Genomic DNA, 56,164 nt, shown 5'->3' with positions numbered 1-56,164 from the left:
GTGAGCGTCCGCGCGCCCGAGCAGGGGACCGGCCCGAACGTCTTCTACCTCGGAGCCGACCGCGCGGTGCTCGACCCGCTCGCGGCGCCCGTGTCCGACGGCTACATCTTCTCCACGCCCGATCCGCACCGGGCCGAGGTGGCCGCGGATCTGCCGACCGACCCGGTGACCCGGGCGAGGACCACGCTGAACACCGCGCACCCGCGCCCGTGGGGCTGGCGCGTGACCACGTACCTGTGGACGAAGGCGGTGGGCGCCGGCACGATGATGCTGGCCGCGCTGGCCCAGCTGCTCGGCGTCGATCTGGGCTGGATCGGCACCGTGCTCGCCCCGGCGGCCGGCGTGGCCGGGGTGGCGCTCACCGGGCTGCTGCTCGTAACCGACCTCAAGCGGCCGGAGCGGTTCCTCTACATCCTGCTCAAGCCGAACCCCAGGTCGTGGCTGTTCTGGGGGGCGGTGGTGCTTGCCGCCGGGGCCGCGGTGTTCTCGGCCTGGCTGCTGCTCGGTGTGCTCTCCATGGCAGGGATCGGCATCGGGGCGGCGCTGACCTGGCTGGCCGTGCCGGCGCTGCTGGCCGGGGCGATGGTCACCGGCTACACCGCGTTCCTCTTCGGCCAGGCCGAGGGCCGCGATCTGTGGCAGTCGCCGCTGCTGTTCTGGCACCTGGTCGTGCAGGCCGTGATGGTCGGCGGCGGGGTGCTGGTGATCGCCGCGGTCGCCGGGGACGTGACCGGCCCGGCGCGCACGCTGCTGGTCGCCGCGTTCACCACGGCCACCGCCGTGCACATCGGGATGACGCTGCTGGAGTACCTCGGCCGTCATCCCACCACGAACGCCGCCGCGGCGGCGGAGATGGCGGTGCGCGGCCGGTACGCGCGGACGTTCTGGGGTGGCGGCATCGCGCTGGCCGCGGTGGGCGCGGTGCTCGCCGGGATCGGCTGGGCGGGCCCGCTGGCCGCCGCCGCGGTCGCCGGCGTGGTCGTGCAGGTCGCGCTGCTGGCCTACGAGAGCGTCTTCGTCCGTGCCGCGCAGGACGTTCCCCTGTCTTAACCAGAATCATCTTCAGGAGGCAGTGCCCGTGACCCGCATCGTTCCTGAGCGTCCGTCGGCCGCTCACACGGAACCCGTCGAACTTCCGGGGGAGCGCACCCACGAGCGCCTGCGCAACTACCCGCCGCCCGAGCAGTGGGACGACGTCGTCGCCTACGACGCGAAGGCGCATCCGCGCAAGGTGCCGCGGCACTACATGCTCGTCCCCACGACGTGCTTCAACTGCGAGAGCGCGTGCGGGCTCCTGGCGTATGTGGACAAGGAAGACTTCTCCCTCAAGAAGGTCGAGGGCAACCCGGCGCATCCCGGCTCGCGCGGGCGCAACTGCGCCAAGGGACCGGCGACGATCAACCAGGTCAACGATCCGGAGCGGATCCTGCACCCGTTGCGCCGCACCGGTGCTCGTGGCGGCGGCGAGTGGGAACGGGTCAGCTGGGACGAGGCGCTGGACGACATCGCCGCCCGGATCCGCAAATCCATTGTGGACGGACGGCACGAGGAGGTCATGTACCACGTCGGCCGTCCCGGCGAGGACGGCTTCGCCGAGCGCTTCCTGCAGGCCTGGGGCGTCGACGGGCACAACAGCCACACCAACGTGTGCTCGTCGGGCGCGAGGCTCGGGCAGACGCTGTGGGGCGGCTACGACCGCCCTTCGCCGGATCACGCCAACGCCAAGGTGATCCTGCTGCTGTCCAGTCACCTCGAGACCGGGCACTACTTCAATCCGCACGCCCAGCGGATCATGGAAGGCAAGCAGGGCGGCGCGAAGCTGGTCGTGATCGACCCGCGCATGTCGAACACCGCGTCCCACGCCGACGTGTGGCTGGCCCCGTGGCCGGGCAGCGAGGCGGCGATCCTGCTGGCGGTGGCGTCCTACCTGCTGCGCACGCGGCAGATCGACGAGCCGTACCTGCGGCGGTGGTTCAACTGGCAGACCTACCTCGCCCGCCGCCACCCGGACCGCGAACCGACCTTCGAGTCCTTTCTGGACGCGCTGGAAGCGGACTATGCCGAATACACCTTCGAGTTCGCGGCGGACGAGGCGCAGGTGCCCGCGGCCCGGATCGAGGAGATCGCGAAGCTCGTCGCGTCCAGCGACCACCGCCTCGCGGCACACGTCTGGCGTTCCGCGGCGGCCGGCAACCTCGGTGGCTGGCAGGTCGCCCGCACGCTGTGGTTCGTGCTGGCGCTGACCGGCTCGATCGGCACGGTCGGCGGGACCAGCCCGAACGGCTGGGACAAGTTCATCCCGCACGGCCCGAACATGCCCCCGTCGCACGATCACTGGAACGAGCTGGCCTGGCCGGCCGAGTACCCGTTGTCGTGCAACGAGCTGTCCATCCTCCTGCCGCATTTCCTGCAGGAGGGCCGAGGCCGGCTGTCGGTGTACTTCTCGCGCGTGTTCAATCCGGTGTGGACCTATCCGGACGGGTTCAGCTGGATGAAGACCCTGCGCGACACCGATCAGGTCGGGCTGCACGTGGCGTTGACACCGACCTGGTCGGAGACCGCGGAGTTCGCCGACTACGTGTTGCCCACGGGCAACGCGGTCGAGCGGCACGACACCCACTCCTACGAGACCCACGCCGGAAGATGGCTCGGGTTCCGCCAGCCGGTGCGGCGGGTCGCGCTGGAGCGCGCGGGCCATCCGGTCGCCGACACGCGCGACGCGAATCCCGGCGAGGTGTGGGAAGAGAACGAGTTCTGGTTCGACCTGTCCTGGCGGATCGATCCGGACGGCTCGCTCGGCATCCGCAAGTACTTCGAATCGCCCTACCGGCCGGGGGAGAAGATCACGGTCGACGAGTACTACCGGTGGATCTTCGAAAACCAGGTGCCCGGGCTGCCGGACAAGGCCGCCGCCCAGGACATGACGCCGTTGCAGTACATGCGCCGCTACGGCGTCGTCGAAGTGCAAAGCGACATCTACCGCGCCGACGAACGGCCCCTGACCGCGGCGGAGCTCGAGGGTGCCGAACCCGACGCCGAAGGCGTGCTGCGCAAGCCGTCCGACCTCGACTCGACACCACCGCTGGTCGGCGAGGCCGGCGCGGTCGGCCTCCAGCACGAGGACGGCACGACGACGGCCGGCTGGCTCACCCCGTCACGCAAGCTCGAGGTCTACTCCACCTCGATGGCGGACTGGGGCTGGGAGGACCAGGCGACGCCGGGCTACATCCGCTCGCACGTCGCCCGGTCCGAGATCGACCTCGACAAGGGTGAACTGGTCCTGGTGCCGACGTTCCGGCTCCCGACGCTGATCCACACCCGGTCGGGGAATGCCAAGTACCTCAACGAGATCTCGAACTCCCACCCGCTCTGGCTCAACTCGCGGGACGCGGCCAGGCTCGGCGTGCGCACCGACGATCTGGTGCGCGTGTCCACCTCGATCGGCTACTTCGTCGCCCGCGTCTGGGTCACCGAAGGAATCCGGCCCGGGGTGTGCGCGCTGTCGCACCACATGGGACGGTGGCGGTTGCAGGACCAGGAAGGCAGCCGCTGGGTCTCCGGCCTCGTCGACATCACCCACCCCGACGGCGACGAATCCTGGCTGCTGCGCTACAAGGGCGGCGTGGCGCCCTTCAAGTCCGACGACCCGGACTCCTCGCGGATCTGGTGGACCGACCCCGGTGTGCACCAGAACCTGGCGTTCGGCGTCCAGCCGGACCCGTGGTCGGGGATGCACTGCTGGCTGCAGAAGGTCCGGATGGAGGCCGCACACCCCGGAGACCAGTACGGCGACGTGTTCGTCGACACGCGACGCTCGATCGAGGTCTACCGGGAATGGCTGGCCATGACCAAGGCGACCCGCGGCCCGGGCGGTCAGCGGCGGCCGGAGTTCCTCATGCGCCCGGTCAAACCGAAGCGGCGCGCGTTCCGAGTGGCCGAATGAGCATGCTGGCCGCCCGGTCCGTGGACGCCGGCGAGGCCAGGGCCGCGGCAGGTGCCGTGCTCGAACCCGAGGCCGGCGTGCCACTGGCCGACCTCGGCCTCGTCGATGACGTGTCGGTGCACCCGGGCGGCCGCGTCCGGGTGCGGGTGCACCTGCTCACCCGGGACCATCCCTCGGCCGACGCGCTCGCCGAGGCGGTGCGGGCCGCCGTGTCGAAAGTGAGCGGGGTGCGCCGGGCGTCGGTGGATCTCGCGCCCCTGCCGGAACGGGCGCGGGCCGAACTGGGGGACCGGCTCCGGGCGGGATCACCGCCCGCGGGCCGCACCCCCCGCATCTACGCGGTCGCGAGCGGCAAGGGCGGGGTCGGCAAGTCCACGATCACCGCCAACCTGGCCGCGGCGCTGGCCGCCGCGGGACAGCGGGTGGGGGTGCTCGACGCGGACGTCTGGGGCTACTCGGTGCCGCAGCTGTTCGGGGTGCGGCGCAGCCCCATCGCGATCGGCGGGGTCATGCTGCCGGTGCGCGCGCACGGGGTCCGGCTGATGTCGACCGGGTTCTTCGTCTCCGAGGATCAGCCGGTGGTGTGGCGGGGTCCCATGCTGCACAAGGCACTGGAGCAGTTCCTCGCCGACGTGTGCTGGGGTGAGCTGGACGTGCTGCTGCTCGACCTGCCACCCGGCACCGGCGACATCACGCTTTCGTTGCTGGAGCTCGTCCCCGACGCCGCGCTGCTCGCGGTGACCACCCCGCAGGCCGCGGCGAGGGCCGTGGCGGCCCGGGTCGTCCGGATGGCGCGCGACGCGCGGATGCCGGTCGCCGGTGTGGTGGAGAACATGTCGGCCGCAGTGTGCGCGCACTGCGGGGACAGCACACCGCTGTTCGGCGAAGGCGGCGGCGACGCGCTGGCCGAGCAGGCCGGCACGGAAGTCCTCGGGCGGGTACCGCTCGACCTGCCGCTCCGGGAGGCCGGGGACGAGGGTGTGCCGGTGGTGCTGCGGTCGCCCGGCGTGCCGTCCGCGGTCGAGCTCACCCGCATCGCGGCCACGCTGCCGGTTGCACGCCGCAGCCTGCTCGGCAGGTCGCTGCCGCTGATGGTGAGATAGGGCATTTCGCGCGTTCGCTTGGAATCCGGCTGCTCAGGGTAATCTGGGGGTAGCGTTGGTGAGAGCTGCGGGCGGATGGAGCTGGTGTGAGAAAGACGGACCGGGCGGAGCTGACCGAGCTGCATGCCCGAATCTGCAAGGCGCTGGCCGATCCGACAAGGCTGCTCATCATCAATGAGCTGCGGGACGGGCGGCGCTCGGTCGGCGAGATCGCCGACGAGCTGCGTATCTCGCAGCCCAATGCCAGCCGGCATCTCGCCGTCCTGCGCGACCGGGGAATCGTGGCGACGGAACGCGCCGGCAGCACGATCTTCTACGCCCTGACCAGTGACAAGGTCGTGGCGGCCGTCGACCTGCTGCGCGAGTTCATGGCCGAGGAGCTGGGCGCGCGCGGCAGGGCCAACCTGGCCGGATGACCTCACGGATTCCAGCTGGGTCCGCGAGGCCGCCGCTAAGCTGTAACGCGAGGGCCGGGAGGCGTTGTCGTGCACGTCGAAGCGCAGGAGATGTACGAGCTGTACGCGCGTGTGTGCAAGGCGATCGCCGAACCCATGCGGCTATCCATCATCGACGAGTTGCGAGACGGCCCCCGCACGGTCGGTGAGATCGTCGATGCACTGGGCACCTCCCAGCCGAACGCCAGCCAGCACCTGAGGATGCTGCGCGATCGCGGCATCCTGACCGCCCGCCGCGACGGCAACAACGTCTATTACGCGCTGACGAGCCAGAAGGTCGTGCAGGCCCTGGATCTGCTCTGCGAGTTCATGCGCGAGCAGCACGCCCCCGGCCGCCGCGCCAGCTGAGCCCAGCTGCGTGTTTTGCGTCTGGAGTGCGGCGACCGGCCCCAGTTGATCATGGGTGAAACCAGGGCGTGCTGTATGCGGGCCTGGCCCGTGGCCGTGTGGACATCGAGTGGTTGCGCGACGCCGCGCTAGCCGGGCCGCTACCGCCCGAGTCCTGCGCCGCTGGACCCCGCTGCACACACCGCACACGGTGGGCCGGCCACGCCGCCATGGCAGCGAGTTCGGCTTCGGCGACCCGGCCACCCGGGGCCAACCCGAGATCGCTCTCGACACCTGCCCGAAGCTGCGCCTACTTGAGCAGGCCGATCGGTGGGGTTGGCTGGTCCTGGCCGCCTACACCCGACTCCGGCTGGCTCGCCGGTTGGCCGCGGCGCGCCGCTGGTGCGTGTTTCGCAGGCGGGGCGACCACTGCCTGATTGCCTTTGAGTTGCTTGTGGATCTCCGCATCGAATGCCTCGTCGGCAGGCGCCGGGGGTCGTGGTTTTGATGCTACGGCGCGGGGGACCCCCGGTACGGGTCCCGCACCACCTCCCGGCCCTAGTCCGACCCCGGGAACCGGAAGGTCGCCGCGTCGAGTTTGGGGTCGACGGTGCGCAGGCTGTTGAGGAACTCGACCGCGTGCGGGGAGCACAGGCGCCAGGCTTGGGGATCTTCGATCGTGTGCACGTGCAGGCTCTGTTCCCGCGTCACCTCTTCGCCGCACACGGCGCACCGGCGCAACGGGCGCTCCGCGCCCAGCCACCCCGCCAGCCCGTCCCAACACGGAACGCAGAGTAGACCCGAGGTGTCCCGGAACTGCGCGCGCCCGGGGTGGTAGACGAAGCGCCGGCCATCGGCGGGGCTGGAAACGAAGCGGCCGCAACGGTCGCAGTGCAGGTCAGAGACGGTCATGGCCACGCTTTCTCGAGAACGTGCCGAAAAATTCCGGCGAAGTACTGGACAGAACTACAGGCGTATATCAGTATATAAGCAATAACACATGTGTGGTGTGGATCACCCATGTGTGCACGATCTCAGCGAGGAGACGATGCCGTGCCCGAGTCCCAGCCGGCGGCCGACCAGGTGCTCGACTGCACCGGGCTGCAGTGCCCGCTTCCCGTGATCAAGACGGCGCAGGCGATCAAGACGCTGTCCACCGGTCAAGTCCTGGAACTGCTTGCCACCGATCCCGGAGTCGATCCCGATATGCGTGCCTGGACCGGCCGCACCGGAAACGACCTGGTTGACATCCGCAAGGACGGCGACGTGTTCCACGTCCTCATCCGCCGGGTGAAGTGAGGGAGCGTCCAATGTGGTCTGGAGAGTTCGACAGCAAGATCCTGTACGTGCAGACCCACGGTGTCACCGATCCCGGGCGGTCGGCGACACCGTTCTTCCTCGCGGCGTCCGCGGCGGCGATGGACTGCGAGGTGATGATCTACTTCACCATGTACGGCCCGACGCTCCTGCAGCGTGACGTCGTCGACAAGATCGGCCCCAAGGGAGACCGGGGCCAGCCGCTCCGGCACTTCATCGAGCAGGCGACGAGTCTGGGGGTGCGACTGCTGGTCTGCCAGCCGTCGCTGGATCTCAACGACCTCAGCCTGGACAGCCTCATCGACGGGGTCGACATGATCGGGGGCGCCGCCTTCAACGATCTGGCGATCAACGCCGACGCGGTCATCAGCTTCTAGGAGATGAGCTCGTGACCGAAGCACTGAGCTACTACAAGGCTCCCACCGTCGCCGGCTATCCGGACGTTCCCTTCGAGGAGAAGGAGCGCCTGTTCGGCGAAGTGAAGAACGACATCCGGTTCTCCGACTACCTCTACGGCTGCTACGAATGCGGGATCTGCGTGGCCGCCTGCCCGTCGGCCCGGTTCTACGACTTCAGTCCCCGCCGGGTCGCGCAGGCCGCGGCCCGCGAGGACGTGGAGCTGATCTACCAGCAGATGCAGGAGGACATCTGGGAGTGCTCCCAGTGCTTCTCGTGCCTGCGCTGCCCGCGTGGCAACAACCCTGGCGGGATCATCACGATCATGCGTGAGGTCGCCATCAACAACGGGATGGCCTCGGCCAAGGAGGCTCTCGAGGGCTACTCGCGCATCATCTACAAGATCATGTCCACCGGCACCCAGGTGTCCCCGGACATGCTGCAGCCGGACGCGTTTCCCGACTGGGGACCGGAAACCGGCGATGTGTCGAACAACCTGGACCTGTGGCGCCGGGCGCTGCCGTCGGAGACGCTGCACACGACGAGCACGGGCTGGGATGTCTCGGAGAAGACGCTGGTCGAGCTCTACCTGATCTGGCTGCACACCGGGGCGCTGGACATGATCGCCGACGTCGACGCAAGCCTGCACTCGATCCTGCAGGACGTGATGGAGGAGCGCCTCGAAGAGGAAGGTATCGAGCTATGACCACGATTCCGATCGAAGCCCTCAGGCAGAAGAAAGAGCATTTCGAGCGCGGCGCGGACCGCCGGTCGCTCGAGGATCCCAGGGCCGAACTGCTGCACCTGGAAGAGCAGGGCGAGCTGGTCGTGCAGAAGATCCAGGGTGACGTGATCACCGTGCCGACGAAGTACGGCAGGGAGAAGCGGATCCAAAAAGGACATCTGTGGCACCACAAGTCCTGCGGGCAGTGCGGGCACATCCCCGGCTACTCGACCTCGATCTTCTGGGTGATGCGCAAGCTCGGGTACGACTACCACGATCCGCGTGACCAGACTTCCTGCACCGCCTGGAACTACTACGCGAGTGCGACCTCCAACGTCGCCGCTCAGGCGTCGGTCGCGGTGCGCAACTTCGCGGCCGCGGCGGAGACCGGCTACTTCCCGCTCGTCCATTGTGGAACCTCGTACGGGCACTACAAGGAAGTGCGCGAGGAGCTGCTGACGCATCCCGAGCTGCGGGCCGAGGTGCGGGAGATCATGGGCAAGCTCGGCAAGGAACTGGTGTTCCCAGAAGAGCTGGTCCACTATTCGGAGTGGTTCTACGCGATGCGCCACGAGATCGCGGCGCTGCAGACCCGTGACCTGTCCGGTGTCCGCGTCACCGTGCATCCCGCCTGCCACTACTACAAGCTCGTCGAGGGTGACGCGATCTACGATCCCGACGTCTACGGCGGTCAGCGCACCGCGGTGGTGACCGGGCTGGCCCAGCGCCTCGGCGCCGACGTCCGCGAGTACTCCACCTGGTTCGACTGCTGCGGCTTCGGTTTCCGGCACATCCTGGTGCAGCGGGACTTCACCCGCTCCTTCGCCACGATGCGCAAGATCGAGGTGATGAAGGAGGAGGCCGACCCCGACGTCGTGCTCACCCACGACACCGGCTGCGTGACCACACTGGACAAGAGCCAGTTCGCGGCCAAGGCGCACGAGCGCAACGTCGGCGTCGCCGTGATGAGCGAGGCCCAGTTCGCCGCGCTGGCGATGGGTGCGCACCCGTACAAGGTGTGCCAGCTGCACTGGCATTCCGCGGACTACCGGCCGTTGCTGGAGAAGATGGGCATCGACTGGGAACAGGCCTGGGCGGAGTTCCAGGAAGGGCTCAAGAAGCTCGAGAAGGGCGAGAAACGCTATCTCGACTGGGATGACGTCGACTGAACCGCGCACCTGGCGCGACGAAACTTGAGGAAGGGCAGATGGCATCGGACACGGTGGCCGTTATCGGTGGCGGCCCTGGCGGCCTGCGCGCCGCGCACGGTATTGCCGAGGTGGGCGCGAAGGTTGTGCTCATCGAGCAACACGATTTTCTCGGCGGCACGCCGATCGCGGAGAACTACGCGGGCCTGACCCCGCACGGCGAGGAAGCCGAACCGCAGATGCGGCGGATGGCCGAGCTGGTCACTTCACATCCACTCGCCGAGGTGCGGCTGTCCACCCGGGTGACCGGGTTCGACGGTGAGCCGGGCGCGTTCACGTTGACCGTGGACGGGCCCGGGGGAGTGGAGTCCGTCGAGTGCGGCGCCGTCGTGGTGGCGACCGGGTTTCAGCATTTCGATCCGGGACGCGAGACCCAGATGTACGGCTACTACGAGTTCCCGGACGTGATCGCCCTGCAGGACCTCGAGGCGATGCTCAAGGAACACCGGGTGGTGCGGCCCTCGAACGGCGAAACGCCGGAGCGGCTGTGCTTCATCCAGTGCGTCGGCAGCCGTGACCGGCATATCGGCAACGAGTACTGCTCGAAGGTGTGCTGCGGGATCGCGTCCAAGGAGGCGATCGAGGTCCGCCAGCTGCTGCCGGACTGCAAGGTCTACATCTTCTACATCGACATGCGCATGTACGGCTACTGGGAGAGCGAGATCTACTGGCCCGCCCAGGAGAAGCACCATGTCCAGTACGTCAAGGGCATGGTCACGGAGGTACTGCCCAAGGCGGACAAGCTGATCGTCCGCGGCGAGGACACCACGATGGGCCGTCCGATGGAGATCCCGATGGACATGGTCGTGCTCTCGGTGGGGATGGAACCCTCGGCAGGCACCCGGCAGATCTCCGAGCTGCTCGGGGTCGGCCAGAACAAGTACGGCTTCATCAATGCGGTCGGGGCTCCGCTGGATCCGGTGTCGACGGACCGGGAGGGCATCTACGCGTGCGGCGCGGCGCTCGGCCCGGCCGATCTCGAAGACACCGTGTCCTCGGCGTCCAACGCCGCGCTCAAGGCCGTGTCCTTCGTCCGTTCCCGCGCCGCCGCGGCCGCGAGCTGAGACCGGAGCCGCCGAACATGCCCGGACCCGTCGTCGACACCCCCAGCGCGCAGGAGTTCGTGCGCGAGATCTCCGAGAAGATGCCCACGGCCGAACTCGGGACCATCGCCGCGGACGTCGAGCGCAAGTCCCGGTTGCTGCGGGACCTGCTCGCCGAACCCCGCGCGCTGGACCGGGACGGCCTGCGCCTGGTGCTGCGTAACGTCTTCGCCACCCGGCGCAGGGCGGACCGCATCCTGGACGAGGTCTCGGCGGACCGGCTCGCGGCCGCCATCGACGACCTGCTCTATGCCAAGGGCGGGCTCGTGCAACGGTTCGACCGGTTCGACACGGTGCTGGCCGATTTCGCCGATCCGGGCTTCGACCTGCCGGGAGAGCTGCTGCACTTCGCCTTCCCGGACCGGTACTGGCTGTGGACCCGGTGGATCTGGGATCCGCGTGTCGAGACCGGGGCCCTGCGGCTGGTGGTCACCGACGACGTCGATCTCGCCGCCGGGACCTCGCGTGGCGAGACCTACCTGTCGGTGGGGGAGGCGATGGCCTTCGTCGACGAGACGGGGAAGGCCGCCGGTTTCACCGCCGCGGGTCCCGGCCTGTTCGGTACCGATGTGTTCCTGGCCGCCGTCTACGGCATCTATCTCTACACCGTGTTGCGGATGCGCATGACCCAGGAGTTCAACCGGGTGGTGCCCTCACTGCCCGATCTCGTCCGCCGCCTGCTCGGCGTCTACCGTCTGGAGGTCTGAACCATGCCCATCTCCGGGCGCAAGGTTCCGCCCCGTGCCATCGAGAAGGAACAAGCCACCGTCGCCTCGACGATCTCCGGCCGTGAGGTCGAGCTGCCGGCGATGTGGAATCGAATGTTCGAGCCGCGCGTGCTCACCGAACACAGCCCGGACGGCTTCGCGAAGCTCGCCGAGCTGCCCGGTGCCGAGTCTCTCGAATGGTGTTACGGCTGCGGCAAGTGCATTCCGGTCTGCCCCGTGGACCTGGTCGGTGAGTACGGCCCGCGGAAGCTCCACCGGAAGGTCCAAACCGGGGTGGATCTGCTGACCGATCCCGACCTGTGGATGTGCACGAGCTGCGGGAACTGCCTGCGGGTCTGCCCGAAGGAGGTCGACATGATCCAGATCATGCCGGCCGCCAGGGAAGCGGCGCTCGCCGACGGCAACGTGCCGGGCGAGCTGCAGGACGTGTTCGAGAAGACGTTCCGCTACGGCAACGCGCTCGGTGAGAACCCGCGCCGCCGCGCACAGTGGACACGGGACGCCGGGGTGCCGGTGCGGATCCTCTCGAAGGAGCCGGGTCCGGTGGACGTCCTGTTCTACGTGGAGGACTACTGGAGCTACCATCCGCGCGGCCAGGAGGCGGCGCGGGCGTTCGCCCGGGTCGCCCACGCGCTCGGAATCGACTGGGCGATCCTCGGGCCCGAGGAGAAGACCCTCGGCGACTCGCAGCGCCTGGCCGGCGAGAAGGGGCTGTTCGACGCGCTCGTCGAGGACGTCACGGCGACCTTGGCCAAGTATGATTTCGCCCGGATCGCCACCCCCGACCCGCACGGGTTCAACGCGCTGGTCAAGGAATACCCCAAGCGCGGCCACACCTTCGACGCGCTGCACTACACCCAGCTGCTCTCGCCGCTGGTGGACAAGATCACCTGGGCGAAGGAGCTGCCCTACAAGGTGACCTTCCACGATCCGTGCTACCTCGGCCGGCACAACGGCGAGTACGACGCGCCGCGCAAGCTCATCAACGCGATTCCCGGCATCGAACTGCGGGAGATGGGGCGCTGCCGGGAGAACGGGTACTGCTGCGGCGGCGGTGGCGGCGGGATGTGGCTGGACGGGTTCACCCGGGACCACACGAGCGAGCGCCTGTCCGAGCGGCGTGTCCGCGAGGCCGCCGAGACCGGTGCCGACACGCTCGTGGTGTGCTGCCCGTACGAGGTCTCCCGGTTCGAGGACGCGGCGAAGTCGACGGGCAACGGGCACCTGAAGGTGCGCGACATCATCGAGCTCATCGACGAAGCGATGGACCATGCCGGGTAGCCAGCTCCGGGTGATCGACTTCGGCCGCGTCTCCGCGCTGCGGTCGCAGACGCTGTGGCACGCCGTCGCCTACGGCGTGTCCGGCGGCGCTCCGCCCACCCTGTCGTTCGCGCGGCCCGCCGAGCCCTACGTCTGCCTGGGCTACCACCGGCGGCTGGACGAGGTGGATGAGAAGTACTGCGCGGCACAGGGGTTGCCGGTCTACCGCCGGATGGTCGGCGGCGGTCCGGTGTACCTCGACGCCGATCAGCTGTTTTTTCAGATCTGCCTGCCGGTGGGCGGGGTTTCGCCCGCGCGGGCCACCGCCGTCCGTGACCTGCTGGCGCCGGCGGTCACGGCGTTCCGGGCGGTCGGGGTGCCGGCGGAACTGGACGGCAACCTCGAGATCAGCGTCGGTGACCGCAAGATCTGCGGGCACGGCGCGGGGCAGATCGAGGACGCGGTCGTGTTGTGCGGCAACCTGATCGAGCGGTTCGATCACGAGCGCGCCACGGCGGTGTTGCGGGTTCCGGACGAGGAAACCCGCGCGGAGGTGCTCCGCCAGATGCGGCGGTACGTGGCGGCGACGCCGGCGGATCCCGTCGCGTTCCGCGACGCCGCCGTCGAGGCGTATGCGGCGGCGCTCGGCCTGACGCCGCAGGCGGGCGAGCTTACCGGCGACGAGGAGGCGGCGCTGACCGAACTCGACGCGCGGTTCACCAGTGAGGCCTGGATGGCCGGACCCGGCGAGCGGGCGGCGAGACCACCCGGCGGGATCAAGATCAGGGCCGGTGTCTGGGTCGGCGCGACGAAGGGGACGCTTTCATGACGAACACGCACATCGGCGGCGCGAGCGCGCTGGTCGAGGTCCGCGGCTACCAGGTAGCACTGGACCGGATGTACGACCCGGACACCCATGTCTGGGCGAAATCGACGGGGCTGGGTGAACTGCGCATCGGTCTCGATCCGCTGGGCGTGGAGACGAGCGGCACGCTCGCCCAGCTGTCCGTTGTGGACAGCGGAACGCCGCTGGTCCGCGGCCGGGCGTTCGGGCAGCTGGAGGCCGCGAAGTTCGTCGGTCCGCTGATCAGCCCGGTCTCGGGCACCGCGCTCGGCGCCAACCCGGCCGTGCTCGCCGATCCCGGCCTGGTCGAGGAGGACCCGTTCGGCGCGGGCTGGTTGCTGGAACTGGCCTATGACGGCACCGACGAACTGTCGTCCCTGCTGACGATCCCCGAAGAGATCGAAGCGTGGTTCGCGCGGAAGGTGGACGAGTACCGGCTGAAGGGCGTGATCGCCGAATGACGATGGACACGGCGACGCCCTTCGACGTGCGGCAGGCGCACTTCGGCAACGTGATGGACTTCTTCGCCCCCGGCCTGAAGCGCTGGGAGACCTCGGAGTGGACACCCGAGAACCCGCGCCGGTTCCTGCCGGTCTCGGTCACCGGGTCGGCCTGCGCGCTCAGCTGTGACCACTGCCAGACCAAGGTGTTGCACGGCATGGTGTCGGTGAAGGCGGACGAGGACCTCTTCGCGCTGGCGCAGCGGCTGCGCGCCCAGGGCAGTGAGGGCCTGCTGGTGTCCGGCGGCTCCACCCGCACCGGCGGCGTGCCGCTGCTGCCGCACTTGCGGCACGTCCGGCGCATCCGCGAGGAGCTCGGGATGAAGGTGATCGTCCACTCGGGAGTGGTGTCGCCGGAGCTGGCCGCCGGGCTGGCCGACGCCGGCGTGGACGGCGTGATGCTCGACATCATCGGCGCCGACGAGACGATCCGCGACGTCTACCACCTCGACCTCACCGTCGCCGACTTCGACCGGGCGCTCGGGCTGCTGTCCGAACGAGGGCTGCGCATCATCCCGCATATCGTGCTGGGCCTGCACTACGGCCGGTTCCTCGGCGAATACCGGGCGCTGGACATCATCACCCGCCATCCGGTGTCCACGATCATCCTCGTGGTGCTGGTGCCGCTGGTGGGCACGCCGATGGCGCATCTGCCGCCGCCACCGGTCGAGGACGTCACCGAGTTCTTCCGCGCGACCCGGCTCGCCGCGCCCACGACGACGGTGAACCTGGGGTGCGCGCGGCCGCTCGGCCAGATGAAGACCGACCTGGACCAGGCGGCGATCGATCTCGGGCTCAACGGCATTGCGTACCCGGCGGACGGGGCGATCGCGTACGCGCGTTCTCGGGGGCTTGAGACCCGGCTGTTCGAGTACTGCTGCTCGCTGACGTGGACCGGCGACTCGGACATCGCGTACCAGACGGTGGAGGTGGCGTGATGCGCGCCCACTGGCGGCTGCTCACCGACGACGGTGCCGGTGCGGCCGAAGGGCTCGCGCTCGACGAGGCGCTGATGGCCGGTTACGCCCGTGACGCGGATGCGCGCCCGCCGACGCTGCGGCTCTACACCTACCGCAACCACTGCGCCCTGGTCGGCCGCTACCAGAACCTCGCCGCGGAAGTCGATCTCGGCGCGTGCGAGCGCACGGGGACCGAGGTGAGCCGCCGCCCGACCGGCGGTGGCGCGATCATCATGGGCGCCGGACAGCTCGGGGTGGCCATGATCGATCGCGCCCCGGTGGGCAAGCGCCCGCGCGAGATCATCGAGGAGTGCTCGGCCGCCGTCTCCGCCGGGCTCGCCGAACTCGGCATCACCGCGACGTTCCGCGGCAAGAACGACCTCGAAGTGGGTGGTCGCAAGATCGCCGGGCTCGGCCTCTACATCGACGAGCGCGGCGGGATGCTCTTCCACGCCAGCGTGCTCGCCGGTCTCGACGTCGGGTTCATGCTCGAGGTGCTGCGCATCCCCGCGGCCAAGCTCGCGGACAAGGCGGCCGCCGCCGTGGAGGAACGGGTGACCACCGTGACCCGGGAAACCGGCCGCGAGGTCGACGGCGCCGCCATCCGCGACCACGTGGCGCTCGGGTTCGCCAAGGCTTTCGGCGTCGAGCTGGAGCCAGGCACTCCCGGGGACGCGGAGGTCGCGAGCGCAGCCGGGCTCGCCCGTGACCGGTACCGCGCGACCTCGTGGCTGTCCGAGCAGGGCGCCATCCCGGACGGGAGCGGTTCGGCGCTGCTCAAGACGCCCGAGGGTCTGGTTCGGATCTACCTGTCCACACACGGCGATCTCGTCAAGAGTGCCGTGGTGGTCGGAGATTTCGCGATCATGCCGCCCGCGCTGGGGCGGCTGGAGGCGGATCTGCGGTGGCGGCGGCTCGATCCCGTCGTGGTCAACGGGATCGTGTCGGCCTCAGGCGCGGACCGCGCGCTGGGCGTCGGCGCGGACCGGCTCGTCCAGACGGTCCTGACCGCGGGGCGCCAGGCCGGCACGCTGGCCGCCGCCGCGCCGGTGCGGTCCGCTGGTTCCTGTTATTTCCCCGAGCAGAGTTGAAAGGGGCCGAGTTGGCAGGCCGTCAGCTTCCCGTTCTCCCGTCGCCGGCTCCGGCCGGCGATCGGCAGATCAGTCCAGAGTGGGTCCGCATCTCGATGGCGAGCGCGATCGCGTTGCGGTTCCGGTCCGGGCGGTTTTCCCGTGAGTTCGACTTCGGCGGTATCAACCTGCTGCTGAACTACGACGAAGGCTGCCGTTCGGACTGCGGCTACTGCGGCCTGGCCCGCACGCGCCCCGGCGACTACAACGACAAGTCGTTCATCCGGGTCGAATGGCCGCTCGTGCGCACCGACGAACTCGTCGAAAGAATGGCCGAGCACGAAGAAAAGCTGACCCGGCTGTGCATCTCGATGGTGACGCACGGGCACGCCTACACCGACACCTGCGACATCACCGAGCGCATCGCGGCCCGCGTGCGGACCCCGCTGTCGATCCTGGTGGCGCCGCCGACGCTGAACCGGGAGCGCCTGGAACGCTTCAAGGCCCTCGGCGTGGACATGATCGGCATCGGGCTCGACGCGGTGACCGAGGACCTGTTCCGCAACCTGCGCACGAACGTGCCGGCCGGCGGGCTGAAATGGGAGAAGTACTGGGAGGTCGTCACCGACGCCCGGGAGATCTTCGGCCCGTGGAAGGTCAACGTGCACACGCTGGTCGGGCTCGGCGAGGCCGACGAGGACCTGATCCGGCTCTTCGTGCAGCTGAACGAGCGGGAGATCTTCCCCTACCTGTTCTGCTTCAACCCGGAGCCGGACTCCCGGATGGCAGACCATCCCAAATCGCCGATCCAGCGGTGGCGGCGGGTGCAGCTGGCCAAGCACCTGATCGAGACCGAGGGCTACGGGCTGGCGGACTTCCGGTTCGGCGAGGACGGGAACCTGCTGCACATCGGCGGCGGCGAGCGCCTGCTCGAGTCCGTTGTGGACACCGGGGTACCCTTCGTGACCAACGGCTGCCCCGGTGAGAACGGCGAGCCCGGATGCACCAGGCCGTATGGCTCGTACCGGCCGAGCGAGCCGTTCCGTGACTATCCCTTCGTCCCGACCGCAGATGACCTGGCCGAGATCCGCCAGCAGCTGCGGCTGGACGAAGTCCTGCAGTAAGGAAGGTGAGAACGTGCGCATTGTCGTTGCCATGAAAGCGGTTCCGGACCTTGTCGAGGAGATCGAGCTGACTCCCGACGAGACCGGCATCGACCGCGAGTACCTGAAGTTCGTGCTCAACGAGTGGGACGACCAGGCGCTGGAGGAGGCCCTGCTCGTCAAGGACGCCACCGGCGCCGAGGTCGTCGCCGTCGGACTGGCCGACGACCCGGACATGGAGCAGGCGCTGTACACCGCCATCGCGAAGGGCGCGGACGGGGCGGTCAAGCTCACCGGTGGCGGGCTGGACACGCACGCGCGGGCGGCGGCGTTCGCCGCCTACCTCGCGCAGGAGCCGGCGGATCTGGTGATCACCGGCGTGCAGGCCCCCGACGACCTCGATGGGCAGCTGGCCCCGATGCTCGCCGCGCGGCTGGGCCAGCGGCACGTTTCGGTCGTGGTCGGCGTGACCGTGCAGGACGGGAACCTGGTGGTGCGCCAGGAGTTCTCGGGTGGCCGTTCGCACGAGCTGCAGCTGCCGACGCCCGCGGTGATCGGCCTGCAGGCTTCGCGGGAGACGCCGCGGTATGCGCCCATCACCCGCATCCGGCAGGCCATGCAGGCGGGTGGCCTGCAGGAGGCCACGGTCGACGCCGGGGCGGAAGCCTCGGGCCTGACGGTGCGGCGGATGTACCGGCCGGAGGCGACCGGTCACGCCGAGATGTTCTCCGGGGACACCGAAGAAGTGGCCGGCAAGATCATCGAACTGCTGCGTGAGCGCGGCATCGTGAAGGCGTGAGGAAAGATCATGAGTAACGACGTTCTGGTCCTCGCCGAACACGTCGGCGGGCAGATCTCCGAGAGCACCTACGAACTGCTCGGCAAGGCGAAGGAGCTCGCGGCGGCCTGGGGCGGCAAGGCGGAGGTGGCGCTGTTCGGCCCCGCGGAGCTGGCCTCCTGGCTGGACGGCGCCGACACCGTCGTGTCGATCGACCACCCGGCACTGGCCGACTACACGTGCGAGGGCTACGAGACCGCACTGCGGAGCGTGCTCGCCGAGCGGTCCCCGCGGCTGGTCCTGCTGTCCAACGCGACGGTCGGGCTGGACCTCGGCGCGGCGCTGTCGGTGCTGTGGGACGCCCCGCTGGCCGCCTACGTGGGCGGCCTGTGGGCCCACGGCGACTCGCTGGTGGCCACCTGCCAGGTGATGGGCGGCAAGATCATGGCCGAGGTGGAGCTCACCGCCGAGCGCGCCGTCTGTACCGTGCTCGCCGGTGCCTTCCCCGCGGCGCACGGGCAGGAGGCCTCGCACCACCACGAGGTGGTCAGCGCGGCGGCGCCGGAGGCGCTGGAGACGCTGCAGACGAACCTGGCGCGGGTCATCGAGCCCGAGGGCGGGGACGTCAACATCACCGACGCCGACCTGCTCGTCTCGGTCGGGCGTGGCATCGACTCGCAGGACAACCTCGAGCTGGTGCAGGAACTGGCGGACACGCTGGGCGTGCCGCTGTCGGCGTCCCGGCCGATCATCGACTCCGGCTGGCTGCCCAAGACGCGGCAGGTGGGCAAGTCCGGGTTGAAGGTCAAGCCGAAGGCCTACCTCGCGTTCGGCATCTCCGGTGCGCCCGAGCACCTGGAGGGTATGCGCGACGCCGAGCTGATCATCGCGTGCAACACCGACGAGAACGCCCCGATCTTCGAAGTCGCGCACTACGGCACGACCGAGGATCTGTTCGACCTGGTGCCCACGCTGGTGGACAAGATCAAGGAGTGATTCGTGGTTCTCTCGGACGCACTGGCGGGCCAGGACGAGACCCGCCCGGTCTTCCAGGGCATCGGCACGGTGGGGGAGGCCGCGTTCTACGTGCTCGCGACCGCCACCATCGTGCTGTTCTTCTGGGGCTTCTACCGCAGGGTGCGCAAGTACCGGCGAGGGCGTCCGGCCGCCAGGATGGCGACACTGTGGAAGGCGCTGTTCACCAGCCCGGCGCAGGGCGTGCGGCGCCGGGGCGACAACTGGTCGGTCGGTGCGGTCGCGGCGAACACCTCGGTGGGCCGCCGCGACCGCGCGGCCGGGATCGCGCACTTCTTCATCTTCTGGGGTTTCATCACCCTGTTCATCGGCACCGTGATCCTCACCATCGACTACGACATCCTGCGCAAGGCCTCGAGCCTGATCTCGGGGCATGAGCTGAGCTTCTTCCACGGCGTCTTCTACATCGTGTATTCGGTCATCCTGGACACGATGGGGCTGACCGCGGTGCTCGGCCTGGCGTACATGGCGGTGCGGCGCGGGTTCATGCGGCCGCGCAAGCTGGATTACCAGCGCGCCGAACAACCCGAAGGCGGCTATTCCCGCAAGCGGATCGTGGCCGGTGACTGGCTCTTCCTCGGCCTGCTCGGCGCGATCCTGGTCAGCGGCTACCTGCTGGAGGCCTTCCGGATCGTCGGTGAACGGTTCCCGTCGTTCGAGGTCTGGTCGCCGGTCGGCTGGGTGCTGGCACGGTTGTTTTCCGCGCTGGGCATGTCGCCCGCGGGCGGGGACGGGGCGCACCTGGTGCAGTGGTGGGTGCATGCGGTGCTCGCGCTGGGCTTCGTCGTCTACATCCCGTTCTCCAAGGCGATGCACATGCTGCTGGACGCGGCGAACCTGCTGGTGCACGACCGGTCGACGGCACGGCAGCTGCCGGCGCCGCCGGCTGACGCCGAGCACGCCGGCTACCGCGAGCTCGCCGACTTCACCTGGAAGGAACTGCTGGATCTCGACGCGTGCACCAAATGCGGGCGCTGCCACGAGGTGTGCCCGGCACGGACCGCGGGAGCCCCGCTTTCGCCCCGCGACCTGATCCTCGATCTGCGTCAGTGGGCGGACACCCAGGCCGGTGGAGTGACCGTGCTCGACCGCGAGACCCGCACCGACGGCTCGGGCCCGCTCTCCTCCGGCGACGACGGGAAGGTCGCCGGTGGGGTCGTCTCGACGCGCACGCTCTGGTCGTGCACCACGTGCATGCACTGTGTCGAGGTGTGCCCGGTCGGGATCGAGCATGTGCCGACCATCGTGCAGCTGCGGCGCGGCCTGGTCGACGAGGGTGACATGGACCCGACGTTGCAGCAGGCGCTGAAGAACCTGTCCACACAGGGCAACTCGTTCGGCAAGTCCGCCCGGATGCGGGCGAGGTGGACGAAGGGGCTGGACTTCAAGATCCCCGACGCGCGCAAGGAACCCGTTCGCTACCTGTGGTTCGTCGGCGACTTCGCCAGCTTCGACGACCGGCTGCAGGGGAATTCCCAGGCGCTCGCGGAGATCCTGCACGGCGCGGGAGTCGACTTCGGGCTGTTGTACGACGGTGAGCGCAACGCGGGCAACGACGTGCGCCGGGTCGGTGAGGAAGGCCTGTTCGAACTGCTCGCCGAGCACAACATCTCCGCGCTGGAACAGGCACAGTTCGACGAGATCTTCACGACGGACCCGCATTCGCTCAACACGTTGCGCAACGAGTACCCGGCGCGGGGCGCGAAGCACACCGTGTGGCACTACACGGAACTGCTGGCCGATCTCGTGGAGAACGGCACCATCAAGGTGGAGCCGCTCGGCTACCGGGTGACCTACCACGATCCGTGCTACCTGGCCCGCTACAACGGCGTGGTCGAGGCGCCGCGGCGGTTGCTGCGGGCACTGGGCTGCGAGCTGGTCGAGATGCCGCGCAACGGCGCGAACACGTTCTGCTGCGGGGCCGGCGGTGGCCGCATCTGGATGGATGACAGCTTCCTCGCCGAACGTCCCAGCGAGAACCGGATCCGCGAGGCGATGGAGCTCGGCGTCGATCACTTCGTCGTGGCCTGCCCGAAGGACGTGACGATGTACTCCGACGCCGTCAAGACCACCGGGAACGAGGACCGGATGGCGGTGCGGGACATCACGCTGCTGGTCCGCGAGGCGCTCCGCCGACCCGCGGAGCCCGGCGTGCTGGAGGTGGTGGCGACGTGAGCGGATTCGACCCGGAGCTGACCGGGAAAGGGCTCGGCGTCCGGTTGGCCGCGCTCCGGACCGCGCTGGAGCGCTACGACGGTTTCGCGTTCCGGCCGGGCCAGGCCGAGTCCACCGCGCCCGACGATTCGGCCGTCGCCGACGCGGCGCTGGCGTTCGTGGTGCGCGCGCTGCGCACCGCGTGCGATCCGGTCGGCTGGCGCATACTCGCCCGGCTCGCCGCGGAAACGACCACGACCGCGGAGCTCGCGGCCGAGCTGTCCAGCCCGCGCATCGTGGCCTGGGAGCAGGTGAACGATCTCGTGCAGGTCGGACTGGTGAGCCGGGAGCTCGACGGGGATCAGGTGCGGCTGACCGAGGCCGGGCACGGGATCGTCGAGCTGGTGGAGCTGATGGCGTGGGCCGCGGCCGGGGTGGTGGCGCCATGAACTGCCCGTGGTGCGCGTTCGAGGGGGCGCCACGCGCCCTGCACGCGCATCTCGCCGGCGAGCACCCGGACGCGGTGCGCACCAAGGAAATGAACGGGACCCAGTTCTACGAGGTGACCTGCCCGGTCTGCGGCGAAAGCTACGAGCACCGGCTTCGCAAGGGCACCCGCGACCCGCGGTTCCTCGACGAGTTCGGCGGCGAGATCCGGATGGTCGCCCTGGACATGCTGGTCCACCACCTGGTGGCCGAACACACCGAACAGCAGACAGGAGCTTGAAACGGTGGCGATGGTCAAGAACTGCAACCTTCCCGAGGATCTGCACTACCTCGTGGAACGGCACGTGTGGGTTCGCCAGGAAGGCGACCTGGTCACCATCGGCATGACCGACGTCGCGCAGAACCTCGCGAAGACGATCATCTCGGTCACGCTGAAGAAGGCGGGCAAGGAGGTTCGCAAGGGGCGCAACGTCGCGACGGTGGAGAGCGGGAAGTGGGTCGGGCCCGTACCGGCTCCGGTGTCCGGCGAGATCGTCGAGGTCAACGACACCCTGACCACCTCGCCCGCTCTGATCAACTCCGATCCCTACGGTGCCGGATGGGTGGCGAAGTTGCGCCCCGCCGACTGGGCCGCGGACTCCGCGGACCTCGTCACGGGCGCGGCCGGAATCGAGGCGTACCACCAGTTCCTGGACGCCGAGGGCATCTCGTGTGACGGGTGAGTGCGGTGACGGATGTCGTGTGGCGCGGATGCGTCGTCCCGGATGACCTTCTCTACGACGTCGGGATGAACGTATGGGTGCGCCCGGAGGGTGACGTGGTGGTGCTCGGCATGACCGACATCGCGCAGACGATGGGCGGGCGGATGGTGCAGATCACCTGGCGGCGCGTGGGAAAGGCGTTCGCGCGCGGGAAGTCCGTGGCGACCATCGAGAGCGCGAAGTGGGTGGGGCCTTTTCCCACGCCGTTGACCGGGGAACTGGTGGCGTCGAACGAAAAGGCGTTCGCCGAGGACATCGCGGTGGCCAACCGGGATCCCTACGGCGCGGGCTGGATCGCGCGGGTGCGCCCGGAGCGGTTCGCCGAGGAGCGCGAGCACCTCGTCGACGGGCACGCCGCGATGGAGGCCTACCGCGAGTTCATGGCAGAGCACGACATTCACTGTTACCGGTGTGCCGAATGAGAGGTGTTGCGCGATGAGTGGTGTTCCCGAAGGGACCGGGCGCAGCCGGCGCCGGGTGTCGCCATGGTGGCTGGTGGTGGCGCTGGTGTTCGCCGGATACCTGGTTTTCCGGTTGGTTCAGGGCGTCACCTGGCTGATCGCGCACTTGTAGGAAGACGTCCGGTACGAGCCGTTACCACGACCCGGGACCGGGAGGTTGGTTAACAGAACTGAAAGGTGTGTCATGGCCGAGGACGGGGTTGAGGTTGAGGAGCGAGCCAAGCGGCTCGCGATGGTGTGCTGGAGCAGCGACCTGGATCGGGTGTGGCCCACCCTGATCCTGGCCAGCACGGCAGCCGCATCGGGATTGGAGGTGGACATCTTCTTCACCTTCTGGGGCCTGCGGGTCCTGCAACGCAATGACAAGCGGGTGACCGGAACGAACTTGATGCAGAAGGCCGAATCGCTGGTCGACCGGGGTGGTACCGACCACCTGAAGCTCGGCAAGATCCACTTCGGCGGCGCGGGCACCGCGATGATCAAGAAGCTCGCCAAGCAGTACAAGGTGGCGAGCCCGACGGAGCTGTTCGAGATGGCGACCGCCGTCGGTGTGCGGATGCATCCGTGCCAGATGACTATGGATCTCTACGGGCTGAAGGCGGAGGACTTCGTCGACGGTCTGCAGCCTTCGCTCGGTGCGGCCAGCTTCATCGATATGGCAGCGAAGGCCGACATCACATTGTTCATCTGAGATGACGCGATCAACAGCCACGATCGTCCTGCACGGTCGTGACGCGATGGTCGCCAAGCGTGTCCGCGTTGTCGCCACGCGGCACGGGTTCGCGGTCGGCTCACCGTCCGAAGTGGATGGTGAGCCGGCCGCGGCTGTCGTGGAGCTCGACGGCCCCGGTGCCGTCGAAATGGTGCGGGAGTGGCGCGAGCGGTGGCCGGGGACGGTCGTCCTCGCCTACTCGGCCGTGCCGGACCCGAAGCTGTGGCGTACCGCCCAGCGGGCGGGCTGCGATGTCGTGGTGAACCGCGGCGCGCTCGCGGCACAGCTGGCGGCACGGTTGGCGGCCGGGACGGCCGACCGGCGGTTCCCGCTGCTCGACGCGGCCGACGCCGCGGGCCGGCTGGGCCTGGTGTGCCGGATCCCGGAGACCCCGGTCGGGCCGGTGGCGGTGTATCAGGTGGAAGGGCGGCTGTGCGCGGTGTCCGACCGCTGCCCGCATGCGGGTGCCGAACTGTCCACAGGAGAGCTCGAGGGCACGGTCCTCACCTGCCCGCGGCACGGCAGCCAGTTCGACGTCCGCACCGGCGAGCGGGTCCGCGGGCCCGCCGATGCGGAAGTGCCGGTCTTCACCGTGACACGGGAGGGAGGCCAGATCTTCCTGATCCTGAACTCAGGTGAACAGCGGTAGCGGGCGGTGCAGCAGGGACGGCTTCGCGGCGATTGTCTTGGCCAGTTCCCCGAATCGCAGCGAGGCGGCGGCTTCCGGATGGGCGAGCACCGTGGGCGTTCCGGTGGTGGTGCACGCCGGCTCGAGCGGGATCCGCGCCAGCAGGGGAACATCAAGCAGTTCCGCGAGCCGTGTCCCGGCGCCGGTCCCGAAGAGTTCGTGTTCCCGGCCGCAGTCGTCGCAGACGAAGCTGGCCATGTTCTCCACGACCCCGGTCAACCGCAGGCCGACCTTGGTCATCATGCGGGCGGCGCGCAGCGCGACCCGTTCGGCGCTCTCGTGCGGGGTCGTCACGAGCAGGAAATCCGCGTTGGGCAGGAACTGTGACAGCGAGATCGAGACATCACCGGTGCCCGGCGGCATGTCGATCACCAGGTAATCCCGGTCGTCCCAGTGCACGTCGCCGAGCATCTGCTCGAGCGCCTTGTGCAGCATGGGACCGCGCCAGACCACCGGGCCCTCCTCGGGAAGGAAGTTGCCGATCGACAGCACGGCGAGCCCGTGCGCGTCCAGCGGCATGATGAGATCGCCGACGATCGTGGGGCGCCCGGTCGCGCCGAGCATGTGGGGTACGGAAAAGCCCCAGATATCGGCGTCGAGCAGGCCGACCCGGTGCCCCTCCGCGGCGAGGGCGGCGGCGAGGTTCACCGCCACGGTGGACTTTCCGACACCGCCCTTGCCGCTGCCGACGGCGATGATCCGGGTGCGCGACCCGCTCTCGCCGACGCGCGGCACCGTGACCCGTACGCCGCCCACGGCCTCCGTGCGCTCTTCGTCGGTCATCGCGCTCAGTTCCACCTGTACGGCGGTGACCTCCGGGCACTCGGCGCGGACCCGCTCCGGCACCACGCGGTGGAAGTATTCGCGCAGCGGGCAGCCCGCGATCGTCAGTGCCAGGTGGACGGTCACCTCGGTGCCGTCGATCTTGATCTCACGCACCATGCCGAGGTCGACGACGGATCGATGGAGTTCCGGGTCGTCGACGCCGCGAAGCGCGTCGAGGATGCTTTCCCGTGTGATCACCGGCCGGCTCGTTGACATCTGACTCCCTTGTCAGGCACCGCAATGACGATGTCAGGCACCGCAATGACGATACGTCTGGATATAATTATATAAGCATATAGTAGGTCTCTGGCAGTGCCGCGGCAAGGCGGCCGACCGGAGCGGCGGAGGCCCATGGAACAGGACCTGACCGGGAAGATCGCGGTCGTGACCGGAGGCGCCCACGGCGTCGGCAGGGCGGTGGTCGACAGGCTTGCGGCGCGCGGCGCGCACGTCGTCATCAATTACTTGCGCGCGGACAGCGCCGCGCAGCGGACCTTGCGCGAGTTGACCGGCCGCGGCCAGTCCGCGGAACTGGTTCGCTGCAGTATCGGCAGGCACGACTGGGTCACGCGCCTGTTCGACGGTGTCGGCGAGCGGCACGGCCGCGTGGACATCCTGGTGAACAACGCGGCTTCCGGCGCGTTCCGGCCGATCGGCGAGCTCGCGGAGAAGGACTGGGGGCGCGCGGTGGACATCAATCTCAAAGGGACGTTGTGGTGTTCCCGGAGCGCGGCGGACCTGATGCCCCGCGGCGGCGCGATCGTGAACCTGTCTTCGCTGGGGGCGAGGCTCGCGCCGGCCAACTACGCCGCGGTCGGCACCACCAAAGCCGCGATCGAGGCGCTGACGCGCTATCTCGCCGCGGAGTACGGGCCGCGTGGTATCCGGGTCAACACGGCGTCGGCGGGGCCGCTGGACGGGGAAGCGCTCCGCCTGTTCGCACCCGCGACCGAGGCGAGGAAGGCGATGCTCGACGCGACCCCGCTGGGCAGGTTCGGCACCGAAAGCGAGCTCGCCGAAGTCGTGCTGTTCCTGGCGTCGCCGGCCGCGAGCTGGGTCACCGGGCAGGTGCTGGTCGCCGACGGCGGGCTGTCCCTGGGCACCGCGCTGTTCGCCGGCGCGGCAGGTGATTGACCGTGCGCGCCACGAGTTTGCCCGGTGTCGCGTTCGCGGGGCAGGGGGTCCGGCCGGAGGTCGTGCTGGAGAGCCTGCGGCGGCACGGGGCGCATCCCCTCGTCCCGGCGTTGCTCGATGCGCTGCGGGCGCCCACGCTGGAGGCGCTCGACCTGACCGACACGCGCGTCGTGCAACCGGCGATCTACGTCGCCGGGCTGGCCGCGGCGGAGGCTCGCTTCGGCCCGGCCGCCGAGGTTCCCCTCGTTGCCGGCCACAGTCTCGGCGAGCTGGCGGCGCTCGCCTACGCCGGTGTTGTCGGCGCGGAGGACGGGCTCCGGCTCGCCTTGGCGCGCGGGCGGCTTTGCCAGGCCGTGCAGCGGAAGCGTCCGGGTGCGATGGCCGCCGTGGTCGGGCTCGAACCGGTGGCGGTGGAGTGGCTGCGCCGGCAGGTGGTCGCAGAGCGGCCCGGTGTGCTTGAGATCGCCGCCGTGAACGGGCAGCGGCAGGTCGTGCTGTCCGGCGACCGTGCCTCGGTGGCGCTGGCGGTCGCGCGGGTGGCGGACACCGCCGCGCGCGCGGTCGAGCTGCCCATCGGCGGGGCTTTCCATTCCCCGCTCATGATCGGTGCTCTGCCCGGGTGGCGGGCGGCGTTGCGGGCGGCCACGTTCTCGCCGTGCCGGACCAGGGTCGTCTCGTGCGTGGACGCGGAGCAGCACGACGATCCGGCGGATCTGCGGGAACTGCTCGCGAAGGCGCTCATGCTCCCCGTTCGCTGGGCCGACACGGTGGAAACGGTCCGGCGGCTCGGTGTGTGTGAACTCTGGGACGCGGGCCCTGGCACGGTCCCGCGGGCACCGGGCCGCCGCGGCCACGCGGCGGCGGTTTCAGCCGTGGGAGGGGGCGAGTCCTTGCCGGCGCGCGAAAGCGACCACCTCCTCTCGTGAGGACAGCCCCAGCTTGCGCCGTACGTGGTGGACGTGGTTGCGCACGGTGCTACCGCTCACGAACAGGGCGCGGGCGATCCGCTCGTAGGAGTAGCCCATCGCGAGCAGGCCGATGATCTCCCGTTCCCGCCGGGTCAGGCCGAACTCGCGGGCGGCGGGCACGAGCTGGTCGGCGATGCCCGCGGCCAGCGACTCGTACTCGTTGGAGCGTTCCTCGCAGATGCGCCGCACCGCGTCCAGGACGTCGGTGCTCGACGCCGCTTCCGGAGGCACCCCGCACCGGCTGAGCACCTCGCCGACGACCCCGCGGAAGGTCGCGGCGATCCGTTCGCGTTCCGTCTCGGCGGCGCGCAGCAACCGCTCCCGCACGGTCAGTTCCCGGCACAGGGCGAGCAGGAACGCGGCGAGCATGATCCAGACCAGCAGCAGTGGCAGGCGCACCGCGCCGTCCGGGATGAGCCAGACCTGGTGCACCAGGCGGACCCCGATCGCGAGCACGAACAGGATCAGGCCGGCGACCATACCGGGTCTGCGGAACCGTGCGGCCAGCTCCACCACCAGCAGCGGCACGAAAGCGGCCGGAATCGCCTGCGCGTCGCCGACGAACGCGGCGTAGTCCGCCACGGTCAGCACGGTGTCCGCGACGAGTACCCGGCGGCCGAGACTGCGCAGCTCGGCCGCGGAGCGCGGCCTTCGCAGCGCGAAGTGGACGTATCCGTTGAGGGCCACCGCGGCGAGCGCCAGCTCGACGGTACCCGACAGACGGCCCGCGCCGAGGATCGCCGCCGTCGCGACGGCCAATGCGGCCACCGCGTACCGCAGCCAGCAGAGCATCCGCTCCATACCCGAGGTGTCGGTCGCCGGATCACTGTGGACGGTCATGATCGCCTCGCGGTCTGCGCCGCAACTCCGTCGTCGCGAAACGCCTGCCTAGTGTGAAGCGTGGGCCGTCTAGGTTCAATAGACGCCGCCGTCTACGTGAAGTCCAACCAGTTCGCGGGTCTCGCACCATGGTAAATAGGCACGCACGGCTCCAGCCTTCGTACGTCCCGACGAAAGGAGGCGGTGCCGTGCGTGCAAGTAAGACGCTCGCGGCCGTTTCGGTGGCGCTGATGATGGTGACGGCGGCGTGTGGCCGCCAGGACGCGGGTAGCCCGCCGGGGAGCCAGTTCCCGGCTACCTGGACGGTCTACGGCGGCAACCCCGAGCACAACGCCGTGTTCGACGTGCCCGGCGACGCCCAGCCCTGGGTCCGCGACGGTGTGTCATGGCAGTTCCGTGAGGCGATGGGCTTGCCACTCGACGGTGGGCCCCAGGATGAGAACGTGCTCGGTTACCTCGCCGCTTCGGTGAAGACGACCCAGATGATCGGCAATGCCGTCGGGGTGACCGCGGTCGACGGGAAGATCTTCGCGGAGTCGGACTGGAACCGGGCGTACGCGCTGGACGCGAAGACCGGCAAGAAGCTCTGGGAGACCGAGCTGATGAGCGAGGCGATGGGGAATCCGGTCGTCGCCGACGGCCTGGTCTTCGTCGGCGTCGGCGACACGGGGTTCTCGTTCAGCAACGTTCAGCGGTACGCGGCCGGCGGGCAGGTGAACCGCGGCATGGGCTACGGCGCGGTGTCGGCGCTGGATGAGCGGACCGGCAAGGAGGTCTGGCATTTCTCCACGGTCGGCGAGGACATGCCGTCCGTGGTGTATCTCAAAGGCCGTATCTACTTCGGAAACGGCGACGGCCACATGTACGCGCTGGACGCGAAAACCGGCAAGCCGGCGTGGGTGACCCAGGTGGGCGGCTTCGACAGCATGTCGTCGGCCAACTACTGGCACGATCCACGGACCGGCCGCGACCTCGTGGTGGCGGGCTTCAGCGCGCCGAACTACCTCTACGCGTTCGATGCCGAGACCGGGAAGGTGGCGTGGAAGGCCACCGTGCCGGGCGTGTACAACACCGGCATGGGCGACAACACGCCTACCGTCGATTCGCAGCGCGGGCTCGTCTTCCAGGATTCCGTGGTGGACTTCGACCAGGCCACGAAGACCTCCGACCTCGCGCTGTTCGGGGTCGATGCGAGCAGCGGGAAGGTGACCTGGGAGACCAAGCTGGGCCGCGGGCCGAGCCCGCTCGCCTACAAGGCGGCGATCAGCATGGTGCGCGACGGCGTGGTCTACGTGGGCAACCCCGCCACCGGGTTCCTGACGGCGCTCGACGAGACGAGCGGTCGCGTGCTGTGGCGTACGGATCTGGGTACCTACACCTGGAAGGGGAAGGAGTATCACATCCAGAACCGCGGTGGGCCGGTCTTCTATCACGGTGTGCTGTACCAGGCGGCCGGTGCGTACGTGTTCGCGGTTGATCCCGCCAGCGGGCGGGTGCTGTCGCGGTTCGACGCCGGCGGCCGTTACGGCATCGTGAATCCGGTCATCGTCGGCGGCACGATGTACCTCGGCAACTCGTGGGGCTGGGTGACGGCGACACCGATGTCGAAGGTTCATCCGGGAGGGGGCTGACGGTCGCGTTCCCGGGGCCGCCGGCCTTCCCCCGGCGGCCCCGGGAACGGTTCCACGGTGGGGGGGTGTGCAACCGGCCCTATCGGCGGTACCATACCCGGCACGGTATACGAGGAGGTATGCATGGCGCCGGTGACGGTGACGACCGAGGGCTTCGCGGCTTTCGGGACGAGTGCGGACATCCTCTTCATCGAGTTCGGCGATTCCTGCGAGCCGGTCACCGCCGAGTTCGCCCGTGCTTCGGAACGGTATCCCGAGCTGAGGTTCGGTACCGTCGACGTGACGGCGGAACCCGGACTCGGCCGTGCGTTCGGAATCGCGGCCGTGCCGGCCTTGATGATCGTCCGCGACGGGATCGTGCTGTACGCGCGCGAAGGCGCGACGGCCGGGCCGCTGCTGGAGGAGCTGATCGCGAAGGTGCGCACCGTGGACATGGAGACGGTGCGACGCCGTCTCGCCTCGGACCCGGCGCTGGCCGGGAAAGGAGTGGCATGACACTCGAACAGCAGACCCACGACCTCACGGTGACCGAGGCCGCGGCCGGGAAGGCCAAGGCCCTGCTCGCCCAGGAAGAGGGCGGCGACCTGCGGCTCCGCATCGCGGTACAGCCGGGCGGCTGCGCCGGTCTGCGATACCAGCTCTTCTTCGACGATCGGAGCCTCGAGGACGACCTCGTGCGCGAATTCGACGGGCTGCGCATCGCGGTGGACCGGATGAGCGCCCCGTACCTGGCGGGCGCGGTCATCGATTTCGTCGACACGATCGAGCAGCAGGGGTTCACGATCGACAACCCGAACGCGTCGGGTTCCTGCGCCTGCGGCGACTCGTTCCACTGAGTTGGCTTGGATAAGCGGCGGAGCCGCGTGCGGTGGGCCGTCAACCGGCGCCGCTGCCCGCACCGCCACGCAAGTCACCTTTTGAGCAGTAACTACTGGCCCGGCGGGCCGGTGACGGGTAAGACGAGTGGATGACGACCACAGCGAGGCTGCGGGCCTTCGTCGCGGTGGCCGACACCGGATCGGTGCGGGCGGCGGCGGCCCGCCTCGTGCTGACCGAGTCCGCCGTGTCCGCGGCGATCGGCGCGCTCAGCAACGATGTGGGCGTGCCGCTGGTCGAGCGGAACGGGCGCGGTCTGCGGCTCACGCCGTCCGGAGAGACCTTCGCCGGTTACGCCCGCGCGATTCTCGGGCTCCACGACGAGGCGCTGTCCGCGGCCCGTGGTGACCCGGACCCGGCCCGCGGGCGAATCCGGCTCGCCGCGGTGACGACCGCGGCCGACCATCTGCTGCCGGCGGCGCTGGCCGGCTTCCGCGCCGAGTACCCGGACGTCCTGCTGCGGCTGGACGTGGGCACGAGCGAGCACGTGTGGGCCTTGCTGGACCGCCACGAGACCGATCTCGTGATCGCCGGGCGGCCCCCGCAGCGTACCGCCGACGTCGTGATCCGGGCCGTACGCCGGAACGATCTCGTGCCGGTCGCGGCGCCTTCCGTCGCGGCGGCGTTCGAGCCCGGCGTCACCACGTGGTTGATGCGCGAGACCGGCTCCGGTACGCGCTCGACGTGTGAGGCGCTGCTCGGCGGGCTGGAACTCGACCCACCGCGGCTGACGCTCGGATCCAACGGCGCGGTCGTCGCCGGCGCCGTCGCCGGGCTCGGCGTCACGCTGGTGTCACGTGAGGCGGTGGCGCATCGGCTCGCCGCGGGCGACCTGGTGACGGTGCGGTTGCCGGGCACGCCGCTGCGCCGCCCGTGGCACGCGGTGACCCACCGGCGGGCCCCGGCGACCGTCGAGCTGCTCGTGACGCACCTGATCGCCGGACGGGGCTGGCGGCGGCCACGCGGTTCCCCCGCCCGTTCCACCCGCAGGGGGAGCTGACCGGTTCGTGGCACTCCTACCGTGCTGAGCACGGGAAGGAGGCCGCGTGGAATCCAGGACAGCCCGGCCAGCGCCGGATCGAAACCTCGCGCTCGATCTGGTCCGGGTCACCGAAGCGGCCGCGATGTCCGCCGGCCGGTGGGTGGGCCGTGGCGACAAGAACGGCGCGGACCGGGCGGCGGTGGACGCGATGCGCGCGATGACCGACACGCTGCCGATCCGGGGCGTCGTGGTGATCGGCGAGGGCGAGAAGGACGAGGCGCCCATGCTGCACAACGGCGAGGAGATCGGCAGCCGGGACGGGCCGCCGTGCGACGTGGCGGTCGACCCGATCGACGGGACGACGTTGACCTCGAAGGGAATGGGCAACGCGATCTCCGTGCTCGCGGTCAGCCCGGCCGGCACGATGTACGACCCGTCCGCGGTGTTCTACATGGACAAGCTCGTGACCGGGCCCGACGCGGCGGACGCCGTCGACATCGAAGCCCCGGTGGCGCACAACGTCCGCGCGGTCGCCAAGGCCAAGGGCGGCGATCCCGAGGACGTGACCGTCTGCATACTCGACCGGCCCCGGCACAGCCGTCTGGCCGAAGAAGTACGTGAGGCCGGGGCCCGGATCCGGTTCGTCTCCGACGGCGACGTGGCCGGTGCGGTGATGGCCGCGCGCGAGGGTACCGGTATCGACCTTCTGCTGGGTGTCGGCGGAACTCCGGAGGGCGTCATCGCCGCTTGCGCGCTGAAATGTCTCGGCGGCGTCATCCAGGCCCGCCTGTCCCCTCGCGACGATGAGGAACGCGAGCGGGCGCTGGCTGCGGGACACGACTTGAGCCGGGTGCTGACCACGAACGACCTCGTGGCCGGTGAGGAGGCCTTCTTCGTCGCCACCGGGGTCACCGACGGCCAGCTGCTCCGTGGGGTCCGGTATGGACGGCTCGCGGCGACCACCGAATCGCTGGTGATGCGCGCGCGCAGCGGCACCGTGCGGTATGTGGTCAGCGAGCACAAGCTCGATCGCCTCGGCGCCTACAGCGTGGTCGACTACCGCCACCACACGGAAGAAAAGGAGTTCAGCGCGTGAGCGTGCAAGCCACCGCCGCCGAAATGGTGGCCCCGGGCAAGGGGATCCTCGCCGCGGACGAAAGCATCGCGACCATGTCCGCCCGGCTGGAGAAGGCCGGCGTCGCACCGACGGAGGAGAACCGGCGGGCCTACCGCGAGCTCCTCGTCACCACTCCAGGCCTGGCGGACGGGATCAGCGGCGTGATCCTCTGTGACGAGACCTTCCGTCAGTCCACATCGGACGGACAGACGTTCCCGGCGGCGCTCGCCGGCGCCGGGCTGCTGCCCGGCATCAAGGTCGACACCGGTGCGAAGCCGCTCGCGGGGGCGCCGGGGGAGAAGGTCACGGAGGGCCTCGACGGGCTACGCGAGCGGCTCACCGAGTACGCCGGGCTCGGCGCGCGGTTCGCCAAATGGCGTGCGGTGATCGTGATCGGCGACGGCAGGCCGGGCAGCTGGGCACGCCGGGCGAACGCCCACGCGCTGGCCCGTTACGCCGGACTGTGCCAGGAAGCCGGCGTCGTGCCGATCGTCGAACCCGAGGTCCTGATGGACGGTGAGCACTCCATGGCGGCGTGCGCCGCGGCGACCACGGCGACGCTGGTCGACGTCTTCGCCGAACTGCGCGAGGCCGGTGTCGCTCTGGCGGGGGCCGTGCTGAAGCCGAACATGGTGGTACCCGGCAAGTCCTCCGGTGAGCTCGCGGATCCCGAGCAGGTCGCGAAGGCCACGGTCGCCACGCTGCGCGGCGTGGTCCCGGAGGAGGTCGCCGGGATCGCCTTCCTGTCCGGCGGCCAGCCGGTCACCCAGGCGACGGAAAACCTGGCCGCGATGCAGGGCTTCGACGTGCCGTGGCCGCTCACGTTCTCGTTCGGCCGGGCTCTGGTGGACCCCGCGCTGGCGGCCTGGCAGGGGCAGCCGGAACGGGTCGAGGCCGGGCAAGACGCGCTGGCGGACCGGGTGCGCTGCAACTCGGCCGCGCTGAACGGCGGCGAACTGGCGCGTGACGATGTCGCATGAGCCGTTCGCGGCGGTCGTGTTCGACGTCGACGGCACCCTCGTCGACAGCGAGCGCGACGGGCACCGGCCGTCGTTCAACGCGGCCTTCGCGGCGAACCAGCTGCCCTACAGCTGGGACGTCGGGGAGTACGGCCGGCTGCTCGACATCACCGGTGGCCGCCGCCGGCTGGCCGCCTACCTGGAGAGCCGCGGGCACGATGCGAGCGAGGCGGCCGATCTCGCGGCGCGGCTGCACCGTGACAAGACCGAGCGGATGCGAGATCTCGTTACGAACGGCGGGATCGCCGCGCGGCCCGGGCTCCGGGAGCTGCTGCGGGAGCTGACATCGGCCGGGGTGCGGCTGGCCGTCGCCACGACGGGCACCCGCGAGTGGGTGGAACCGTTGCTGGACCGCCTGTTCGGCCCGGACCTGTTCGAGGAAGTGGTGACCGGCACCGAGATCCGCGCGCTCAAACCGGATCCGGCGGTCTACCTCGAGGTGCTGCGCCGCCTCGGGCTGCCCGCGTCCCGCGCGGTCGCGGTGGAGGATTCCGCCAACGGCCTGCGCGCCGCGGTCGCCGCGGGCCTCTCGTGCGTCGTGGTGACCAACGACTACACCCGCCGCCAGAACTTCACCGGCGCGGCCGCGGTCTATCCCGGATTCGCGGCGTGCCGGGCCGACCACGGCGGGCCGCTGAGCGCCGGGATCGGGGTCACCGGACGGGAACGCGTGCGGTGACCGTGGTCCCCTGCCCTGGCCGCGAGGTGATGGCCAGCCGGCCGCCGATGAGCTCCGCGCGCTCGGCCATGCTGACCATGCCGTAGCCGCCGGAAGGGGAGCCGTCACCGAAGAACGCCCCGTCCCGGTCGAAACCGCGCCCGGTGTCGCTGACCTCGAGGACGACCTCGCCGGCATCGGTCCTCAGTCGCAGGGCGACCGCCCTCGTCTGCGCGTGCTTGACGACGTTCTGCAGTGCCTCCTGCGCGATCCGGTACAGCGCGATCGCGGCGTGGTCCGGCAGCGTGCAGTCCTCGGTGTCCACCAGCACGTCCAGTTCGCCGAGGGACCGGGCGAGGCTCGCGAGGCTGTCGGCGAGGCCGAGATCGTCCAGCACCGGCGGCCGCAGGCCGTTGATCGCCGCCCGTGCCTCGTCGAAGGTGAGGTCGGCCAGTTCGCGTGCCCGCTCGACCTGCTCGGCCGCGAACCCGCAGCCCTCGCTCAGCGCGCCGGCCGCCGCGTCGAGGTGGAAGCGAAGGCTGACCAGCCGCTGGGTGATGCCGTCGTGGATGTCCGCCGCCAGCCGGCGCCGTTCGGTCTCCTGCGCCGCGATGACCTGCTCGGTGAACCGCTCGTGCGCGCGTTCGCGCGCGGTGAGCCGGCGATGCAGCCGGGCCTGGTGGATCGCCCCGGCGAGCAGGCTGCCGATCGAGGTGAGCAGCCGCACGTCCCGGTCGGTGAAATCGCGCCGGACGCGGGTGTGCACGTTGAGCACGCCGACCAGGCCGCCGGGTTCGCTCGCCATCGGCACCGACACCATCGACGTGTAGTCCTCGCCGCGCAACTGGGGGAAGTAGCGGTAGCGCGGGTCCCGTTCCTTGTGCTCGACGAGGACCACCGGCTGACCGTGGCTCGCGGCCCATCCCGCGACGCCCTCGCCGAGCGGCAGCCGTACCGCGCCGACCTGGTCGTCGAACGGGGGCGTGGCACCGGCCAGTGTCAGCGAACGGTCGGTGTCGTCGAGCACGTGCACGAAACACACGTCGGTGTTCGTCGCCTCGGCGATCAGGGGCGCGACCCTGGCCGCCAGCAGGGTGAGCTCCGGCCCGGCGGAGATGGCTTCGATGATGCCGACCAGCAACGCGTTTTCGCGCCCGGGGTCGGCGAGGCCGAGACCTTGGTTCACTGGAAGATTCCTTCGCGCAGCGCGGTGGCGACGGCACCGGCCCGGTCGTTGACGTCGAGCTTGCGGAAGATGGCCCGTACGTGGCTCTTGATCGTCTCCTCGCCGAGCACGAGCTTGCCGGCGATGGCGCGGTTGGACAGTCCCGCCACGAGATGGCCGAGCACCTCGCTTTCGCGCTGGGTCAGCGACAGGTGCGCGCCCGGCCAGAACTCGCCGGCCTGCAGCCGTGCCGCGGACGCGACGGCCCGCCCGGCCATGCTGGGGTCGACGACCTTCTCGCCGGCGGCGGCGAGTTCGAGCTGGCGGACCAGTTCCTCGCCGCCGATCGACTTGAGCAGGTAGCCCGCCGCGCCCGCCCGCATGGCCTGGAAGAGGTACTGCTCGTCGTCGTACGCGCTCAGCAGGACCACCCTGCGGTCCGGGGCCGCGTCGATCAGCCGGCGGCACAGGTCCAGCCCGCTCATCGAACCACGCAGCCGCACATCCACCAGGACGATGTCCGGATCGAGGCTGGCCACCAGTGACTGCGCCTCGTCCGCGTCGAGTGCCTGCCCGACGACCCGTACGCGACCGCGAAAACGTCCCAGGACCGCTTTGAGTCCTTCGAGGACCATGGCGTGGTCGTCGACCACCAGGACTCGCAACGGCTGGTTCTGCATAACTGGAGTTTACGCGCAACGACCCTGTTCCCGGCGATTTCGCGATTCCCCCGTCCGCACCCCCGTGCGGGGGGATCGCCCCGCCGCGGCCCCGACTTACCTTTCGGATGACAACGACTCGGGAGGTCTGGAGAATGCAGCCGACCCCACCGCGGCCGCGCCTGGTGGCTTCGATACTGCCGGCGGATTTCGCCCGGCTCGGCGAGGAATGCCGTTCCCTCGAGGAAGCCGGAATAGATCGCATCCAGTGGGACGTCATGGACGGCGTTTTCGTGCCGAACCTGACCATCGGGCCCGACGTGATCGCGTCGGTGCGCCGCGTGGTCGACGTCGGATTCGAGGCACACCTGATGGTAGTGCGGCCCGAACCCCTGCTCGAACGCTGGGTCGAGGCCGGTTGCGAGCTCGTGATCGTGCACGCGGAGACGTGCCGGCATCTGCACCGGACGCTGACCGCGATCCTCGATCTGGGTGTCCGCGCCGGCGTCGCGGTGAATCCGGCGACGCCGCTGTCGGCCATCGAGCATGTGCTCGATCTCGTGGATCTGGTGCTGGTGATGACCGTGAATCCCGGTTTCGGCGGCCAGGCCTACCTGTCCACAATGGAATCCAAGATCGCGGAGGCGCGAGCTCTCATCGAGCGGACCGGGCGGCCGATCGAGCTGGAGGTCGACGGCGGGATCGGGCCGGACACCATCGGCGGCGCGGCGCGTGCGGGGGCGACCACCTTCTGCACCGGGTCCGCGCTGTTCCGCCGGCGTGGCGCGATGGCGGCGGAACTCGCGCGGCTGCGGCAGCTCGCGACGGTGCGCGAGGACGCGGCATGAACCGGCGGGACGAACACTGGGACGAGGCGGACGACCTCGCGGTCACCACGATCCGCATGCTCGCGGCCGACGCCGTGCAGGAGGCCCGCAGTGGCCATCCCGGGCTCCCGATGGGCGCCGCGGTGCCGGCGTGGGCGCTGTGGTCGCGGTTCCTGCGGCACGATCCGGCGGAGCCGGGATGGCCGGACCGGGACCGGTTCGTGCTCTCGGCCGGGCACGGTTCGATGCTGCTCTACGCGTTGCTGCACCTGTTCGGCTACGACCTGGCGGCCTCGGAACTGCGCGAGTTCCGCCAGTGGGGTTCGCGCACACCGGGGCATCCGGAGTACGGCCACACGCCCGGCGTGGAGACCACCACGGGGCCGCTCGGGCAGGGTCTGGCGAACGCGGTGGGGATGGCACTGGGCGAGCGGATGCTCGCCGCCCGTGCCAACACACCGGAGCACACCGTGGTCGGCCACCGCACCTGGGTGCTGGCCGGGGACGGCGACCTGATGGAAGGCATCAGCCACGAGGCCGCGTCGCTGGCCGGGCACCTCGGCCTGGGCCGCCTGATCGTCGTCTTCGACGACAACGACGTCACGATCGACGGGCCCGCGAGCCGGAGTTGCTCCGACGACGTGGCGGCCCGGTTCGCGGCGTACGGCTGGCACACCACGCGTGTCGCCGACGGCAACGACGGGCCGGCGGTGATCGCGGCGCTCGCCGAGGCGGCCGCCGAGGAAGGCAGGCCGAGCCTGGTCGCGGTGCGCACCACGATCGGGTACGGCGCACCCGGGGTGGCGGGCACCAGCAAGGCACACGGCGCGCCGCTCGGCGACGAGCGGCTCGCCGCCACCCGTGCGGCCTTCGGCTGGCCGGCGGAGAAGTTCCACGTGCCGCCCGAAGTCGGCAAGCGGTGCGCCGAACTGGCGGCCCGCGCGCAGACCGAGCAGTTCGCGTGGACCGACCGTCGCCGGCAGTGGGTCCAGGCGCATCCCGAGCTGGCCGCGCAGTGGGATCCGGCGGCGCCGCTGGGCCCGCCGGCCGGTCTCGCCGGATGGCTGCCGGTGTTCGAACCGGGCACGAAAATGGCCACCCGGAAGGCTTCCGGCATCGTGCTGGAGTCGGTCGCCACGGTCTTTCCGAGCCTGGTGGGCGGATCCGCGGATCTGGCGGCCTCCACGAACACGACGATCCCGGGCGGCGGCGACGTGTCCGCGGCCGACCAGGGCGGCCGGACGCTGCATTTCGGCATCCGGGAGCACGCGATGGCCGGCGTGCTGAACGGCCTCACCCTGCACGGCGGGTTCCGGTGCTACGGCAGCACTTTCCTGGTCTTCTCCGATTACCTGCGGCCGTCGATCCGGCTGGCCGCGCTGATGGGGCTGCCGGTGGTGTTCGTGTTCACCCACGACTCGATCATGGTCGGCGAGGATGGCCCGACCCACCAGCCGGTGGAGCAGCTGGAGTCGCTGCGGCTCATCCCGGACCTCGCGGTGCTGCGGCCGGCCGACGCCAACGAAACCGCGGCGTGCTGGCAGGTGGCGCTGGAGCGGGCCGGCGGGCCCACCGCGCTCGTGCTGAGCCGGCAGGATCTGCCCGTACTGCAGCCGCCGTCGGAGGACCACCCGATCGGCCGCGTCGGCGCCCGTCCAGTGTGGACGAACGCGCGCGAGCCCGAGATCGTGCTGGCCGCCACGGGTTCCGAGGTCGCGCTGGCGCTCGGCGCCGCCGGTGAACTGGCGGATGAAGGCGTCGCCGTCGAGGTCCTGTCGGTGCCGTGGCGCGAGCAGTTCGAGCGGGCACTGGCCACGGGCGAGGCCCGGCTGCCGGACTGCCCGGTGGTGTGGATCGAGGCCGGCGTGCCCGGCGGATGGCAGGCACTGGCCCGCACCGGCGACGCGGTGCTCGGGCTGAGCCGGTTCGGCGCGAGCGCACCCGGTGCGACCGTGTACGCCGAACTCGGGTTCACGGTCACGGCCGTGGTGGAGACGGCCCTGCGGAAGATGGGACGGGAGCGGGCATGCCCCACAAGCTGATCCGGATCGAGCGAGTCGAAAACGACCGGCCCGGCCGGCCGGTGATGATCGCCGTCGCCGGCGACAGCGCCGCCGGCAAGACCACGCTGACCGCGGGACTAGCCGAGGCACTCGGCCCGGACCGGGTCACCACGATCTGCGTGGACGACTACCACCGTTATGACCGCCGCGAACGCAAGGGGCTGCCGTTCACGGCGCTGCATCCCGACTGCAACTACGTCGAGATCATCGAACAGCATCTGCAGCTGCTCGCGACCGGCCGCCCGATCCTCAAGCCGGTCTACGACCACCACACGGGGGAGCTGACCCGGCCCGAGCTGGTGGAGCCGCACGAGTTCGTGATCGTCGAGGGGCTGCTTCCCCTGCACACCAGGTTGACTCGCGCCTGCTTCGACATCTCGATCTATCTCGATCCGCCCGAGGAGGTCCGGCGGCAGTGGAAAGTAAAGCGGGACACCGAGAAGCGCGGTTACCAGACCGAAGCGGTGCTCGCCGAGCTGGAGCGGCGTGAGCCCGAGTCGGCCGAGTTCATCCGCCCGCAGCGGGCCTTCGCCGATATCGTGGTCCGCTTCGCGCCGATCGCCGGCCGGCACGATCCGCCCGGCACGCCGCTGTCGGCGGAGCTGCTGCTGCGGCCCACGATGAACCATCCGGACCTGAGCCGGGTGCTGGCCGGCAACGAGCAGCGAGCCATCCACCTCAAGCTCACCAGGGACGCCGACGGCCGCCCGGTCGACACCCTGCACATCCACGGGTACGTGCCCCGCGAAGAAAGCCTCGTGGTGGAGAAGGCGATCTGGGAACGGCTCGGCGTCGACGCCGGGGAGGTGCCGCTCACGCTCGGCAACCTCGGCGGGGGCGTGCGCAGCGAGCCGCTGGCCATCACGCAGCTTCTGTTGCTGTCCCACCTGCTCGACCCCAACCGCTGACAGTCGATCGCGCGGAGGAACTATGGGCCTGGAAGAGAAGCTGCCCAGCGGCTTCCTGCTCACCGGCGTCGAGAAGCTCGCCGGGTGGGTGCGGAAGAACTCGCTGTGGCCGGCCACGTTCGGGCTGGCGTGCTGCGCGATCGAGATGATGGCGACCGGCGCGGGCCGCTACGATCTGGCCCGCTTCGGGATGGAGGTGTTCCGCGCGTCCCCGCGCCAGGCGGACCTGATGATCGTCGCCGGGCGGGTGAGCCAGAAGATGGCACCGGTGCTGCGCCAGGTCTACGACCAGATGGCCGGCCCGAAGTGGGTGCTGTCGATGGGCGCGTGCGCGTCTTCGGGCGGCATGTTCAACAACTACGCGATCGTCCAGGGCGTCGATCACGTGGTGCCGGTCGACGTGTACCTGCCCGGCTGCCCGCCCCGCCCCGAGATGCTCATGCACGCGATCCTCACCCTGCACGAGGAAATCCAGCGAAGGCCGATGGGAGCGGCTCGATGAGCGCCGAGCGCCCGGGCGTCGTTTCCGTCCGCGCCGGAATGTTCGGAGTGGACGGTCCCGGTGACACGTCCGGGTACGGCCGGCTGCGCCACACGGTCCGGCAGCCCGAAGGAAGCCCGCGACCATACGGGGGCTGGTTCGATGAGGTGACCGACCAGCTGGCGAACGAACTCGCCGAGCACGGGGTGCCGCTCACCGATGCCGTGCCGCGTGCCGTCGTCGATCGCGGCGAGCTCACCTTCGTCGTGCGGCGCGAACGGCTCCTTCAGGTCGTCATGGCACTGCGCGACGTGCCGGCCCTGCGGTTCGAACTGTGCTGCTCGGTTTCCGGCGTGCACTACCCGCAGGACGAGGGCGCCGAACTGCACGCGACCTACCACTTCCTGTCCATCACCCACAACCGGCGCCTCCGCCTCGAAGTGTCCTGTCCCGACGGCGATCCGCGGATCCCGTCGATCGTGCCGGTGTACCCGACCGCGGACTGGCACGAGCGCGAGACCTACGACTTCTTCGGGGTCGTGTTCGACGGCCACCCCGGGCTCACCCGCATCCAGATGCCCGACGACTGGGACGGGCACCCGCAGCGCAAGGACTACCCGCTCGGCGGCATTCCCGTCGAGTACCCGGACGCGTCCGTGCCACCGCCCGACGAGCGGAGGTCGTACCGCTGATGTCCACAGTGGAATTCCGCGAGGAGAGTGCCGCGGTGTTCACGGTCGCCGGCGGCGACTGGGACACCGTCGTCGACGGCGCCGGCGAGGTGCCGGAAGAGCGGGTCGTGGTCAACATGGGACCGCAGCACCCGTCCACGCACGGGGTGCTGCGGCTGATCCTGGAGCTGGCGGGCGAGACGGTCACCGATGCGCGGTGCGGGATCGGCTACCTGCACACCGGGATCGAGAAGAACCTGGAATACCGGACATGGACGCAGGCGGTCACGTTCATCACGCGGATGGACTACCTGGCTCCGTTCGCGAACGAGGTCGCCTACTGCCTCGCCGTGGAGAAGCTCCTCGGTATCACCGAGCAGGTGCCCGAGCGCGCGAGCGTCATCCGCGTCCTGCTGATGGAGCTCAACCGGATCTCCTCGCACCTGGTGTCGATCGCGACCGGCGGGATGGAGATCGGCGCGCTCACCGTGATGACCATCGGTTTCCGGGAACGCGAACTGGTCCTCGACCTGTTCGAGCTGATCACCGGGCTGCGGATGAACCACGCCTTCGTCCGGCCCGGTGGCGTGGCACGCGACCTGCCGGAGGGGGCGGACGAGCACATCGCGGGGTTCGTGAAGGTGATGCGCGAGCGGATCCGCGACTACGAGCAGCTGTGCACCGCGAACCGGATCTTCCTGGCGCGCACGCGGGATATCGGCTACCTCGACCTCGCCGGCTGCCTGGCGCTCGGGATCACCGGGCCGATCCTGCGCGCCGCCGGGCTGCCGCACGATCTGCGCAAGAGCGAGCCGTACTGCGGCTACGAGAACTACGAGTTCGACGTGGCGACCTGGGACGGCTGCGACGCCTACGGCCGGTTCCGGGTGCGGCTGGAGGAGATCAGGCAGTCGCTGTCGATCGTCGAGCAGTGCCTGGACCGGCTGCGGCCGGGCCCGGTGATGGTGGCGGACCGGAAGATCGCCTGGCCCGCGCAACTGACCGTGGGCGGAGACGGTCTGGGCAACGACCACGAGTACGTCCGCGAGATCATGGGCGAGTCGATGGAGTCGCTCATCCACCACTTCAAGCTGGTCTCCGAGGGTTTCCGGGTGCCACCGGGACAGGTGTACTCGGCGGTGGAGTCCCCGCGCGGGGAGATGGGCGTGCACGCGGTCAGCGACGGCGGCACCCGCCCGTACCGCGTGCACATGCGCGACCCCTCGTTCGTCAACCTCCAGGCCGTTCCCGCGATGTGCGAGGGCGGCATGGTCGCCGACGTGATCGCCTCGATCGCGTCGATCGACCCGGTGATGGGAGGTGTCGACCGGTGACCACAGTGGACAGTACGGTATGGACTGAGCTGGCGGCGGACGCGGACGCGGTCGTCGCGCGCTACCCGCAAGCCCGCTCGGCACTGCTGCCGTTGCTGCACCTCGTGCAGTCGGCGGAAGGCCACGTCTCGGCCGCTGGCATCGAGTTCTGCGCGCGGCGGCTCGGCCTCACCGTCGCCGAGGTCCAGGCGGTCGCGACCTTCTACACGATGTACAAACGCGCCCCGGTCGGCGACTACCTCGTCGGGGTCTGCACCAACACGCTGTGCGCGGTCATGGGCGGCGACGCCATCCTCGCCGCCTTGCGGGAGTACGTGCCCGAAGACGGCTCCATCACGCTCGAGGCATTGGAGTGCAACGCGGCCTGCGACCACGCGCCGGTGATGATGGTCAACTGGGAGTTCTTCGACACGATGACCCCCGCGGCCGCGCGGCAGCTCGTCGACGACCTGCGTGCCGGGCGCGCGGTGTCGCCCTCGCGAGGTACGAGTCCACTGTGCACGTTCCGGCAGACCTCGCGCCTCCTGGCCGGGTTCTGCGAGGAAGGGGGCACGCCATGACGCCGGTGCTCACGCGGACGTGGGATGAGCCGGAGTCGTGGACGCTGGAGACCTACCGGCGGCACGACGGCTACCGCGCGCTCGCGACCGCGCTGGCCATGCCGCCCGACGACGTGATCGCCGCGGTCAAGGCCGCCGGGCTGCGGGGGCGTGGCGGGGCGGGTTTCCCGACCGGCGTGAAATGGGGCTATATCCCGCAGGGCGACGGCAAACCGCACTACCTGGTGGTCAACGCCGACGAGTCGGAGCCGGGCACGTGCAAGGACGTGCCGCTGATGATGGCCTGCCCGCACGAACTGATCGAGGGTGTCGTCATCGCCGCCTACGCGATCCGTGCGCGGCAGGCGTTCATCTACGTCCGCGGCGAGGTGGCCCCGGTGCTGAGGAGGCTGCACGCGGCCGTCGCCGAGGCGGCCGCCGCCGGCTACCTCGGCGAGGACATCCTCGGTTCGGGGTTCTCCCTCGACGTCGTGGTGCACGCGGGCGCGGGCGCCTACATCTGCGGCGAAGAGACGGCGTTGCTGGACTCGCTGGAGGGCCGGCGAGGGCAGCCACGGCTGCGCCCGCCGTTCCCCGCGACCGCGGGCCTTTACGCCTGCCCGACCGTGGTCAACAACGTCGAGACGATCGCGAGCGTGCCCGCGATCCTGCGCGAGGGCGCGGCCTGGTTCCGCTCGATGGGCACCGAGAAGTCCCCGGGTTTCACGCTGTACTCGCTTTCCGGGCATGTCGCGCGGCCCGGTCAGTACGAGGCTCCACTCGGGACCACGTTGCGAGACCTGCTCACCCGCGCGGGCGGCGTCCGCGACGGGCACCGGCTGAAGTTCTGGACGCCGGGTGGTTCCTCGACCCCCATCCTCACCGCGGAACATCTGGACATCCCGCTCGACTACGAGGGCGTCGCGGCGGCCGGATCCATGCTCGGCACCAAGGCGCTGCAGATCTTCGACGAGACGACGTGTGTGGTGCGTGCGGTGCTGCGCTGGTCGGAGTTCTACGCGCACGAATCGTGCGGCAAGTGCACGCCGTGCCGCGAGGGCACGTTCTGGCTGACGCGGATCCTCGAAGAACTGGAGCGCGGCACTGCGGGCGTGGACGACCTGGACAAGCTGCTCGACGTGTGCGACAGCGTCGCGGGCCGCTCGTTCTGCGCCCTCGGTGACGCCGCCACCAGCCCGATCGTCTCGTCGGTCGCCCACTTCCGGGACGAGTACCTGGCGCATCTGCGGCTCGGCGCGTGCCCGTTCCCGCCTGAGCGCAGCGCGCTCTTCGCCGACGAGGGAGCCCGGCGGTGACCGCCACGAGCGAGGAGACCGAGCTGGTCACGCTGACCGTCGACGGAACCGAGATCACCGTGCCCCCGGGCACGCTGGTGATCCGCGCCGCCGAAGCGGCCGGCGTCGAGATCCCCCGGTTCTGCGATCACCCGCTGCTCGAACCGGCTGGCGCCTGCCGCCAGTGCCTCGTGGAGGTGACCGGGCAGGCGAAACCCGTCACCGCGTGCACGGCGGCGGTGACCCCTGGGATGGCGGTGCGCACCCACCTCACCTCGCCGATGGCCGAGCGCGCGCAACGCGGGGTGATGGAACTGCTGCTCATCAACCACCCGCTGGACTGCCCGGTCTGCGACAAGGGCGGCGAATGCCCGCTGCAGAATCAGGCCATGACGAACGGCGGCACCCGGTCCCGGTTCGCCGGTCCCAAGCGCACCTTCCCGAAGCCGGTCGCGATCTCCAGCCTCGTGCTGCTCGACCGCGAGCGGTGCGTGCAGTGCGCGCGCTGCACCCGGTTCGCCGAGCAGGTGGCGGGCGATCCGCTGATCGCGCTGATGGAGCGAGGTTCCGAGCAGCAGATCGGGGTGGGGGAGTCGACCACGTTCGACTCGTACTTCTCCGGCAACGCGGTGCAGATCTGCCCGGTCGGCGCGCTCACCGCGAGCTCGTACCGGTTCCGCTCCCGCCCCTTCGACCTGGTGTCGACGCGGGGGGTGTGCGAGCACTGCGCCGCCGGCTGCGCCATCCGTACCGATTCGCGGGGCGGCGAAGTCGTGCGACGGAACGCGGGTGACGATCCGGCGGTCAACGAGGAATGGAGCTGCGACAAGGGACGGTGGGCCTTCCAGTACGCCACCGCGGCCGACCGGCTCACCGCGCCGCTGGTGCGGGACCGCTGGACCGGCCGCCTCGAATCCGTGCCATGGCCGGACGCGCTGGCGGCGGCCGCCGCGGGGCTGGTCGCGGCGCGCGGCAACGCGGGTGTGCTGACCGGCGGGCGCTTGAGCCTGGAAGACGCCTACGGCTACGCGAAGTTCGCGCGGATCGTGCTCGGTACGAACGATGTGGACTTCCGCGCCCGGCCGCTTTCCGTGGAGGAAACGGGTTTCCTCACCACGATGGTCGCGCCTGGGGATGGCCCCGCCTACGCGGACCTGGAGCGCGCGCCGGTCGTGCTGCTCGCCGGGCTCGAACCCGAGGAAGAAGCGCCGATCGTGTTCCTGCGGCTGCGTAAGGCCGTCCGGGCGGGCCTCCGGGTGCTGTCCGTTGCACCGTTCGCCAGCCGTGGCTTGGAAAAGCTCGAGGGAACGCTGCTGCGCGTGGTGCCCGGCGAGGAGGCCGGTGCACTGGCCTCGGACGAAGCACGGCAGGCGCTTTCCCTTCCTGGCACGGTGATTCTCGTGGGCGAGCGGCTCGCGGGCTCGGCCGGTGCGCTGACCGCGGTGGCCCACCTGGCCGAGGAGTCCGGCGCGGCGCTGGGCTGGGTGCCGCGCCGCGCCGGGGACCGCGGCGCGCTGGAGGCGGGAGCGTTCCCCACGTTGCTGCCCGGCGGCCGTCCGGTGGCCGATGCCGGGGCCCGCGCCGAAGTGGCCGGGGCGTGGGGAGTGCGCTCGCTACCGGCGGAACCTGGCCGTGACACCGAATCGATCCTCGCCGCGGGCGCGGGCGGCGACCTCGGCGCGCTGCTCGTGGCCGGGGTCGAGCCCGCCGACCTGCGCGACCCCCGCACGGCCTTGCAGGCCCTCGAACGGACGCCGTTCGTCGTGAGCCTGGAAACGCGTGCCGGGGCGGTGACCGAGCGCGCCGACGTCGTGCTCCCGGTCGCGGTGCCCAGCGAGAAGGCAGGGACGTTCGTCAACTGGGAGAACCGGCACCGCGCGTTCGAAGCCGCCGTGCGCGACGTGGGCCGCTGGCCCGACCATCGGGTGCTGACCGCGATCGCCGCCCGCGCGGGTGCGGATCTGGGCACCGTGGACGGCGCGCGGCAGGAACTGGCCCGGCTCGGTTCCTGGTCCGGGGCCCGGCCCCGGTTCGAACCGGTCAGCCCGGTGCACGTCGCGCCGCGCGAGGGCGAGGCCGTGCTCGCCACCTGGCGGATGCTGCTGGACAACGGCCGCCTCCAGGACGGCGAGCCGAACCTGGCCGCCGCGGCGCGCCGCCCGGTCGCGCGGCTTTCGGCGAGCACCGCCGCCGAAATCGGCGTGGCGGACGGCGATGGTCTCACGGTGTCCACGGCGACGGGCTCGATCACCCTGCCGCTCGCGGTCGCCGACCTGCCCGAGCGGGTCGTGTGGCTCCCGCAGAACTCGAAGGGCTGCACCGTGCTGGAGACGCTCGGCGCGCCCAGCGGCTCGCTAGTGCGGATCGCCCCGAATGCCGTGAGGGACCCCCTCATGCCCTATAGGGCCGTGAGGGACCCCCTCACGGCACCTCGTCTGGAGGGTGAGGCGAGATGACCGCGGCACAGTTGCTCGCGCGGGACCCGTGGTGGCTGGTCGCCGGGAAGGCGGTCGCGATCTTCGCCCTGCTGCTGCTCATCACCATGTTCTGCGTCGTCTACGAGCGCAAGGTCGTGGCCTTCATGCAGATGCGGGTCGGCCCGGACCGGGTCGGCCCGTGGGGCACCCTGCAGTCGCTCGCCGACGCGCTCAAGCTCGCGCTGAAGGAGGACATCACCCCGAAGGCGGCCGACCGCGTGGTGTTCGTGCTGGCCCCGATGATCGCCGGGACGTGCGCGTTCCTGTCGATGGCGGTCATCCCGTTCGGCCCCGCGGTGACCGTGTTCGGCCACACCACCGCCCTGCAGCTCACGGATCTGCCCGTGGGCGTGCTGTTCGTGCTCGCCGCCGCGTCGACCGGGGTCTACGGCATCGTGCTGGCCGGCTGGTCATCGGGCTCGGTGTACCCGCTGCTGGGCGGGTTGCGCTCGGCGGCGCAGGTGATCTCCTACGAGATCGCGATGGCCCTGTCGTTCGTCAGCGTCTTCCTCGTCGCCGGTTCGATGTCCACATCGGACATCGTGCAGGCCCAGCAGCGGCTGTGGTTCGGGGTGCTGCTGGCCCCGTCCCTGCTGATCTACCTGGTGGCGATGGTGGGGGAGACCAACCGCGCGCCGTTCGACCTGCCCGAGGCCGAGGGTGAGCTGGTCGGGGGTTTCCACACCGAGTACTCGTCGCTGAAGTTCGCGACGTTCATGCTCGCCGAGTACATCAACATGGTCACGGTGTCCGCGCTGGCCAGCACCCTGTTCCTCGGCGGCTGGCGGGCGCCGTGGCCGATCTCGTTGTGGGACGGGGCGAACCGGGGAGGCTGGCCCGCGTTGTGGTTGCTGGGCAAGGTGTTGCTGCTGCTGTTCGTGTTCATCTGGCTGCGCGGCACGCTGCCCCGGCTGCGCTACGACCAGTTCATGGCGCTGGGGTGGAAGGGCCTGATCCCGTTCTCGCTGGGCTGGATCGTCGTGGTGGCCGTCGTGAAGACACTGCGCGACCAGGGCGCCGGGGCCGGCGCCCTGGTCATCGCCGGCGCGGTCGCCGTCGTGCTGGCTGTGGCGCCGCTGGCGTTCCGCCGCAGGCGTGGACGGCCCAGGCCCGTCGACAACGGCTACCCGGGGTTTCCGGTGCCGCGCACACCGTTGAGGGAGGCCGGGCGTGGGTAGGTTCCTCGATTCCGTCGCGGGGTTCGGTGTCACCTTCGGGGCGATGTTCCGCAAACCCACCACGGAGTTCTATCCGGAGCACCGCAAGGAGACGCCGGACGGCTTCCACGGCCGTCACGTGCTCAACCGGTATGCCGACGGGCTGGAGAAATGCGTCGGCTGCGAGCTGTGCGCGTGGGCCTGCCCGGCGGACGCGATCCACGTGGAGGGTGCGGACAACACCGACGCCGAGCGGTACTCGCCGGGTGAGCGGTACGGCCGGCGGTACGAGATCAACTACCTGCGCTGCATCTTCTGTGGCCTGTGCGTCGAGGCCTGCCCGACGCGGGCGCTGACGATGAGCCCCGAGTTCGAGCTCGCGGACCTGGGCCGCGAGCAGCTGGTGTTCACGAAGGAGCAGTTGCTGGCGGAGCTGGGTCCCGGCATGGTCGCGCCGCCCCATCCCATGGCGCCGGGAACGAGCACCGCCGACTACTACGCGGACCGGGTACTGCCGGTGGAGGGGAGCACCCGATGACCGAGACGATCATGTTCTGGATTCTCGCGCCGGTCGTCGTGGCGGCCGCCGCCGGCATGCTGGCGGCGCCTAAGGCCGTGCACAGCGCTCTGCTGCTCGCGCTGGCCATGCTCGGCCTGGCGGTCTGCTACCTCGGGCAGGGCGCGGCCTTCCTCGCCGTGGTCCAGGTCGTGGTCTACGCCGGCGCGGTGATGATGCTGTTCCTGTTCGTGCTGATGACGGCCGGCGTCGACGCCGCCGAGTCACTGGTGGAGCGGTTGCGCGGGCAGCGGGTGGCCGCCGTGCTGACCGGGCTCGGGTTCGCGGTGCTGGTCGTCGCGGGGGTCGGCGCCGCGGCGCTCGCGCCGTCCGGACCGGCCGCGCCGGCCGGTAGCGACGTACCGGGTCTCGCGACGCTGATCTTCACCCGGTACGTCTGGGCCTTCGAGGTGACCAGCGCGCTGCTGATCACCGCCGCGCTGGGCACGATGACGCTGGCCGGGCAGCGCGGCGCCGCCCGCAAGACGCAGCGCGAACTGTCGCGGGAGCGGATCCGCCGGCTCATGCTGGGCGGCCAGGTCAGCCCCTTGCCGCCGCCGGGCGTCTACGCGGACCGCAACTCGGTGGACGTTCCGGCGCGGCTGCCGGACGGCACACCCGCGTGGCATTCCGTGCCGGGCCGCCGAGGTGCTCGGTGAACCCGGCGAACTACCTCTACCTCTCGGCCGTCCTGTTCGGACTGGGCGCCGTCGGTGTCCTGATGCGGCGCAACGCGATCGTCGTGCTGATGTGCGTCGAGCTGATGCTCAACGCGGCGAATCTGGCGTTCGTCGCCTTCTCACGGATGCACGGCCACCTCGACGGCCAGGTGTTCGCGTTCTTCACCATGGTCGTCGCCGCCGCGGAGGTCGTGGTCGGCCTCGCGATCGTGATGGCCGCCTTCCGCGACCGCCGGTCGTCCTCGATCGACGACGCCAACCTGCTCAAGCATTGAGGGAATGCCATGTCCGGATCGACCGCCTGGCTCATCGTCGCGTTACCCGCCGCCGGCGCCGCCGTGCTGCTGCTGGGCGGGCGGCGGACGGACCGGTGGGGGCACCTGCTGGGAGTCGCGACGACGGCGGCCGCGTTCGCGCTGGGCGTACTGTCCACTGTGGATATCGCCGGATTCGGCCCGGCGCAACGGGTTCTGCACGTGCCGCTGTTCACCTGGCTTTCCGTCGGCGGGTTGCGGGTGGACGTACGGCTGCTGCTCGATCCGCTGTCGCTCACGTTCGTGCTGCTGATCACCGGGGTCGGCGCCCTCATCCACGTCTACTCGGTCGCCTACCTGGCCGGTGACCCGCGCCGCCGCCGGTTCTTCGGGTACCTCAACCTGTTCGTGGCGGCGATGCTGCTGCTGGTGCTCGCCGACGACTACGTCGTGCTGTTCATCGGCTGGGAGGGCGTCGGTCTCGCCTCGTACCTGCTGATCGGGTTCTGGCAGCACAAACCGGCCGCGGCCGTCGCGGCGAAGAAGGCGTTCGTGGTCAACCGCGTAGGCGACGCCGGGCTGCTGGTGGCGATGATGCTGATGATCGCCGCCTTCGGCTCGCCGGGGTTCGACACGGTGTTCGCCCGCGCCGGCTCGGCCGGCGGCACCGCGACCGCGATCGGCCTGCTGCTCCTGCTCGCCGCGTGCGGGAAGTCCGCCCAGTTGCCGCTGCAGTCGTGGCTGCTGGACGCGATGGAGGGGCCGACCCCGGTCTCGGCGCTCATCCACGCCGCCACGATGGTCACCGCCGGGGTCTACCTCATCGCCAGATCGCACGAGATCTACGCGGTGGCACCGGACGCACGGCTGGCCGTCGCGCTCGTCGGCGCGGCCACGCTGCTGTTCGGCGCGGTGATCGGCTGCGCCAAGGACGACATCAAGAAGGCACTGGCAGCCTCGACCATGTCGCAGATCGGCTACATGATGCTGGCGGTGGGCCTGGGGCCGGCCGGATACGCGCTCGCGATCATGCACCTGGTCAACCACGGGTTCTTCAAGGCAGGGCTGTTCCTCGGCGCGGGTTCGGTCATGCACGCGATGGACGACGAGGTGGACATGCGCCGATACGGCGGCCTACGCGTGGTGCTGCCCGCCACGTTCCTCACGTTCGGTGCCGGCTACCTGGCGATCATCGGGGTGCCACCGTTCGCCGGGTTCTTCTCCAAGGACCGCATCATCGAGGCGGCCTTCGGCGCCGGTGGCGCGGTGGGCTGGGCGCTCGGCACGGCGGCGCTGGCGGGCGCCGGGCTGACCGCGTTCTACATGACACGCGTGGTGCTGATGACCTTCTTCGGCAGCCGGAAGTGGGCCGAGGGTGTCCGCCCGCACGAGTCGCCGCCGACGATGCTCGTGCCGATGGGCGTGCTCGCGCTCGGCTCGGCCGGGGCCGGTCTGCTGCTCTGGCTCGGTGGGCGGTTGGTGGGCTGGCTCACCCCGGTGCTCGGCGAGCCGCCCGAGCCCCACACGCCGCTTCCCGGGTGGGTGTGGACGGCGCTGATCCTCACCGTGGTCGGCGCGGGCATCGCGGTGGCCGGGCGACAGCACGGCCGGTCCGGGCGTGCGGCCGGTGCGCTCGTGCGTGCCGCGCGACGGGACTTGTACGGCGACACGCTCAACGAGGCGCTGTTCATGCGGCCTGGCCGCGCGCTCTCCCGCTGGCTGGCGGGTCCGGCGGAGGAGGATCTCGACGGGGTCGTCACCGGCGTCGGCGGCACGGTCGCCCGGGGCGCGGCCGTGCTGCGCCGGGCCCAGACCGGATACGTGCGTGGATACGCGCTCTGGATGTTCGCCGGCGCGACCGTGCTCCTCGCGGCGTTCGTGGCGGGGCGGTGATCGCGATGAGCTTTCCCTGGCTGACCACGCTCGTCGCCGTGCCGCTGATCGGGGCTTTGCTCGTGGCCACGCTGCCGCGGGACGATCGCACGGCGCGGCGGGTGGCACTCGCCTTCGCGTTGGTGGCCGTGGTCGTACTGGCGCTCGCGGCCACGCGGTTCCGCGTCGGCGGGCCGGGTTTCCAGTTGGCGGAGCGGCATTCCTGGATCCCGCAGTTCGGCATCTCCTACAGCCTCGGCCTCGACGGGGTCGGGTTGACGCTCGTCGCGCTGACCGTGGTGCTCACGCCGCTCGTCATCGCCGCCGGGCAGGCCGGGCGCGGGTACTTCGCGCTCGTGCTGGTGCTGGAGGCCATCACGATCGGCGTCTTCGCGGCCACCGACGTGTTCCTGTTCTACGTGCTGTTCGAGGTCATGCTCATCCCGATGTACTTCCTCATCGGACGCTACGGCGGTCCGCGGCGCGCCGCCGCCGCGATGAAGTTCCTGCTCTACAGTCTTTTCGGCGGCCTGATCATGCTGGCGGCGGTGATCGCGCTCGGTGTGCGGGCGGGGACGTTCGACCTGCCGGCGCTCGTCGAGGCGGTGCAGCAGGGCACCCTGCGGCTGGACCCGGTGACCGGGCGCCTGCTGTTCGCCGGATTCTTCCTCGCCTTCGCGATCAAAGCTCCACTGTGGCCACTGCACAGCTGGCTGCCCGGCGCCGTCGCGGAATCCACGCCGGGCGGAGCCGTGCTCCTGGTGGCGGTGCTCGACAAGGCCGGCACGTTCGGCATGCTCCGGTACTGCCTGCAGCTGTTCCCGGAAGCCTCGCGGTTCTTCACCCCGCTCGTGGTCGTGCTGAGCGTGATCGGCATCGTCTACGGCGCGCTCGTCGCGATCGGGCAACCGGAGATCACCCGCCTGATCGCCTACACCTCGTTGTCCCACTTCGGGTTCATCACGCTGGGCGTGTTCGCGATGACCACGCAGAGCCAGGCCGGAGCCGCGTTCTACATGGTCAGTCACGGGCTGTCCGCGGCCGCGCTGTTCCTGCTCGCCGGGTTCCTGATCAAGCGGCACGGCTCGAGCCATATCGCCGACTACGGCGGTGTGCAACGGGTCGCTCCCGTGCTGGCCGGCACGTTCCTGTTCGCGGGACTGGCCACGCTCGCGCTACCCGGCCTGTCCGGTTTCGTGGCCGAATTCCTCGTGCTGGTGGGTACTTTCACGACGCATCCGGTCGCGGCCGTGATCGCCGCCGGGGGAGTGGTGCTCGCCGCCGTGTACGTGCTGTGGCTGTACCAGCGGACGATGACCGGGCACGCGCGGCCCTGGACCGAAGGGGTGCGGGACCTCGGCACCGGCGAGCGCTGGGTGGTGGCGCCGCTGCTGGCGCTGATCCTGATCCTGGGGCTGTACCCGAAGCCGGTGCTCGACGTGATCGAGCCGGTGGTCGCGGGAACCGCCCAGCAGGCCGGTATCGCGGGAGGTGAGCAGCCGTGACCCCGCCGCAGATCGACTACCCGGCGGTCGCGCCGATGCTGGTGGTGTTCGCGACCGGGGTGCTCGGCGTGCTGGTGACGACGTTCGCGCCACGCCAGGCCCGGCACCGTGGCCAGTTGCCACTGGCGGTCGGCGGGCTCGCCGGGGCGCTGGTGTGCCTGGTGCTGGTGGCCGTGCGCGGTGGGCACACCGTCACCGCGGCCGGGTCCGTTGTGATCGATGGGCCCGCGTTGTTCCTGCAGGGAGCCGCGCTGGTGCTGGCGATACTGGCGGTACTGCTGATCGCCGGCCGCGGCGCCGAGCCACCACCGCCCGAGGCGCTGCCGCTGACCATGTTCGCGGTCGGCGGGCTGCTGCTGTTGCCGGCGGCGAACGACCTGCTGACGATGTTCGTCGCGGTCGAGGTCCTGTCGTTGCCGCTGTACCTGCTGGCCGGGCTCGCCCGTGCGCGCGCGAAGGTGGCGCACGAGGCCTCGCTGAAATACTTCGTCCTGGGCGGATTCTCGGCGGCGTTCTTCGTCTACGGCTCCGCGATGGTGTACGGGTTCGCGGGATCGGTCGCCTTCCCGGACATCCGCGCCGCGGTCGCTTCCGGCGCGCACCGGCCGCTGCTGCTGATCGGGATGGCGCTGCTCGCGGTGGGCCTGCTGTTCAAGATCGGTGCCGCGCCGTTCCACAGCTGGGTGCCGGATGTCTACCAGGGCGCGCCGACCGCCGTCACGGCGTTGCTGGCCGCGGTGACCAAGATCGGTGCCTTCGGTGCCTTCCTGCGCCTGTTCACGGTGGCGTTCGGGGGCGCGGAGCAGGACTGGCGGCCGGTGCTGACCGGGGTGGCCGCCCTGACCATGGTGCTCGGCGTCGTGATCGCGGTGGCGCAGCAGGACGTCAAGCGCATGCTCGCCTACTCCGCCGTCGCCCACGCCGGGTTCATGCTGCTCGGCGTCGTGGCCGCGAGCCGGTCCGGGATCGCCGGCACACTGTTCTACCTCACCGTCTACGGCTTCGGCACGCTCGGTGCGTTCGCGCTCGTGACGCTGGTCCACGACGGCGGCGGCGACACGACCAGGCTCGCGTCGTGGGCCGGGCTCGGCCGGCGCTCGCCGGTCGCGGCGGGGATCTTCGCGGTGCTGCTGCTCGGCCTTGCCGGGATCCCGCTGACCGGCGGGTTCGTCGGCAAGTTCGCGGTGTTCTCGGCCGTGCTCGCGGGTGGCGGGTTCGCGGTGGTGATCGTCGCGGCGCTCGCCAGCGCGATCGCGGTCTTCTTCTACGCCAGGGTGATCGTGCTGATGTTCTTCCACGAGCCACGTCCCGGCGGTGCCGCGATCACCCGGCCGACCGCGCGCGTCGCGGCGGTGATCGCGGTCGCCGGGCTGGTCACCGTCGGCGCGGGGGTGGCGCCGGGCCCACTGCTCGGTCTCGCGGGCCAGGCCGCTTCCTTCCTCCAGTAACGAAACGAGGTGTCGACGATGAACCCTTGGCTGCCCATCGTGGTTCTGGGTGCGCTCGCGGCGGGATTCGCCACGGTGTCGGTCGTCGCGGGCCGGCTCCTGGGTCCGCACCGTTCGAGCGGCCCCGGGCTCGACCCGTACGAATGCGGCGTGCAGCCGGGGCGGTCCCAGCCGGCGCGACGGTTCCCGATCCGGTTCTACGTCACGGCGATGCTGTTCATCCTGCTCGACGTGGACATCGTGTTCCTCTACCCGTGGGCGGTGAACTCAAGCGCCTTCGGCGTCTTCGGGCTCGTCGAGATGGGCCTGTTCATGCTGCCGGTGCTGGTCGCCTACGCCTACGTGTGGCGGCGCGGCGGGCTCGAATGGGATTGAGCCCGCCGCGCCACCGGATGTTTCAGAGCTTGGCGCCGACCAGAACGGTGAGGTCGGCGAGCCGGTTCGCGTAACCCCACTCGTTGTCGTACCACGACACGACCTTCACCTGGTTTCCGAGCACCTTCGTCAGCGGCGCGTCGAAGATCGACGAAGCCGGGTCGCCGACGATGTCGGAGGACACGATCGGCTGCTCGCTGTAGCGCGCGATCCCTTTCATCGGGCCGTCCGCGGCGGCCCTGAGCGCCGCGTTGACCTTCTCCTCGCTGGTTTCGCGGGACACCGTGACGGTCACGTCGGTGACCGAGCCGACCGGTACCGGAACGCGGAGGGCGTACCCGTCGAGCTTGCCCTTGAGTTCGGGCAGCACCAGGCCAATCGCCTTGGCCGCGCCGGTCGAGGTCGGCACGACGTTGAGCGCGGCGGCGCGTGCCCTGCGCAGGTCCTTGTGCGGCCCGTCCTGCAGGTTCTGGTCCTGCGTGTAGGCGTGGATGGTCGTCATCAGGCCGGTTTCGATGGTGAACGCGTCATGCAGCACCTTCACCAGCGGTGCCAGGCAGTTCGTCGTGCACGACGCGTTCGAGATGACCGTCTGCGAGCCGTCGTAGAGATGGTCGTTCACGCCGAGCACGACGGTCAGGTGCTCGCCCTTCGCCGGCGCGGAGATGATGACCTTGCGCGCCCCCGCGTCCAGATGGCGGCTCGCGTCCTCGGCGTTCGTGAAGAACCCCGTCGACTCGATCACCACGTCGACCCCGAGGTCCCGCCACGGCAGCTTCGCCGGGTCACGCTCGGCCAGCGCCGTGATCACCTGCCCGTCCACCGCGATGCCCTCGCCGGTCACCGCGACTTCCGCGGCCAGCATGCCCAGCACGCTGTCGTGCTTGAGAAGGTGGGCCATCGTGGCCATGTCACCGAGGTCGTTGACGGCCACCACCTCGATGTCGTGCCCGCCGGCGCGCACGGCGCGCCAGAAGTTGCGGCCGATGCGGCCGAAGCCGTTGATACCGACCCTGATCGTCACGATGCCTCCGTTTCCACGGGCCGCGCCGAGAACACCCGGCTGGCCAGGAAGTCTTCGGGCGCGAACGTCATGAGTTCCTGCTTGCCGCAGACGCGGTCCTCGCCGTCGAACAGCCGGCTCGCCTGCCGGAGCCGGCCGCGTTCGAGTGCGTTGCGCACGCTGCGGGCGTTGGCGAACCGCGGCTGCTGCCGCCTCCGCCCGAGATAGTCGCGGAACGCGGCCTCGGATTCGGCGGAGAAGCGGTAGTTCTCCTGCCCGACCATCAGGCGCGCGATGGCCATCAGCTCGTCGAGCTCGTAATCGGGGAAGTCGAGATGATGCGCGATACGCGAGCTCATCCCCGGGTTGGAGCTGAAGAACGCGTCCATCCGGTCCTCGTAACCGGCGAGGATGACGACGAGGTCTTCCCGCTGGTTCTCCATGACCTGCAACAGGATCTCGATGGCCTCCTGGCCGTAGTCCCGCTCGTTCTCGGCGCGGTAGAGGTAGTAGGCCTCGTCGATGAACAGCACGCCGCCCATCGCGCGTTTGAGGACTTCCTTGGTCTTGGGGGCGGTGTGCCCGATGTACTGCCCGACGAGATCGTCCCGGGTCGCCGCGACGAGGTGGCCGCGGTCGAGGTACCCGAGCCGGTGCAGCAGTTCCGCCATCCGCAGGGCCACCGTCGTCTTGCCGGTGCCCGGGCTGCCGGTGAAGCACATGTGCAGGTTGGGCCGGGCCGAATCGAGGCCGAACCGGCGGCGCACCC

At 70.2% G+C, this 56,164-nt stretch carries 59 protein-coding genes and 1 pseudogene (2 of these 60 running past the window's edge); 53 read left to right on the top strand and 7 right to left on the bottom strand.

Going from position 1 to position 56,164, the window contains the following annotated elements:
• The 5 genes from FG385_RS14475 to FG385_RS14455 all read left to right on the top strand — a co-directional run.
• Positions 1–1,050: the 3' portion of a 4Fe-4S dicluster domain-containing protein gene (locus FG385_RS14475; RefSeq protein ID WP_139097226.1), read on the top strand. Its footprint begins 480 nt before the window's first position; 1,050 of the gene's 1,530 nt are visible here — the last part of the coding sequence; its start codon lies beyond the left edge, outside the window; it ends in the stop codon at positions 1,048–1,050.
• Between the two features lie 28 nt (positions 1,051–1,078).
• Positions 1,079–3,943, top strand: coding sequence for a molybdopterin-dependent oxidoreductase (locus tag FG385_RS14470; protein ID WP_235022570.1), 2,865 nt, complete (start codon positions 1,079–1,081; stop codon positions 3,941–3,943).
• A complete protein-coding gene (locus FG385_RS14465) occupies positions 3,940–5,046 on the top strand; it encodes a P-loop NTPase (protein ID WP_139097225.1) in 1,107 nt (368 codons plus the stop codon). The genes FG385_RS14470 and FG385_RS14465 overlap by 4 nt, the downstream gene beginning before the upstream one ends.
• Before the next feature lie 86 nt (positions 5,047–5,132).
• Positions 5,133–5,462, top strand: a complete 330-nt coding sequence (locus FG385_RS14460; RefSeq protein WP_139097224.1) for an ArsR/SmtB family transcription factor — start codon at positions 5,133–5,135, stop codon at positions 5,460–5,462.
• Positions 5,463–5,531: 69 nt separating this feature from the next.
• A complete protein-coding gene (locus tag FG385_RS14455) occupies positions 5,532–5,849 on the top strand; it encodes an ArsR/SmtB family transcription factor (protein WP_200834452.1) in 318 nt (105 codons plus the stop codon).
• Between the two features lie 537 nt (positions 5,850–6,386).
• On the opposite strand, the gene FG385_RS14450 is transcribed toward FG385_RS14455, so the two are convergent.
• Positions 6,387–6,740: a hypothetical protein gene (locus tag FG385_RS14450; protein WP_139097223.1), complete on the bottom strand. Its 354-nt coding sequence runs from the start codon at positions 6,738–6,740 to the stop codon at positions 6,387–6,389.
• 141 nt (positions 6,741–6,881) lie between these two features.
• Between FG385_RS14450 and FG385_RS14445 the strand changes: the two genes are divergently transcribed.
• The 22 genes from FG385_RS14445 to FG385_RS14345 all read left to right on the top strand — a co-directional run bounded on the left by FG385_RS14445 (position 6,882) and on the right by FG385_RS14345 (position 24,037).
• Positions 6,882–7,127: a sulfurtransferase TusA family protein gene (locus FG385_RS14445; protein ID WP_200834451.1), complete on the top strand. Its 246-nt coding sequence runs from the start codon at positions 6,882–6,884 to the stop codon at positions 7,125–7,127.
• 11 nt (positions 7,128–7,138) lie between these two features.
• Positions 7,139–7,522, top strand: coding sequence for a DsrE/DsrF/DrsH-like family protein (locus tag FG385_RS14440; protein ID WP_139097221.1), 384 nt, complete (start codon positions 7,139–7,141; stop codon positions 7,520–7,522).
• A gap of 11 nt (positions 7,523–7,533) precedes the next feature.
• Positions 7,534–8,247 (top strand): 4Fe-4S dicluster domain-containing protein, encoded by a 714-nt coding sequence (locus FG385_RS14435; protein WP_139097220.1) that lies wholly within the window; start codon positions 7,534–7,536, stop codon positions 8,245–8,247.
• The gene (locus FG385_RS14430; protein ID WP_139097219.1) at positions 8,244–9,434 is read left to right on the top strand and encodes a heterodisulfide reductase-related iron-sulfur binding cluster; all 1,191 of its coding nucleotides are present in this window, start codon (positions 8,244–8,246) and stop codon (positions 9,432–9,434) included. Before FG385_RS14435 ends, FG385_RS14430 begins: the two co-directional genes overlap by 4 nt.
• Before the next feature lie 38 nt (positions 9,435–9,472).
• A complete protein-coding gene (locus tag FG385_RS14425; protein WP_139097218.1) occupies positions 9,473–10,537 on the top strand; it encodes a CoB--CoM heterodisulfide reductase iron-sulfur subunit A family protein in 1,065 nt (354 codons plus the stop codon).
• 17 nt (positions 10,538–10,554) lie between these two features.
• Positions 10,555–11,283, top strand: coding sequence for a hypothetical protein (locus tag FG385_RS14420; protein WP_139097217.1), 729 nt, complete (start codon positions 10,555–10,557; stop codon positions 11,281–11,283).
• Positions 11,284–11,286: 3 nt separating this feature from the next.
• Complete coding sequence (locus FG385_RS14415) at positions 11,287–12,585, top strand: (Fe-S)-binding protein (protein ID WP_139097216.1); 1,299 nt, start codon at positions 11,287–11,289, stop codon at positions 12,583–12,585.
• Positions 12,575–13,393, top strand: coding sequence for a lipoate--protein ligase family protein (locus FG385_RS14410; RefSeq protein ID WP_139097215.1), 819 nt, complete (start codon positions 12,575–12,577; stop codon positions 13,391–13,393). The genes FG385_RS14415 and FG385_RS14410 overlap by 11 nt, the downstream gene beginning before the upstream one ends.
• The gene (locus FG385_RS14405; RefSeq protein ID WP_139097214.1) at positions 13,390–13,869 is read left to right on the top strand and encodes a glycine cleavage system protein H; all 480 of its coding nucleotides are present in this window, start codon (positions 13,390–13,392) and stop codon (positions 13,867–13,869) included. The genes FG385_RS14410 and FG385_RS14405 overlap by 4 nt, the downstream gene beginning before the upstream one ends.
• A complete protein-coding gene (locus tag FG385_RS14400; RefSeq protein ID WP_139097213.1) occupies positions 13,866–14,846 on the top strand; it encodes a radical SAM protein in 981 nt (326 codons plus the stop codon). Before FG385_RS14405 ends, FG385_RS14400 begins: the two co-directional genes overlap by 4 nt.
• A complete protein-coding gene (locus tag FG385_RS14395) occupies positions 14,846–15,958 on the top strand; it encodes a lipoate--protein ligase family protein (RefSeq protein WP_139097212.1) in 1,113 nt (370 codons plus the stop codon). Before FG385_RS14400 ends, FG385_RS14395 begins: the two co-directional genes overlap by 1 nt.
• Before the next feature lie 95 nt (positions 15,959–16,053).
• Positions 16,054–17,061 carry a radical SAM protein gene (locus FG385_RS14390; protein WP_235022569.1) on the top strand — a complete coding sequence of 336 codons (1,008 nt, stop codon included), beginning with the start codon at positions 16,054–16,056 and terminating at the stop codon, positions 17,059–17,061.
• A gap of 31 nt (positions 17,062–17,092) precedes the next feature.
• A complete protein-coding gene (locus FG385_RS14385) occupies positions 17,093–17,839 on the top strand; it encodes an electron transfer flavoprotein subunit beta/FixA family protein (RefSeq protein ID WP_235022568.1) in 747 nt (248 codons plus the stop codon).
• A 9-nt stretch (positions 17,840–17,848) separates the two neighbouring features.
• Positions 17,849–18,814: an electron transfer flavoprotein subunit alpha/FixB family protein gene (locus tag FG385_RS14380; protein ID WP_139097209.1), complete on the top strand. Its 966-nt coding sequence runs from the start codon at positions 17,849–17,851 to the stop codon at positions 18,812–18,814.
• A gap of 3 nt (positions 18,815–18,817) precedes the next feature.
• The gene (locus tag FG385_RS14375; protein WP_139097208.1) at positions 18,818–21,028 is read left to right on the top strand and encodes a heterodisulfide reductase-related iron-sulfur binding cluster; all 2,211 of its coding nucleotides are present in this window, start codon (positions 18,818–18,820) and stop codon (positions 21,026–21,028) included.
• Positions 21,025–21,456 carry a helix-turn-helix domain-containing protein gene (locus FG385_RS14370; RefSeq protein ID WP_139097207.1) on the top strand — a complete coding sequence of 144 codons (432 nt, stop codon included), beginning with the start codon at positions 21,025–21,027 and terminating at the stop codon, positions 21,454–21,456. The genes FG385_RS14375 and FG385_RS14370 overlap by 4 nt, the downstream gene beginning before the upstream one ends.
• On the top strand, positions 21,453–21,734 hold the full coding sequence (locus FG385_RS14365; protein ID WP_139097206.1) for a hypothetical protein: 282 nt from the start codon (positions 21,453–21,455) through the stop codon (positions 21,732–21,734). The genes FG385_RS14370 and FG385_RS14365 overlap by 4 nt, the downstream gene beginning before the upstream one ends.
• Before the next feature lie 10 nt (positions 21,735–21,744).
• Positions 21,745–22,176 carry a glycine cleavage system protein GcvH gene (gene gcvH / locus FG385_RS14360; protein WP_235022576.1) on the top strand — a complete coding sequence of 144 codons (432 nt, stop codon included), beginning with the start codon at positions 21,745–21,747 and terminating at the stop codon, positions 22,174–22,176.
• A 5-nt stretch (positions 22,177–22,181) separates the two neighbouring features.
• Positions 22,182–22,637 carry a glycine cleavage system protein H gene (locus FG385_RS14355; RefSeq protein WP_235022567.1) on the top strand — a complete coding sequence of 152 codons (456 nt, stop codon included), beginning with the start codon at positions 22,182–22,184 and terminating at the stop codon, positions 22,635–22,637.
• Positions 22,638–22,650: 13 nt separating this feature from the next.
• Entirely contained in the window at positions 22,651–22,788 is a 138-nt protein-coding gene (locus FG385_RS33920; protein ID WP_160148798.1) for a hypothetical protein, read from the top strand.
• 72 nt (positions 22,789–22,860) lie between these two features.
• Complete coding sequence (locus tag FG385_RS14350; RefSeq protein WP_139097203.1) at positions 22,861–23,367, top strand: DsrE/DsrF/DrsH-like family protein; 507 nt, start codon at positions 22,861–22,863, stop codon at positions 23,365–23,367.
• Position 23,368: 1 nt separating this feature from the next.
• Positions 23,369–24,037, top strand: coding sequence for a Rieske (2Fe-2S) protein (locus FG385_RS14345; protein WP_139097202.1), 669 nt, complete (start codon positions 23,369–23,371; stop codon positions 24,035–24,037).
• On the opposite strand, the gene FG385_RS14340 is transcribed toward FG385_RS14345, so the two are convergent.
• On the bottom strand, positions 24,020–25,099 hold the full coding sequence (locus tag FG385_RS14340) for an Mrp/NBP35 family ATP-binding protein (protein WP_200834450.1): 1,080 nt from the start codon (positions 25,097–25,099) through the stop codon (positions 24,020–24,022). The genes FG385_RS14345 and FG385_RS14340 overlap by 18 nt on opposite strands.
• A gap of 153 nt (positions 25,100–25,252) precedes the next feature.
• Between FG385_RS14340 and FG385_RS14335 the strand changes: the two genes are divergently transcribed.
• Together FG385_RS14335 and FG385_RS14330 are read left to right on the top strand one after the other, a co-directional pair.
• A complete protein-coding gene (locus FG385_RS14335) occupies positions 25,253–26,035 on the top strand; it encodes an SDR family oxidoreductase (RefSeq protein WP_139097201.1) in 783 nt (260 codons plus the stop codon).
• Between the two features lie 2 nt (positions 26,036–26,037).
• Positions 26,038–26,961: an ACP S-malonyltransferase gene (locus FG385_RS14330; protein WP_160148796.1), complete on the top strand. Its 924-nt coding sequence runs from the start codon at positions 26,038–26,040 to the stop codon at positions 26,959–26,961.
• Here the strand turns inward: FG385_RS14330 and FG385_RS14325 are convergent.
• Positions 26,902–27,843: a helix-turn-helix transcriptional regulator gene (locus tag FG385_RS14325; RefSeq protein WP_139097199.1), complete on the bottom strand. Its 942-nt coding sequence runs from the start codon at positions 27,841–27,843 to the stop codon at positions 26,902–26,904. The two genes, FG385_RS14330 and FG385_RS14325, sit on opposite strands and share 60 nt — an antisense overlap.
• 188 nt (positions 27,844–28,031) lie before the next feature.
• Here FG385_RS14325 and FG385_RS14320 point away from each other — a divergent pair, with 188 nt between their 5' ends.
• The 7 genes from FG385_RS14320 (at position 28,032) to FG385_RS14290 (ending at position 34,147) form a co-directional block, all read left to right on the top strand.
• Positions 28,032–29,474 (top strand): outer membrane protein assembly factor BamB family protein, encoded by a 1,443-nt coding sequence (locus FG385_RS14320; protein WP_160148795.1) that lies wholly within the window; start codon positions 28,032–28,034, stop codon positions 29,472–29,474.
• A 123-nt stretch (positions 29,475–29,597) separates the two neighbouring features.
• Complete coding sequence (locus tag FG385_RS14315) at positions 29,598–29,969, top strand: thioredoxin family protein (protein WP_139097197.1); 372 nt, start codon at positions 29,598–29,600, stop codon at positions 29,967–29,969.
• The gene (locus FG385_RS14310; protein ID WP_139097196.1) at positions 29,966–30,310 is read left to right on the top strand and encodes a HesB/IscA family protein; all 345 of its coding nucleotides are present in this window, start codon (positions 29,966–29,968) and stop codon (positions 30,308–30,310) included. Before FG385_RS14315 ends, FG385_RS14310 begins: the two co-directional genes overlap by 4 nt.
• Before the next feature lie 131 nt (positions 30,311–30,441).
• Complete coding sequence (locus FG385_RS14305) at positions 30,442–31,350, top strand: LysR family transcriptional regulator (protein WP_139097195.1); 909 nt, start codon at positions 30,442–30,444, stop codon at positions 31,348–31,350.
• A gap of 46 nt (positions 31,351–31,396) precedes the next feature.
• Complete coding sequence (gene glpX, locus FG385_RS14300) at positions 31,397–32,428, top strand: class II fructose-bisphosphatase (protein WP_235022566.1); 1,032 nt, start codon at positions 31,397–31,399, stop codon at positions 32,426–32,428.
• Positions 32,425–33,429 carry a class I fructose-bisphosphate aldolase gene (locus FG385_RS14295; RefSeq protein ID WP_139097194.1) on the top strand — a complete coding sequence of 335 codons (1,005 nt, stop codon included), beginning with the start codon at positions 32,425–32,427 and terminating at the stop codon, positions 33,427–33,429. The genes glpX and FG385_RS14295 overlap by 4 nt, the downstream gene beginning before the upstream one ends.
• Positions 33,419–34,147 (top strand): HAD-IA family hydrolase, encoded by a 729-nt coding sequence (locus FG385_RS14290; RefSeq protein WP_139097257.1) that lies wholly within the window; start codon positions 33,419–33,421, stop codon positions 34,145–34,147. The genes FG385_RS14295 and FG385_RS14290 overlap by 11 nt, the downstream gene beginning before the upstream one ends.
• Here the strand turns inward: FG385_RS14290 and FG385_RS14285 are convergent.
• Positions 34,122–35,312, bottom strand: coding sequence for a GAF domain-containing sensor histidine kinase (locus FG385_RS14285; protein WP_139097193.1), 1,191 nt, complete (start codon positions 35,310–35,312; stop codon positions 34,122–34,124). The two genes, FG385_RS14290 and FG385_RS14285, sit on opposite strands and share 26 nt — an antisense overlap.
• A complete protein-coding gene (locus FG385_RS14280; protein WP_139097192.1) occupies positions 35,309–35,971 on the bottom strand; it encodes a response regulator in 663 nt (220 codons plus the stop codon). Before FG385_RS14280 ends, FG385_RS14285 begins: the two co-directional genes overlap by 4 nt.
• Positions 35,972–36,105: 134 nt before the next feature.
• Between FG385_RS14280 and rpe the strand changes: the two genes are divergently transcribed.
• From rpe to FG385_RS14195, 17 genes and pseudogenes are all read left to right on the top strand, one after another.
• On the top strand, positions 36,106–36,798 hold the full coding sequence (gene rpe / locus FG385_RS14275) for a ribulose-phosphate 3-epimerase (RefSeq protein ID WP_139097191.1): 693 nt from the start codon (positions 36,106–36,108) through the stop codon (positions 36,796–36,798).
• A complete protein-coding gene (gene tkt / locus FG385_RS14270; RefSeq protein WP_139097190.1) occupies positions 36,795–38,819 on the top strand; it encodes a transketolase in 2,025 nt (674 codons plus the stop codon). Before rpe ends, tkt begins: the two co-directional genes overlap by 4 nt.
• Entirely contained in the window at positions 38,804–39,748 is a 945-nt protein-coding gene (locus FG385_RS14265) for a phosphoribulokinase (protein ID WP_139097189.1), read from the top strand. Before tkt ends, FG385_RS14265 begins: the two co-directional genes overlap by 16 nt.
• 22 nt (positions 39,749–39,770) lie before the next feature.
• A pseudogene (locus tag FG385_RS14260) lies at positions 39,771–40,247 on the top strand (NuoB/complex I 20 kDa subunit family protein); the annotation flags it as partial.
• Entirely contained in the window at positions 40,247–40,921 is a 675-nt protein-coding gene (locus FG385_RS14255) for an NADH-quinone oxidoreductase subunit C (protein ID WP_139097188.1), read from the top strand. The pseudogene FG385_RS14260 and the gene FG385_RS14255, both read left to right, overlap by 1 nt.
• Positions 40,921–42,234, top strand: a complete 1,314-nt coding sequence (locus FG385_RS14250) for an NADH-quinone oxidoreductase subunit D (protein WP_139097187.1) — start codon at positions 40,921–40,923, stop codon at positions 42,232–42,234. The genes FG385_RS14255 and FG385_RS14250 overlap by 1 nt, the downstream gene beginning before the upstream one ends.
• Positions 42,231–42,794, top strand: coding sequence for an NADH-quinone oxidoreductase subunit NuoE (gene nuoE / locus FG385_RS14245; protein WP_235022565.1), 564 nt, complete (start codon positions 42,231–42,233; stop codon positions 42,792–42,794). The genes FG385_RS14250 and nuoE overlap by 4 nt, the downstream gene beginning before the upstream one ends.
• Positions 42,791–44,089 carry an NADH-quinone oxidoreductase subunit NuoF gene (nuoF, locus tag FG385_RS14240; protein ID WP_139097185.1) on the top strand — a complete coding sequence of 433 codons (1,299 nt, stop codon included), beginning with the start codon at positions 42,791–42,793 and terminating at the stop codon, positions 44,087–44,089. Before nuoE ends, nuoF begins: the two co-directional genes overlap by 4 nt.
• On the top strand, positions 44,086–46,524 hold the full coding sequence (locus FG385_RS14235; RefSeq protein WP_139097184.1) for an NADH-quinone oxidoreductase subunit G: 2,439 nt from the start codon (positions 44,086–44,088) through the stop codon (positions 46,522–46,524). Before nuoF ends, FG385_RS14235 begins: the two co-directional genes overlap by 4 nt.
• Positions 46,521–47,723, top strand: coding sequence for an NADH-quinone oxidoreductase subunit NuoH (nuoH, locus tag FG385_RS14230; RefSeq protein WP_139097183.1), 1,203 nt, complete (start codon positions 46,521–46,523; stop codon positions 47,721–47,723). Before FG385_RS14235 ends, nuoH begins: the two co-directional genes overlap by 4 nt.
• On the top strand, positions 47,716–48,240 hold the full coding sequence (gene nuoI / locus FG385_RS14225) for an NADH-quinone oxidoreductase subunit NuoI (protein ID WP_139097182.1): 525 nt from the start codon (positions 47,716–47,718) through the stop codon (positions 48,238–48,240). The genes nuoH and nuoI overlap by 8 nt, the downstream gene beginning before the upstream one ends.
• The gene (locus tag FG385_RS14220) at positions 48,237–48,917 is read left to right on the top strand and encodes an NADH-quinone oxidoreductase subunit J (RefSeq protein WP_139097181.1); all 681 of its coding nucleotides are present in this window, start codon (positions 48,237–48,239) and stop codon (positions 48,915–48,917) included. The genes nuoI and FG385_RS14220 overlap by 4 nt, the downstream gene beginning before the upstream one ends.
• Positions 48,914–49,213 carry an NADH-quinone oxidoreductase subunit NuoK gene (nuoK, locus tag FG385_RS14215; protein ID WP_139097180.1) on the top strand — a complete coding sequence of 100 codons (300 nt, stop codon included), beginning with the start codon at positions 48,914–48,916 and terminating at the stop codon, positions 49,211–49,213. The genes FG385_RS14220 and nuoK overlap by 4 nt, the downstream gene beginning before the upstream one ends.
• A gap of 9 nt (positions 49,214–49,222) precedes the next feature.
• The gene (gene nuoL, locus FG385_RS14210) at positions 49,223–51,085 is read left to right on the top strand and encodes an NADH-quinone oxidoreductase subunit L (protein WP_139097179.1); all 1,863 of its coding nucleotides are present in this window, start codon (positions 49,223–49,225) and stop codon (positions 51,083–51,085) included.
• Positions 51,086–51,090: 5 nt separating this feature from the next.
• On the top strand, positions 51,091–52,569 hold the full coding sequence (locus tag FG385_RS14205) for an NADH-quinone oxidoreductase subunit M (RefSeq protein ID WP_139097178.1): 1,479 nt from the start codon (positions 51,091–51,093) through the stop codon (positions 52,567–52,569).
• A gap of 35 nt (positions 52,570–52,604) precedes the next feature.
• A complete protein-coding gene (gene nuoN / locus FG385_RS14200) occupies positions 52,605–54,017 on the top strand; it encodes an NADH-quinone oxidoreductase subunit NuoN (RefSeq protein WP_139097256.1) in 1,413 nt (470 codons plus the stop codon).
• Positions 54,018–54,035: 18 nt separating this feature from the next.
• Positions 54,036–54,392 (top strand): NADH-quinone oxidoreductase subunit A, encoded by a 357-nt coding sequence (locus FG385_RS14195; RefSeq protein ID WP_139097177.1) that lies wholly within the window; start codon positions 54,036–54,038, stop codon positions 54,390–54,392.
• Between the two features lie 22 nt (positions 54,393–54,414).
• Here the strand turns inward: FG385_RS14195 and gap are convergent, their stop codons facing one another.
• A complete protein-coding gene (gap, locus tag FG385_RS14190) occupies positions 54,415–55,416 on the bottom strand; it encodes a type I glyceraldehyde-3-phosphate dehydrogenase (protein WP_139097176.1) in 1,002 nt (333 codons plus the stop codon).
• A protein-coding gene (gene cbbX / locus FG385_RS14185; protein WP_139097175.1) for a CbbX protein crosses the window boundary here: on the bottom strand, positions 55,413–56,164 show its 3' portion. The gene runs 229 nt beyond the window's last position; the window shows 752 of its 981 coding nt (coding positions 230–981); its start codon lies off the right edge, out of view; it ends in the stop codon at positions 55,413–55,415. The genes gap and cbbX overlap by 4 nt, the downstream gene beginning before the upstream one ends.

Source organism: Amycolatopsis alkalitolerans, from assembly GCF_006152065.1.
Taxonomy (GTDB): domain Bacteria; phylum Actinomycetota; class Actinomycetes; order Mycobacteriales; family Pseudonocardiaceae; genus Amycolatopsis_E; species Amycolatopsis_E alkalitolerans.
Note: the sequence above shows the minus strand (reverse complement) of the source record. Positions and strands in the feature narration are given on the sequence as shown.

Coding starts and splice junctions, on each gene's coding strand:
- FG385_RS14395 (WP_139097212.1), top strand. CDS start 14,846: ATGCGCGCCCACTGGCGGCTGCTCACCGACGACGGTGCCGGTGCGGCC.
- FG385_RS14440 (WP_139097221.1), top strand. CDS start 7,139: ATGTGGTCTGGAGAGTTCGACAGCAAGATCCTGTACGTGCAGACCCAC.
- FG385_RS14415 (WP_139097216.1), top strand. CDS start 11,287: ATGCCCATCTCCGGGCGCAAGGTTCCGCCCCGTGCCATCGAGAAGGAA.
- FG385_RS14365 (WP_139097206.1), top strand. CDS start 21,453: ATGAACTGCCCGTGGTGCGCGTTCGAGGGGGCGCCACGCGCCCTGCAC.
- FG385_RS33920 (WP_160148798.1), top strand. CDS start 22,651: ATGAGTGGTGTTCCCGAAGGGACCGGGCGCAGCCGGCGCCGGGTGTCG.
- FG385_RS14420 (WP_139097217.1), top strand. CDS start 10,555: ATGCCCGGACCCGTCGTCGACACCCCCAGCGCGCAGGAGTTCGTGCGC.
- FG385_RS14250 (WP_139097187.1), top strand. CDS start 40,921: ATGTCCACAGTGGAATTCCGCGAGGAGAGTGCCGCGGTGTTCACGGTC.
- FG385_RS14205 (WP_139097178.1), top strand. CDS start 51,091: ATGAGCTTTCCCTGGCTGACCACGCTCGTCGCCGTGCCGCTGATCGGG.
- FG385_RS14430 (WP_139097219.1), top strand. CDS start 8,244: ATGACCACGATTCCGATCGAAGCCCTCAGGCAGAAGAAAGAGCATTTC.
- FG385_RS14345 (WP_139097202.1), top strand. CDS start 23,369: ATGACGCGATCAACAGCCACGATCGTCCTGCACGGTCGTGACGCGATG.
- FG385_RS14350 (WP_139097203.1), top strand. CDS start 22,861: ATGGCCGAGGACGGGGTTGAGGTTGAGGAGCGAGCCAAGCGGCTCGCG.
- FG385_RS14385 (WP_235022568.1), top strand. CDS start 17,093: ATGAAAGCGGTTCCGGACCTTGTCGAGGAGATCGAGCTGACTCCCGAC.
- FG385_RS14315 (WP_139097197.1), top strand. CDS start 29,598: ATGGCGCCGGTGACGGTGACGACCGAGGGCTTCGCGGCTTTCGGGACG.
- FG385_RS14410 (WP_139097215.1), top strand. CDS start 12,575: ATGCCGGGTAGCCAGCTCCGGGTGATCGACTTCGGCCGCGTCTCCGCG.
- FG385_RS14255 (WP_139097188.1), top strand. CDS start 40,247: ATGAGCGCCGAGCGCCCGGGCGTCGTTTCCGTCCGCGCCGGAATGTTC.
- FG385_RS14405 (WP_139097214.1), top strand. CDS start 13,390: ATGACGAACACGCACATCGGCGGCGCGAGCGCGCTGGTCGAGGTCCGC.
- FG385_RS14465 (WP_139097225.1), top strand. CDS start 3,940: ATGAGCATGCTGGCCGCCCGGTCCGTGGACGCCGGCGAGGCCAGGGCC.
- FG385_RS14380 (WP_139097209.1), top strand. CDS start 17,849: ATGAGTAACGACGTTCTGGTCCTCGCCGAACACGTCGGCGGGCAGATC.
- nuoN (WP_139097256.1), top strand. CDS start 52,605: ATGCTGGTGGTGTTCGCGACCGGGGTGCTCGGCGTGCTGGTGACGACG.
- FG385_RS14450 (WP_139097223.1), bottom strand. CDS start 6,740: ATGACCGTCTCTGACCTGCACTGCGACCGTTGCGGCCGCTTCGTTTCC.
- FG385_RS14220 (WP_139097181.1), top strand. CDS start 48,237: ATGACCGAGACGATCATGTTCTGGATTCTCGCGCCGGTCGTCGTGGCG.
- FG385_RS14400 (WP_139097213.1), top strand. CDS start 13,866: ATGACGATGGACACGGCGACGCCCTTCGACGTGCGGCAGGCGCACTTC.
- FG385_RS14265 (WP_139097189.1), top strand. CDS start 38,804: ATGCCCCACAAGCTGATCCGGATCGAGCGAGTCGAAAACGACCGGCCC.
- FG385_RS14305 (WP_139097195.1), top strand. CDS start 30,442: ATGACGACCACAGCGAGGCTGCGGGCCTTCGTCGCGGTGGCCGACACC.
- FG385_RS14280 (WP_139097192.1), bottom strand. CDS start 35,971: ATGCAGAACCAGCCGTTGCGAGTCCTGGTGGTCGACGACCACGCCATG.
- rpe (WP_139097191.1), top strand. CDS start 36,106: ATGCAGCCGACCCCACCGCGGCCGCGCCTGGTGGCTTCGATACTGCCG.
- FG385_RS14390 (WP_235022569.1), top strand. CDS start 16,054: ATGGCGAGCGCGATCGCGTTGCGGTTCCGGTCCGGGCGGTTTTCCCGT.
- FG385_RS14335 (WP_139097201.1), top strand. CDS start 25,253: ATGGAACAGGACCTGACCGGGAAGATCGCGGTCGTGACCGGAGGCGCC.
- FG385_RS14195 (WP_139097177.1), top strand. CDS start 54,036: ATGAACCCTTGGCTGCCCATCGTGGTTCTGGGTGCGCTCGCGGCGGGA.
- nuoL (WP_139097179.1), top strand. CDS start 49,223: ATGTCCGGATCGACCGCCTGGCTCATCGTCGCGTTACCCGCCGCCGGC.
- FG385_RS14310 (WP_139097196.1), top strand. CDS start 29,966: ATGACACTCGAACAGCAGACCCACGACCTCACGGTGACCGAGGCCGCG.
- FG385_RS14325 (WP_139097199.1), bottom strand. CDS start 27,843: ATGACCGTCCACAGTGATCCGGCGACCGACACCTCGGGTATGGAGCGG.
- gcvH (WP_235022576.1), top strand. CDS start 21,745: ATGGTCAAGAACTGCAACCTTCCCGAGGATCTGCACTACCTCGTGGAA.
- tkt (WP_139097190.1), top strand. CDS start 36,795: ATGAACCGGCGGGACGAACACTGGGACGAGGCGGACGACCTCGCGGTC.
- FG385_RS14425 (WP_139097218.1), top strand. CDS start 9,473: ATGGCATCGGACACGGTGGCCGTTATCGGTGGCGGCCCTGGCGGCCTG.
- nuoF (WP_139097185.1), top strand. CDS start 42,791: ATGACGCCGGTGCTCACGCGGACGTGGGATGAGCCGGAGTCGTGGACG.
- FG385_RS14290 (WP_139097257.1), top strand. CDS start 33,419: ATGTCGCATGAGCCGTTCGCGGCGGTCGTGTTCGACGTCGACGGCACC.
- nuoH (WP_139097183.1), top strand. CDS start 46,521: ATGACCGCGGCACAGTTGCTCGCGCGGGACCCGTGGTGGCTGGTCGCC.